Source organism: Streptomyces sp. UG1, assembly GCF_049974585.1.
Lineage (GTDB): Bacteria > Actinomycetota > Actinomycetes > Streptomycetales > Streptomycetaceae > Streptomyces.
Window position 1 is genome coordinate 1 of sequence record NZ_JBNGGG010000058.1, and the last position, 53,129, is coordinate 53,129.

Sequence of the window (53,129 nt, forward strand, 5' to 3'; positions counted from 1 at the left end):
TCCGCTACGAAGCGACCGTGCTGGTCGCAGCCATCAACGAGTGGCTGTGACCAGCACTTTCACAACAGGCCCTAGGGCCTGTTCTGAGTTCCTCCTTCTGCGCCCCGACGCCCGGCACTCACTCTCTGCGCACGCAGAGAGTGAGTGGCGCGAAGGGCCGCGGATACCTGAAGACGCAGGTTCTCCACGCGCCCGGTCACCGTGCCGAGTGGCGGCGGCCGGCTGGAGTGTTGTTCATCGCTGCTCGCACAGTACGAGATCTCACCCGTAGCCCGAAGGGATCAGCGCAGTACGAACCCGGGCGTCATGTCGTCGTCGGGATCGACCACGAACACATGCTCGCCCGTGGCGTAGGCGGTCCCGGTCACCATCGGTGTGACCGCGTCCCGGCCGTGCTCGGCGCCGCGGTCGACGATGCGGCCGATGAACGTGGAACCCACGATGGAGTGGTGCACCAGGTGCCGGTCCTCGGTGAGACGGCCGGTCGCGGCCAGCGTGGCGATACGCGCGCAGGTCCCGGAACCGCAGGGGGAGCGGTCGACCTGTCCGTCGGCGAAGACGGTGACATTGCGCTGGACCGGGTTGCCGGCGTCGTCGTCGCCCAGGTCCTCGAAGAAGATCACGCCGTAGACGCCGTTCAGTAGTGAGTCGGCCGGGTGCTCGGCGTAACTGGTGCCGTCGAGCTCGTTCTTCATCTCCCGGCTCAGCTCGATCAGCCTCGGCAGGTCCCGGGCGGTGACGGTGAGTCCGAGGTCGGCGGCGTCGACGTGGGCGTAGAGCGCGCCGCCGAAGCTGATGGCCGTATTGATCGTCCCCGCGGATGTCTCGACCTTCACCAGGTCGTGCAACTGGAAACTGGGGACGTTGACGAAGTCCACCGGTCCCACCTTGCCGTCCGGGCCGGTCGCGACGCACGCGGTGACGCGGCCGGAGGGCACGTCGATGACGACCTCGGTGACCCCGCCCTCGGCTACCGGCACGCGGCCCGTCCTGATCGCCCAGGCACCGAGGGCGATCGTGCCGTGCCCGCAAGCGGTGGAGAACCCGTCCTTGTGCCAGAACAGCACCCCGAAGTGCGCGCCCTCGTCGTCGGGTTCGGTGATGAAACCGCCGTACATGTCGGCGTGGCCGCGCGGCTCGGAGCACAGCAGCGCCCGCAGTCCGTCGACCTCGGGGTCGCGCATGGCCTCGACCCGCTTCGCGGCGACCGTTCGTGCGCGCAGGGGCGGCACGTCGGTCACGATGCGGAAGGGTTCGCCTCCCGTGTGGTAGTCGACCGTGCGGACCGTGAAGCGCTGCTCCATGGCTGCCCACCCCTCTAGGCGGCGTTCCGTTCCGGAAAACTGCCGCGTCGGCATTGCCGACCCCCAGTGCCAGTGCAATGGTACATAGCACTGATCGAGCTGTCGGCGGTCGAAAGGGGTCAGACGCCCTCCCCTCCTGCCCGCCAAGGGGCGAAGAGCGCAACAGGGACGGAATCTCATGACGACCATCAGCCTCAGCGGGCACGAGGTCCGTGCGGCCGTGTCGATGCGCGAGGCGATCGACGCCGTGCGCCGCGGCTTCGTCGGCCTCGCGAACGGCGAGTTCGAAATGCCGACGCGCACCGCGCTGCGGGACGGTCGGTTCCTTGTGATGTCGGTCCACCACCGGGCGACCGAGTCGGCGATGATCAAGACCCTGAGCGTCAACTTCGAGCGCGTGCCCGCCATCACCGGCACCGTCGTCTGGAGCACCCTGGACCGGCTCGACCACCTGATCGCGGACGCCGGCGCCGTCACGACCCTGCGCACCGGCGCGGCGGTCGGCGTCGCCACCGACCTTCTCGCCGCCCCCGACGCCGACCGGCTCACTCTGATCGGTGCCGGTGGCCAGGCCGCCGACCAGGTGCGCGCCGTCCACACCGTGCGCCCGCTGCGCCACCTGACCATCGTCAACACCGACACGGGACGGGCCCACGCCCTCGCGGACACCCTGCGAGCCGAGCTCGACGGCACCGAGATCCACACCGCCACCGACCCGGCCTCGGCCGTCGCCGACGCTCACATCGTGTGCTGCGCCACGCCGGCGACCAGCCCGCTCTTCCCCGAGTCCGCCCTTCCGGCGCAGGTGCACGTCAACGCCATCGGCGCCTTCCGCCCCACCATGCGGGAACTGCCGGACGAGCTGCTGGCCACCAGCAGCGTGATCGTCGACGAACTCGCCGCCGTTCTCGAAGAGTCCGGCGAGATCATCCACGCTCTCCGAGCCGGCGCCATCACTCAGAACGACCTCACCGAACTGGGCACCGCCCTGACCGCCGACCCGCCGGCCGAGCGAGGCAAGCGCACGGTGTTCAAGACCGTCGGCGTCGCCGTGCAGGACTGGGCCCTCGCCCGCCTCCTGGCCGACAAGTTCCTCGGCTGAACTCCGGCTGAACTCCGCCCGGTTCAAGCGCCGTTGCCCGGACGGTCCGCGGTCCCCCTCGCCCACATGTCTGCGCCTGGACCGGCATGTGGTCACTCCGCCGCCCCTCGCTCGATACCTCGGCCGGCGTCCACGGCGTCTACGGCGTCTACGGCGTCTACGGCGTGGGCGGCGTGCCGGCGCCGGCCGCCAGGGCCCGCAGGAGCGGCTTGGTCAGGATGGTCATCTCGGTCGGGGTGCGCGGGCATCCGCGCCGCAGCCAGCCGGTGGCCACGCCGATGAGTGCGTCGGCGACGAACGCGGCGGGCACGTCGTGCGGGAGGCCGGAGGGGTCCGTGGCATCCGGCGGCGAGGCGCCGTCCGTGGCGGGGAGCCGGCCGGAGGAGTGGGCGGCCGCCGTGGTGCGCAGCCGTACGTGCTTGATGAGGCGGGCGCCTCCCGTGGGCCCCAGCAGGCTGCGGTAAAGGCCGGCGTGCTCGGCGAAGTGTACGAAGAAGGCCGTCAGCGCCGGGTCCGGGGCCTCCGGCGAATCGAACGGGTTCGCGTGGGCGGGGTCGAGGGCGAGGACGGCTCCGATCAGGTCGTGGATCATCGAGATGCAGGCGGCGGCCTCGGCCAACTCGTGCACGTCCTGGTGATGGGCGTAGAACGTCGAGCGGTTCACCTCGGGCCCGCTCGACGACGTCGGCGACGCCGATCTGCGACAGGTCCCGCTCCTCGACGAGATCGATCAGGGCGCGCTGCACCCTCTCCTGCGCCACATGAACAACAGGTGTTGGCTTCTCGTCGACCGTTGGAAAACCGACATCTGTGGGTCGCCACCGGTGCCGGCCGGGGCATCGGTCTCGCCACCGTCCGGACTCTGGTCGGCGAGGGCGTCCGCGTCGTGGGTGCCCCCCCGCACCATCACGCCCGAGCTGAAGGAGACCGGCTCACATGTGGTGGCGGGCGATCTGAGCACCGCGGAAGGAGTCTTTGCCCTCATCGACGGCGCTCTGGCCGAACTGGGCGGCATCGACCTGCTGGTGAACAACGTGGGAGGCGGGGACGGGGCGACGGTCGGCTTCCTCGATGTCGATGACGCCGAGTGGGCCGGCGCGTTCGTCCCCCGGCCTGGTCCGCACCTCCGTCCACCAGGACCCGGGCGGCCAGGTCGCCCGGTGGGCCGCCGCCTCCGGCATGAGCCTGGAGGAGTTCACCCAGCAGATGGTGAAGAGCCGGAACGTCTCGACCGGCCGCATGGCCGAGCCCGAGGAAGTGGCGGCCCTGATCGCCTTCCTCCTGTCCGACGTGGCCGGAAACATCACCGGCGTCAACTACGTCACGACGGCGGCACGATCAAGACGGCCTGAACCGGACGCCGGCGCCAACGGTTCGCACGCCGAGTGGTGCGACGAACCCGGACTACTCGGCCCCGGGCTCGAAGTCCTCGACGAAGTAGCTGTCGTGCCGGATCCGAAACTGCTTGAGTTCCTCGCCACCGCGCTGTGCCATCTCCGAGACCCGCTCGAAGTATTCCTCGCGTGGGGCGCCGGGGGAGAAGAGCATGAGCATGGACATGGGCTCGTCGGTCACGTTCTTGAAGGCGTGCAGGCCGCCGACCGGTACGTACAGGAAGTCGCCCTCGCGGCCCGTGACCCACTTCTCGCCGTTGTAGAGCTCCAGTTCGCCGGACAGGATGTAGAAGGACTCCGACATCGCCCTGTGGAAGTGGGTCTTGGCGCCGGCGGACCGTGCACCCAACTCCACCTTGTACAGGCCGAATTCACCGCCGGTGGACTCGTTGGTGGCGAGGTAGTGGGTGGAGGCCCCGGGTGAGGCGATGTCCGGCGGGGTGCCGGCCGGGCGGAAGGACGCGTTCACTTCGCCCTTGTCGCCGTGGTAGCGGGGCTCCGGGTACTCGAGGTGATCCGGGTACGACATGATGCGCTCCTCTTGGTAGGTCTCCACCAGCATGGTGGTTTCCTCCGCCGGGAGGCGGCATCGGGCTTGCGGATGATCTTGGCTTGGACCGGGCTGAGGGCCAGGGGCCTAGGACCCTGAACCCTCGTCTCGGGCCTGGGCCGGCGGCGCCTAAGCGATGCTCGCCTCGCCCGCGTCAGGCCGTATGCGCGAGTGATTCGTCTGTCCTGTGCTCTGCTGCACCTTCGGGCTTCCACCGCATGGATTCGTCAGACCCTTCAGGTTGCGACGACAAGGGACGTCCGCCCAGCGGATGCCCTTCTCGCTCCGGATGCGGGCGCGTTCCTTGCGTTCGGTGGCCAGGACGTCGCGGTGGCGGGCATTGGCGTTGCGCCAGCGCAGGTAGGCATGCAGGGCCCGTGTCTGGACGCTGTGGTTGGGGAGGTGGGAGTTGGCGATGGTGAACTGTCGCAGCGGTCCGAAGGACCACCTCCTCGATCTGGTCCAGCTTCGCCTCGCGGCCGGGGGCCGGGGATTCCTTCCACGTCTTGGTGCGCTGGAAGGCCACGCCGCGGCGGGCGAGCAGGCCGCGTAACGCCCCGCGGCCCATGGGGTAGACGACCAGGCAGGCCAGGCCGATCTAGTCGAACGGTGGATCACATCCCGGACGGTCTCCTCATCGGCCTGCACCAGATGGGCGATCACCGGAACGCGATTCCCGCCGGCCGAGCCCAGCAGCATCATCGCGCGCCGGCAGCGCACCGAACTGGTGCCGCCCCGGCGCACGATCTGCTCCAGCGTCTGCCCCTCCTGGTCGGTCAACCCGCGCACACGGACAGGCTCAGCCACCACACTCCCAGCGGTCGGATCGGACGTCTCCGGACATCCAACCGCTGGAACTGCCGACCCGGCGAACCTTCCCGGTCAGAGCACCAGCTGGCTAAAGGCAAAGGCAAAGGCAAAAGGCAAAAGGCGAGGAGCACTCTCTCTCCTCGCCACTCTCAACGTATAGCGCGGCGGGGGGCTTGCCGCAAGGCCCGGGTCACGGCGCAGAATCGTCGGCCGAGGTCACAACCTGCGGAAATGGGGGAAGCGCCAGTGAACGCGCAGTATGTGTTGGATCTTCAAGAGGTGGACGAGACGCAGGTCGCGGTCGTCGGCGGCAAAGGCGCGCACCTGGGCGTGCTGTCGCGGATCGAAGGCATCGGCGTCCCGGGCGGCTTCTGCGTGACGACGGACGCCTTCCGCCGGATCATGGCGGACGTGCCGTCGATGGGCGATCGGCTCGATCAGCTCTCGCGCACGAACCCGGACGACCGGGAGACGATCCGCACGCTCAGCGCGCAGATGCGCCGGATGATCGAAGAAACCGCCATCCCGGGCGATCTCGCGGCGGCGATCACCCGCGCCCTCGCCCGACTCGGCGACCAGGCCGCCTACGCCGTCCGGTCCAGCGCGACGGCGGAGGACCTGCCGACGGCCTCCTTCGCCGGTCAGCAGGACACGTATCTGAACGTCGTGGGGGCGACGGCGATCCTCCGGCACATCAGCCGGTGCTGGGCCTCGCTGTTCACCGAGCGGGCCGTGACCTACCGTCGGCGCAACGGCATCGACCACCGTACGGTCCACATGGCGGTGGTCGTGCAGCAGATGGTCTTCCCGCACGCGGCCGGCATCCTGTTCACGGCCGACCCCGTCACGGGCAACCGCAAGGTCGCCACCGTGGACGCCGGCTTCGGCCTCGGCGAGGCCCTGGTCTGCGGCCTGGTGAACCCGGACGTCTTCAAGGTGCGGGACGGAGAAGTCGTCGCCAGGACGATCGCCGCCAAACAGCGTGCCGTTCACGCCCTGCCGACCGGCGGGACGCGGGAAGCGGCGATCGACTCGCGGCGACAGAAGCAGCCGACGCTGACGGATGCGCAGGTCGTGCGGCTCGTGGAGCTCGGGCGGCGGATCGAGGCGCACTTCGGCCGCCCGCAGGACATCGAATGGTGCCTGGTCGACGACGACTTCCGGATCGTTCAGAGCCGGCCGATCACGACGCTGTTCCCCACCCCCGAGACCGGCGACCAGGTGAATGACCAGGGGAATCACGTCTACGTCTCCGTCGGCCATCAGCAGATGATGACCGACCCCATGAAGCCCCTGGGGCTGTCCATGTGGCAACTGACGGCCATGGTGCCGATGCACGAGGCCGGCGGGAGGCTGTTCGTCGACGTCACGCGGCGCCTGGCCTCGCCCGCGAGCCGCGCCGTCCTCCTGGACCTGATGGAGAAGGGCGATCCACTGGTCAGGGACGCGCTGGAGACCGTCCTCGACCACGACGGTTTCGTCCCGTCGCTCCCGGACCCGAGTCCCGGCGGGCCTCCGGCCGGCGGCGCGCCCGCCCCGATCGAGACCGATCCGGCCATCGTCACCGAGCTGATCGAGCGCAGCCAGGAGTCCATCGCCGCTCTGGAGCGCGACATCCGGACGAAGACCGGACCGGCGCTGTTCGACTTCCTGCTGGAGGCCATCGAGGAGCACAAGCGAGTCCTCAGTGACCCGCTGAGCTTCCAGGCGATCATGGCGGGGATGGAGGCCACCTGGTGGCTCAACGACAAGCTCCAGGAGTGGCTCGGCGAGAGGAACGCGGCTGACACGCTCACGCTGTCCGCCCCCGACAACGTCACCTCCCAGATGGGACTGGCGCTGCTCGACGTCGCGGATGTGATCCGCCGGCGGCCGGAGGTGGTGGCGTTCCTCCAGGGTGTCGAGGACGAGGACTTCCTGGACGAGCTGCCCAAGCTCCTGGGCGGAACCGAAGCGCGCGACGCCATCGAGGCCTACCTCGACCGGTACGGCATGCGCTGCGTCGGCGAGATCGACATCACGAGGCCGCGTTGGCGCGAGCGCCCCACCACGCTCGTGCCCGTGATCCTCGACAACGTCAGGATCTTCGAGCAGGGCGCCGCGCAACGGCGCTTCGAGGAGGGCCGGCAGAAGGCGCTGAAGAAGGAACGGGACGTGCTGGCACGCCTGCGGGCCCTGCCGGACGGGGACCGGAAGGCCGACGAGACCAAGCGGATGATCGACCGGGTCCGGACCTTCATCGGCTACCGGGAGTACCCGAAGTACGGCATCATCAGCCGCTACTTCGTCTACAAGCGGGCCCTGTTGGCGGAGGCCGAGCGCCTGGTGCAGGCCGGCGTGATTCCTGAGCGGGAGGACGTCTTCTACCTCACGTTCCAGGAACTCCACGACGTCGTGCGCTCGAACCGTTCGAACCAGGTGCTCGACCAGCTCATCCAGCAGCGCAAGGACGCCTTCCGGTCGTACCACGCGCTCACCCCGCCCCGGGTCCTCACCTCGGACGGCGAGGCCCTCACCGGGGCGTACCGGCGCGATGACGTGCCGGACGGCGCCCTGATCGGCGTACCGGTCTCCGCCGGAACCGTCGAGGGAAGGGCCCGCGTCATCCTCGACATGGCCAAGGCCGATCTCCAGGCGGGCGACATCCTGGTCACCGCCCACACGGACCCGAGCTGGTCGCCCCTGTTCGTCGGAATCGCGGGCCTGGTCACGGAGGTGGGCGGCTTGATGACCCATGGCGCGGTCATCGCCCGGGAGTACGGCCTGCCGGCCGTCGTGGGCGTGGAGCGGGCCACCCGGCTGATCCGGGACGGGCAGCAGATCCGCGTACACGGAACCGACGGCTACGTCGAGATCCTGTCCTGAGCGGCCATCGCGCCCGACGCCTGCGGCCACACCCGCCCGCGGATCGGCTGGGAGTCGTACTGCCGGGCCGTCCCCGACACCTGAGATCCTGCGGCCCACAGACACGTCGGGCTCCCTGACGTGGCAGTCGCCCTTCACTCCTCCCGTCATGCCGCACGGCAGTGACGGGGGATCAGTGAACCGGACGGTGCTCGGTCATCCAGCGCGCCGCGAGCAGGCCGGAGGCGGCCGTGAGGACGGCGGCCGCGATGACGGTGGCGTTCAGGCCGAGGGCGTCGGCCAGGACGCCGGCCACCAGCGCGCCGACGGCGTAGCCGATGTCGCGCCAGAAGCGGTAGGTGCCGAGGGCGCCCGCGCGCCACGCGGGGTGGGCGTGGTCGGAGACGGAGGCGATCAGGGCCGGGTAGACCATGGCGGTGCCGATGCCGAGGAACACCGCGGAGACGACGCCGGCGAGCAGGGGCCGGCCGATGAGGGCGAGGGCCAGGACGAAGCCGACGGCCTGTATGAGCATGCCGTGGACGATCAGGGGTTTGCGGCCGATGCGGTCGGCGAGGTGGCCGGTGGGGATCTGGCCGATGCCCCACAGGATCGGGTAGAGCCCCTTGATCAGGCCGACCGCCGCGAGCCCGAGGCCGTGGTCGGTGAAGAGCAGCGGGAAGACGCCCCAGGTCAGGCCGTCGTTGAGGTTGTTGACCAGGCCGGCCTGGCTGGCGCCGCGCAGGGAGCGGTGCCGCCAGGAGGTGCGGGCGAACGTGGCCTTCAGGCCGGTGTCCTCGTCGCTGGGCAGGGGCTTGGTGTGCCGGGCGAGTTCGAGGGCGACGTGGGCCGCGGTGTCGCGGACGACGAGGGACAGGGCCAGTCCGGCGGCGACGAAGACGACGCCGATGAGTTCGGGGACCGGGCGCAGGCCGTAGCTGGTGGCTAGGTAGCCGGTGAGCAGGGCGGTGACACCGACGGCGGTGTATCCGGCGGCCTCGTTCAGGCCGGTGGCCAGTCCCCGGCGGGCCGGGCCGACGAGGTCGATCTTCATGTTGACGGTCATCGACCAGGTCAGGCCCTGGTTGAGACCGAGCAGCACGTTCGCGGCGACGATCCAGCCCCAGGAGGGAGCCCAGGCGAGGACGAAGGGCACCGGGATGCCGAGCAGCCAGCCCGCCAGCAGAAGCTGTTTGCGGCGGAAGCGGGCGGTCAGCGCCCCGGCGGCGAGGTTGGTCATCGCCTTGGTCACGCCGAAGGCGATGATGAAGGAGAACACGGCGAGGTCGCTGGTCAGGCCGAACGTCTCGGCACCGATGAGCGGGACCGTCGTACGCTCCAGACCGACCAGGCCGCCGACGCAGACGTTCACGATGACGAGCAGCGTGAACTGCAGCCGGTTCTCGCGCAGGCCAAGGCGGACCGGCCGCCCGGACGCGTCGGCGGAGTCGGTGCTCGTGGGCGTGGAGTTCACGAGCCGGTGTCCTCCGACCCCTGGGCGAGCCGCCGCCCGTGGGCGGCCGCGTAGTCGGCCGGTCCGCCCTTCAGGACCGCGATGTCGGTCTTCCCCGCGCGCTCCAGCAGGCTGGCGGCCGTCATGGCGCGCTCACCGTGACCGCAGGCCACGACCGGCCTCGCGGGGGCGTCGGCGGCGTGCGCGGCGAGGCCGCCGAGCTCGATGTGCACGGCTCCGGGGACGTGTCCTGCGGCGAACTCCGCTTCCTGCCGTACGTCGATGTATGGGCGACTCCCGGTGCGGTCAGGGGTGACGAACTCGGTGGCGGTCTCCCCGTTGCCGGCGGCCAGCCAGGCGGGCATGCCGCCGGAGAGGCGTCCGGCGAGGCGCTCGTAGCCGATCTTGTACGCCTGCCAGACGATCTCGCTCGGGTCCTGGTCGTCGTTGGTGACGAAGGCGAGGGGCACGGTGTCGGGCAGCAGCCAGCCCAGCCAGGTGGCGAACTGCTCGCGCAGCGGGACGGAGAGGGAGCCGGGGATGTGTCCGGCCGCGTAGTCGGCCGCCGGGCGCGCGTCGACCACGTGGCCGCCGTCGGCGAGCAGGGACTTGACCTGCCCGGCGTCGAGGGCGGGCAGCGGCGGGGCGGAGGTGAGGACGGCGGGGCCGCGCCGGTTGGCCTCGGCGAGCCGGTCGAAGTAGTCCGGGTAGCTGCCCAGGCCGGCGAGGAGTCGGTGTACGAAGGTGTCCTCGTCCGGGGCGGCCAGCAGCGGGTTGGTCTGCTTCTGCGAGCCGATGGTGGAGGTTCGTTCGCTGCCGGGTGGTGCCGAGCAGTAGGAGCCGGCGCCGTGGGTGGGCCATACGGCGGTGTGGTCCGGCAGCGTGGCCAGGCGCCGCAGCGAGCGGTACTGGGCGCGGGCCAGCTCATCGGTGCGGTCGGCGCCGAGGAGGTCGGTGCGGGCGGCGGAGTTCACGATCATCGAGCCGCCGGTGAACGCCCCGAGTTCGCGGTCGCCGTCCAGCAGGAGGAGGGACAGGTGCTCGTCCGTGTGGCCGGGTGTCGCCAGGGCGCGCACAGTCAGGCCACCGAGGTCCGTCTCGTCGCCGTCGGCCAGCGGCGTGTGGGGGAAGGTTCGGTTCCCTGCGGCGGAGGCCAGCACGCGGGCGCCCTCGTCGTGGGCGAGCTGGAGAGCGCCGGAGAGGAAGTCGGCATGCAGATGTGTGTCCGCCGCGTACGCCACGGTCAGGCCGCGCCGCTCGGCGGCTTCCCGCAGAGTGCGCAGGTCACGGCTCGCGTCCACGGCCAGAGCACGGCCGTCGCCGAGATCGACGAGGTAGGCGCTGTTGCCCAGCCCTTCGTCCAGCAGCTCAATCAGGTGCTTGTCGGCGAAGCCCATCGGATCCTCCCGGGATCGGATACGAGCGGGCATGTGGTCATGGCCCTCGACATCACTTACACTATTCCATGGATTTATGGAGGATGTCATGGCGGGGAACACCAAGGCCGGCACGAAGGCGGAGCTGTACGACGCGTTCGCGGCCAGCGGCAAGGCGCTGGCCAGCGGAAAGCGCCTGGAACTGCTCGACCTGCTCGCTCAGGGCGAGCGCACGGTCGACGCGCTGGCCAAGGCGGCGGGGCTGAACCTGACGACGGCCTCGGCGCATCTGCAGACCCTCAAGCAGGCCGGGTTCGTCGCCACCCGCCGAGAGGGCGTACGCATCCACTACCGGCTGGCCGGCGACGACGTGGCCCAGCTGTTCGCGCTGCTGCGCAAGGTCGCCGAGCAGCACCAGGTCGCCGTCCCCGCGGCCCGGGACGCCTACCTCGGCGAGGGCGGCGCGGCGGAGGTGACCCGCGAGGAACTGCGATCCCGCGTGGCGGCGGGGGACGTGGTGGTGCTGGACGTACGGCCGGTCGAGGAGTACCTGGCCGGACACATTCCCGGCGCACTCTCCATCCCGGTCGACGAACTGGCCGAGCGGATCAGCGAGTTGCCCGAGGAGATGGAGATCGTCGTGTACTGCCGAGGCGAATACTGCGTGCTCGCCTACGACGCCGTACGGCTGCTGACAGGCCGCGGACGCCGGGCCATCCGCCTGGACGACGGCATGCTCGAGTGGCGCCTGGCCGACCTGCCCGTCGACGCCGGAGACCTGGCATGACCGGCCGCCTTCCGCCCGTCCATCCGGGGCTCGCCGACGGGCCGGTCTACCTGGACTACAACGCCACCACGCCCGTCGATCCCCGGGTGGCCGAGGCGATGCTGCCGCACCTGACGGAGTTCTTCGGCAACCCCTCCAGCAGCCATCCCTACAGCGCCGTACCTCGGCAGGCCCTGACCAGGGCGCGGGCACAGGTCGCCGACCTGATCGGCGCCCGCGCCGACGAGGTCGTGTTCACCGCGTCCGGCTCCGAGGCCGACCTCCTCGCCGTACGCGGCGCCGTCCTTGCCTCCGGGCGCCCGCGCCCCCACATGATCACCCAGGTGACCGAGCACCCTGCGGTACTGGAGACCTGCCATGCCCTGGAGCGCCTGCACGGCGTGCGCGTGACCCTGCTGCCGGTCGACGGGGACGGGCTGGTCGACCCCGCGCGGCTGGCCGCCGCGCTCACCGAGGACACGGTGCTGGTGTCGGTGATGGCCGCCAACAACGAGACCGGCGCGCTCCAGCCGGTCGCCGAACTCGCCGCCCTCGCCCACGAGCACGGTGTGCTGTTCCACTGCGACGCCGCCCAGGCCGTGGGGAAGATCCCCCTCGACGTCCGGTCCCTGGGCGTGGACCTGCTCACCGTGGTGGGACACAAGATGTACGCCCCCAAGGGCGCCGCCGCGCTGTATGTGCGTGAGGGCGTGCGACTGGAACCGGTCGTCCACGGAGGCGGCCAGGAGCACGGCCTGCGGGCCGGTACGGAGAACGTCGCTCTCGCCGTCGCCCTCGGCACCGCCGCACAGCTCGCCGCCGACGAACTCGCCGACGGCGCTGCAGCCCGCATCGCGGGCCTGCGTGACGCACTCCATCAGCGGCTGGCGACGGCGCTGCCGGACCGCGTCCACCTCAACGGCCCCGAGAAGGAGCGGCTGCCGAACACGCTGAACGTCAGCATCGACGCTGTCCTCGGCCATGAACTCCTCGCCGCCGTCCCCGAGATCGCGGCCTCGACCGGGTCGGCCTGCCACAGCGGCACCCACACCCCCTCCCCGGTCCTGACCGCGATGGGTCTCGATCCGGCCCGCGCGCTCGGGGCGCTGCGCCTGTCACTGGGCCGCTGGACGACGGCGGCCGACATCGAGACGGCGGCAACCGCACTCACCAGGGTGATCGCCGCGCACTGACCCCTCAGCCCACGCGGATCACTGTGTACGTCTCTCCGTCCCTGGGCGGACGCGTCCAGGAACGGGTGGTGAACGTGTGCAGGCGCCCGTTCACGATGGCGTGCCGCGGCAGGGACGCGCCGAACTCCCCGGTCACCGCTTCCAGCAGCGGCCGTTCCGCCTCCTCGGCGCCGCTCTCCAGGTCACCGAAGAACCGGCTCGGGTCCAGCGCCTGCGGTATCTCGCCGTGCTGCCGGAGCTCTCCGTCCGAGTAGGTGAACGCGTACTGCTCGACACCGTCTCGCGCCACCGAGAGGTGGAAGTACGGCTCCCCGTGCCATGTCCTCAGGCCGCTCCACACCACCACCGCGCGGGTGCCCGCGCTGGCGTCCTCGGCAGGGGAGACGAAGCGCCTCGGGTCGAAGTGGGTGGGTTCGCCGTCGAAGGCGAAGCTCCAGTCGGTGCCGGCCCGGCCGACCGCCATGAGAGCCCTGTCGTCGTAGGACGAGAACTCCGTCCGGTTGTCCAGTGATCTGCTGCGTGCCTCCCACAAGGTCATGGGTTCGTTCAGCACAGTGCCGGCCCCGTCCCCGTCCGCGAGACGTCCGGGCAGTTCCGTCGGCTCCACCCCTTCCACCAGGACGAACCGGTAGGACGTGCGGTTGTTGCCCGGGTCCGGCTCCGCGAGCCACGCCAGGTCGCCCGGGTCCAGCCCGGCCTCAGGACCCGTTGCCTCACCCGTCTGACCGCCCCTTGGCGTGGACAGCAGCTCGCGGCCCCGCTCCGGGGTCAGCAGCCACCCGAGCACGGGATCGGCCAGCCACCCCAGCGGCGCCAGGTGGTCCGGTCCCAGCGGCTCCCACAGAGGCAGAGCGTGTATCAGCGTCCGCCACGCGCCGTCGGTGTCTCCCCACCGCGCCAACTCCCGCGCCCGCTCCACCGCCTCCCCGAACTCCCCGGCCGCCGTGTACCGGTACTGGCCGCTTCTGACCTGATCCAGCGTCGCGTAGGCCAGTGCCACCAAATCGTCGTCGCCGCCCCGCAGATGGAACCGCAGCGAGGAGTCGCCCCGGTACGAGTGCGCCGCGTGCTCGGCGACCAGCGGCGGCAGCAGATCGGGTGCGTACCGGGGGTCGGTCACCAGCCCGTCGAAGTCCACCATGGAGGTCTGTCCGAGCAGTCGGCGTATCTGGTCGCCCAGCCCGGCGGCCCGCGGTCTGCCGTACTCCTTGGCCTCGTCCAGCGCCTTCACGGCCCGCTCCCAGCCGCCGCGCAGCACCTCCAGCCGGGCCTGTTCCATCGACGCGTCCAGCTTCCGCGTCGTGTCGTTGACGAACACCGGATCCCCGCCGCCCGTGCGTGCCCGCAGACCGTGGAACTCCCGGTGCATGTCCCGCATGAACTCGAGGAAGTTCGCGTGCCGCTCGGGTGGCGCGGCCCGCCAGCTCGCCCACGTGTACACGGCCCACTCACCGTCCGCGTCCACGTCCTCGGGATCCAGCAGGACGCGGGTGGCGTCGGAGTCGACGTCGAGCTGCAGCCCGCGCCGCCAGAGGTCCGCCTCCCGCCGCTCCTCGGGCCCGGAATCCTCGTCCAGGTACTCCTCGAACAGGTCCGCGAGTCCCGACTCGTTGTCGTGCCAGTGCGCGGCCTCGGTCCCCGCCAGCAGCCACACGAACCCGCCCGCGTGCCGCCACCCGTCACTGACCTTGAGGAACTCCCGGTACGACGGGGGCATCCGCCGGCCGAGGCGCTCCTCCATGGCTGCGATCCGCTCCTCGGCCGCGGGCGGGAACCCGAGCCACCGCGCCTGCCGGGCGCTCTCGTCGTCCTCGCCCCCAACCTCGTCGTCCGGCAGGGAATCCGCCCACTCCCCGCTCCATGTGAGCAGGAAGGACCGCCAGTCGAATGCCGTGGTATCCGTCATACGCCCGATGCTGCCACCCGCCACTGACAACGCGGCGGCCGTGCACACCGGTCACCTGGGCTTGAGCGTCACCAGGTGCTCCCCGTCCGCCGTGCGCACCTCATAGCGGACGATCTCGTCCATATGCATCGCCGACGCGCCCGTCATGGTGTTCTCGCGGGCGTCGTGGTGGGCGGCGGACCAACTGGTCACCGTCTCCTCCGAGCCGTCCCGGCCGACGGCGACCAGATGACAGGGGCGCGGACCGGCGCCGTCCTTCACCTTCAGCTCCACCTGGCTGCCGTACGCCTCGTTCTCGGTCGTGACCTGCGCCCACACCCCGGACCGCTCGTCGGTCGCCTCGACGACCTGTGCGCCTCTGTCGTCGCCGCTCGCCATGATCGCGACGCCGGGACCGGCGAGGGCGATCACCACCGAGGCGGCCACGGCGTACAGCGTGCGCCGGCGCCGGGCGCGGCGGCGCACCGCCACCGCTTCGAGCAGCCGGTTCAGCATCTGCGGACCCGGCTTGGCCATGGGGTGCACGAATCGGGGTGTGGACCGCCGGTACAGCATCAACTGGCGGGTGATGGGCCCGAACTCGGTCACGTGTGCGGCGCAGCGCGCGCACTCCATGAGGTGGTCCTCGAAGCGGAACGCCTCCGCCTCGTTCAGCACGCCGAGCGCGTACGCGGCGACGTCGCGATGCCTCTCCAGGGACCTCATGCCGAATCCTCGTGCCGTTGGGTGCGGGGTGGGTTACTCCTTGCACCCACTGGTACGCACCAGACAGTCGAATCACTCAAGCCACGTACCGAATCGCAACCCAAGGATTCGGAGCGGTCGGCGCCGAGGATTGGTCCGAGGAGAAAAGAACTTAAAAAAGGTGGATGGCGAGGTGCCCGAGCGGCAGTCCGAGCTGCCACGCCGGGGTCCACACCTTGGGGCCCTCGTCCTCACCGACCGGTACGCCGCCGCCCGGCACCGCGTTCAGATCGGGCGCGAGCAGTTCGGTCTCCTGCAGCCAGCGCCAGGCCGCCTCGGCCAGCTCCAGGTCGGGCGCGGGCCCGCCGGAGTCGGCCGCCTCGGCCGCGCGGCCCGCCATGCGCTCGCGCACCCAGTCCTGCCACGGCTGGTCGTAGGCCGTCAGCGACAGCCAGGTCTCCAACTGGGTGACCACCCGGATGCCGGAGAGCTCGCCGTCGGTGTCGGACAGGAAGATGGTCAGCGCCAGGGCGTCGCGCCCGGCGCGGAACTCGAAGGACGTCGGCGGCATGAGATCGCCGGTCCGCAGCAGCTCGTCGGCGATGTACTCGGCGTACAACCACGCCATGGGGACGGTCAGTTCACCGCCGCCGGTGCCGTCCGTGCTCTCCTGACCTCTGTGCAGCATCCCTTCCTGCCTTCCTCCGGTGAGTGCGTCGCCCCGCCCCGGGGCCGTGGGCCCTTGCCCAATCCGGAACACGGATGAGGACAGCCGATTACTCAACCGGGGTGTTCAGCAAGGCGCTTTACGGAGGTTTGACTCGCCCTTCGGTTTCACCGCAGGTCGGCCGCGTATCCGGGAAGCACCCGGCGCAGGGCGCGCAGCGCATAGTACGCGCGGGACTTCACCGTACCGGGCGGAATCCCAAGGGTTTCCGCGGCCTCCGCCACACTCGCCCCTTGGAAGTACACGAGCACCAGGACTTCACGGTGCTCCGGAGTGAGTGTCTTCACAGCCTCGCGGACATCGAGCATCTCGGCGGCCCGCTCGGCGTGGTCGGAGATCACCCGCGCGTTCTCCAGAATCGCGTCCCCGACCTCCGCCGGCCGCGCCTGCCGGGCCCGCCGCGCGTCGATCGCGAGCCGCCGCCCGACCGTCAGCAGCCATGGCCGTACGGAGTCGAAGTCGTCGGCACGCAGGGCCTCGGGGTGCTGCCAGGCGCGCACCAGCGTCTCCTGCACGAGGTCCTCGGCGCGCTGCCGGTCGCCGTCGCAGAGCCGGAGCAGCAGCGCGAACAGGGGCCGGCCGTGCTCGCGCTGCAGTGCGGCGAGCTCGTGCTCGGCGGTCGTGGTCCCGTTGGTGAGGGTGGTTCCGGCCGTCATGGCCGTATGGCACCGCAGGCGGCTGCTGTGGGACAGAGCACAAACACGGATCTGCGGCGGACGGTCGATCGCGTCGACGAACGGTTCGATGAACGGTCCCTTCCGCAAGCCGGGGCGCGCCGGACGGGCTAATCGAAGCGGCCGGATTGTTTGCGGGCGTGCACTATTTCGTACCTATTTTGGTGCGTATATACGACCACAAGGGGTGAGCTGATGATCGCACGCAGTCGGCTTGTGGCCATCGCTGCCACGGCTGTCCTCGCCGCAGGAGCCGCCTGCCAGGCCCACAACCGCGAGGCCTCGGGACGCCCGGCCCCCTCCGGATCCCGGAGCTTCACCCTCGTCGCCTCCGGTGACGTCCTCCCGCACACCTCGGTCATCGATCGCGCGCGCTTCGACGCGGGCGGCAAGGGGTACGACTTCCGACCGATGTTCGCCGGTGTCAAACCCGTGGTCTCGCGCGCCGATCTGGCGCTGTGCCATATGGAGACCATCTACGGCGAGAACGGCGACTACAGCGGCTACCCCCTGTTCAAGTCACCGCCCGAGGTGGCCCGGGGCCTGGCCGCCACCGGCTACGACGGCTGCTCCACCGCCTCCAACCACAGCCTCGACGACAGCGCCGCCGGCATCCTGCGCACGCTGAACGCCCTCGATCAGGCGAAGGTGCGGCACGCGGGGACGGCGCGCACCGCGAGGGAGGCGCGCAGTGTGACGGTGCTGCGCGCGGGTGCGGCCAAGGTCGCGCATCTGGCGTACACCTACGGCGTCAACGACTTCCCGCTCCCGCCCGGCCAGCCCTGGGCGGTCAACCTGATCGACCGGGAGAAGATCGTCGCCGACGCCCGCGCCGCCTGGAAGGCCGGCGCCGACGTCGTCGTCGTGTCACTGCACTGGGGCACCGAATGGCAGGACGCGCCCGACGACGACCAGGTGAACCTGGCCCGTGAACTCACCTCCGCCCGCTCGGGCGACCGCCCCGACATCGACCTGATCCTGGGCACCCACGCCCATGTCCCGCAGGCCTACGAGAAGGTCAACGGCACCTGGGTGGTCTACGGAATGGGCGACCAGGTCGCCGGCGCGATGTACAACCACCAGGGCGTCCAGGACCCGCGCGGCAACCAGTCCACCCTGGCCCGCTTCACTTTCGACCCGCCGGCCGAGGCCGGGGAGCGCTGGGAGGTGTCGAAGGCCGAGTTCGTCCCGCAGTTGTTCGACATCGACGCCGGCCGGGTGCTCAACCTCAACCGGGCCATCGCCAAGGGTGCCGAACTGCGCGGGGTGCGGGACCGGATCCGGGAGGTCGTGCTGAGCCGGGGGGCCGGGGACGACGGGCTGGAGATGGGGGAGTAGGCCGGTCCGCGTTCTGGGGGGCCGTCAGTCCATGTCCACGTGGTCGAAGGTTTTCAGCATCTGCTTCAGCACCCGCACGCACGCCCGTAGCTCGTCCTCGGTGAGATCGCCGCCGACCTGCCGGTTCAGGGCGTGCTCGCGGGCGAGGATCGCGGTGATGACGGCCCGGCCGTCATCCGTGATCCGGATCAGCGAGGAGCGCTGGTGCGACGGATTGGGCGTGGCCTCGACCCAGCCCCTGGCCGCCGCGTCGTTGACCATGCGCTGCACGAACTGCCGGGTCAGCGTCATGACCCGGCCCATCTGGGGCACCGTCATGGGCCCGTATCTGTGCAGCAGGACCAGGACGGAGCGCACGCCGACGGACACCCCCTCGACCTCCTCGCCCTGCTCGAGCTTGCGCAGGCCGCGCCGGTACAGCGCGCCGATCAGAGCGAACACCTCGCTGATCCGGTCGCCGAGATCGTCGGGGGAGAGGGGCTTGGCGGAGTCGTTCACCCGACCATCATGACACCTCGGTTGCCAAATCGCCGAGAAGATGACACCTTGGTTGTCATGACGGCAGCAACGAAAGCTTCGGATCTGCGCATGTTCGCCTCCGCCGACGGCGACCTCGCCTACCGCGACGCCGGGGCCGGGGACCTCGTGGTCCTGATACACCCCGGATACGTCGACCACCGCTTCTTCGACGACCAGATACCGGCCCTCGTCTGCGCCGGTCACCGCGTCATCGCGGCCGACGTGCGCGGCTTCGGCTTCTCCGCCAACGCGAGCAAGCCGTTCCGCTGGGCCGACGACCTCGGAGACCTGCTGCGCCATCTCGATGCCGGGCCCGCGGTCCTGGTCGGTGCCTGCATGGGCGCGGCGGTCGTCACCGACACCGCCCTGGAGTACCCCCAGCTGGTGCGCGCGGTGGTCGTCAGCGGCGGCGGGACCAGCGCGTTCGAGTACACCGACCCGTGGACGAAAGAGCGGGCCGCCGAGTCGGCGCGCATGCTGGGCGCGGGCGATGTCGCCGCCTGGGTCGAGGCCTTCGCCAAGAACGTGGTCGGTCCGCACCGCACCCTGGATGAGGTGGACCCCGACGCCGTGCGCAGGATGCGGGAGATGGCGGCACACACCATCGCCAAGCACACCCTCGGCGAGAAGGACTGGCGTGTGCCCCTCGCCGATCCCTGGAGCCGGGTTCCTCAGATCGACGTGCCCGTGCTCGCCATCCATGGCGCGCTCGACGCGGACGACGGCATCGAGATGGCCGAGCGGCTGGTCCGCGGCGTGCGCGACGGCCGCTCGGTGACCATCGAGGGCACCGGGCACTTCCCGAGCCTGGAGCAGCCCGAGACCTTCAACCGGATCCTGCTCGACTTCCTGCGAACCCTGTGACGCCCCGTCGCCTCAGCGTGCGACCACGTAACTCAGGTCCTGCACGCTGAGCGACGCCGGCCTCAGACGCAGCCACACCGTGCCGCGCTCCGCCGGATCGTCGTACAGATAGTGCACGAACCGCGGATCCCAGCGGCCCTCGTCCGCCCCCAGATAGCGCGACAGCTTGCGCCGGCCGCGAGGGACGTCGAACGGCACGAGTTCGGCATCGCCCCGCGCGATCACCTGGCGCACCAGGCCCGTCGCCGGATCGCACTCGTCGACCACGAGGGCCACGGCCGGGTCCTCCCGCACCCGGCGCACCAGCCGCGCCCACGGCCCGGTCAGAATCCAGAAGGCACCGTCCTCCCAGAGGAACCAGACCGGGCGCACCGTCGGCCCGTTGGTGGCGATGCGCGCGGTCAGCGGCCGGCGGAGGAAGGCATCGACGTCGAAGTCGGTCACCGCAGCATCCTCGGGCAGCCCGCTCGCCCGGCACATCAGGCCAGAACTCGTCCCTTCGCCCTAGGCCATGCGGCGGACTACGGCACCACCGTCACCGGCCACCGGCCCGCCTTCACCAGCCGAATCGCGACCGACCCCACGATCCGGTGCCCCGCCTGCTCCGACGCGCCCACCACCACGGCGTCGGCCTTCAGATCGTCCGCCGCCTTCACCAGCCCGCCGAAAGGGTCCCCCTGGAACGTGTGGAACTCCCAGCGGACGTCGAATATCCCCTTCAACCGCTCGGTCGCGTCCCGGATCTGGGCGATCAGATCCTCGGCGATCTCGTTGGTCGTCTCCGCGACCGGCGCCCCGAGCGCCGTGCCCGCCGCCATCACCGGCTGCACCTACACCACGGCGAGCAGAGCGTTCTGCCGCCGGGCCAGACCACCGGCGTACGCCGCCGCGCGCAGTGAGGAGTCGGAGCCGTCCACGCCGACCACGATGACCTTGGGCCCGTCCGTGCCCCGCTCGAACCGGTGCGAGTGCTGTTCCGTCACGGCAGGAGGCTATCGGAGGTCCCAGGTCCGCCCGCAGGGCGGGACGCCCGACGGGCGAGGAGGCCTGCGGCTTCCTGCAGTCGGAACATGAGTGCCACCGTGGAGGCCGTACGGGGCAAGGACGCCACGGGCCCCATACGGCCGCCCGGCCATGGCCTGACCAGCAGGGTGCCGGAAGGCTTCGCGACCTTCCTCGGCGCCCTCGGACTGCTCTGCGTCCTGCTGGCCCTCATCCCGCCGCTGCGCACCGGCCTGCGCCCGGTCGTGCGCGCCCTCGACGAGATCATCGTCCCCGTCAGCGCCAACCTGGCCTACGCCGTCTTCCTCTTCCTGCTCGCCGCCGCCACGGCCGCCCGCAAGAAGATCGCCTGGTGGCTGGTCGTCGTCCACCTCGGCCTGCTGATCCTCACCGACGTCCTCGGCACGGCCCTCGGCAACCACTCGGACTCCGTCCCCTCCCTCGTCGTGTGCGGCCTCGCCCTGGCCCTGCTCATCGCCGCCCGCGAGGAGTTCTACGCCGCCTCCCGCCACGGAGCCGTACGAAGAGCCCTCGGCGTCCTCGTCGTCGGCCTCGCCGTGGGGATCCTCGTCGGCTGGGGGCTCGTCGAGCTGTTCCCCGGCACGCTGCCGCAGAGCCGGCGACTGGCGTGGGCCGCCGACCGGGTCTGCGGCGGCCTCGTCTCCGGCGTCACCTACGACGGACGGCCACCGCGCCCCCTGCACTTCCTGCTCGGCCTGTTCGGCGCGCTCGCCCTCCTCAACGCCACCGCCACGCTGCTGCGCTCGCAGCGCATGGAGGCCGCCCTGCACGACGACGAGGAGGCCCGCATCCGGGCGCTGTTGAAGGCCTACGGCGACCAGGACTCCCTCGGCCACTTCGCCACCCGGCGCGACAAGGCCGTCGTCTTCTCACCCAGCGGCAAGGCCGCCGTCACCTACCGCGTCGAGGCCGGCGTCTGCCTCGCCGCCGGGGACCCCGTCGGCGACCGGGAGGCCTGGCCGCACGCCATCGCCGCCTGGCTGGACCTGGCCCGCCGCTACGCCTGGGTGCCCGCGGCGATGGGCGCCTCCGAGGACGGGGCCACCGACTACGCCCGCCGCGGACTCGGCGCCCTCCAACTCGGGGACGAGGCGATCCTGCGCGTACCGGACTTCGACCTCGACGGCCGCGACATGCGCGTCACCCGGCAGGCCGTCCACCGCGTCCGCCGCACCGGTGCGCACTGCCGTATCCGCCGCCACTCCACCCTCACCGAGGCGGAGATGGAGGAGGTCATCGGCAAGGCCGACGCCTGGCGCGACACCGCGACCGAACCGTGGCTTCTCCATAGCCCTGGACCGCCTCGGCGACCCGGCCGACGGCGACTGCCTCCTCGTGGAGGCCCTCGGCGGGGACGGCCAACTGCTCGCCGTGCTGTCCTTCGTGCCCTGGGGCCGGGAGGGCATCTCCCTGGACCTGATGCGCCGTGACCGGGGCGCCCCCAACGGCGTCATGGAGTTCATGGTCGCCGAACTGTGCGCCGCGGCACCGAAGCTGGGCGTCCGCCGGATCTCCCTGAACTTCGCCGTCTTCCGCTCGGTGTTCGAAGAGGGCGCCCGCATCGGCGCCGGACCCGTACTGCGGCTGTGGCGGCGACTGCTGCTGTTCTTCTCCAAGTGGTGGCAGCTGGAGGCCCTCTACCGCTCCAACGCCAAGTACAACCCGCAGTGGTTCCCCCGCTTCCTCTGCTACGGCGAGGCCGCCTCCCTCGCCCGCATCGGCCTCGCTTCCGGCATCGCCGAGGGATTCGTCTCCGTACCGTCCCTGCACAAGCTCCGCAGAAAGGGGCACCCGCGAGCCGGGCCCCGCCCCGCGACCACCGAAGGACCGCCCTCGCCTGCGGCGCTCGGCCTCGACGGAGGGGACGAGGCCGGGGCGGCCGGGCCGGATGCGGGCCTGCCCGAGCAGGTCCGCATCCGGCACCACACCCTGGACCGGCTGCGCGCCGACGGCGTCGACCCCTACCCGGTGGCCGTCCCGCCCCGCACCCACGCCCTCGCCGACGTCCCCGCGGGCGAGCAGGTCACCGTCGCCGGCCGGGTCATGCTGGTGCGCGACTTCGGAGGCCTCGTCTTCGTCATGCTGCGCGACTGGTCCGGCGACCACCAACTCGCCCTCACCCGCAAGGACACCGGCGCCGCCCTCGACCGCTTCACCGCCGACACCGACATCGGTGACCTCATCAGCGCCACCGGCCTGGCCGGCACCAGCGACAAGGGCGAGCCGACCGTCTTCGTCACCTCCTGGCAGCTCATCGGCAAGTGCCTGCGCCCGCTGCCCGACAAAGGCCGGGGCCTCGCCGACCCCGAGGCCAAGGTCCGCCTGCGCTACCTCGACCTGGTCTCCAGCCCCACCGCGCGCGACATGGTCCGCGCCCGCTCCACTGCCGTGCAGGCGGTGCGCCAGGGCCTGCTGGAACGCGGCTTCCTCGAGGTCGAGACGCCGGTGCTGCAACAGATCCACGGCGGCGCCGACGCCCGCCCCTTCACCACCCACATCAACGCCTACGACCTCGACCTCCATCTGCGCATCGCCCCCGAGCTGTACCTCAAGCGGCTGTGCGTCGGCGGCGTGGAGAAGGTCTTCGAGATGGGCCGCGCCTTTCGCAACGAAGGCGTCGACCACAAGCACAACCCCGAGTTCACGATCCTGGAGGCCTACCAGGCGTACGCCGACTACGACGTGATGCTCGACCTCGTGCGCGAGCTGATCCAGGGCGCCGCGACCGCTGCCTTCGGCTCGCCGGTCGCCCGCAAGGACGGCGCGGAGTACGACATCTCCGGGCAGTGGCCGGTCAAGACGGTGTACGGCGCGATCTCCGAGGCGCTGGGGGACGAGATCGGCCCCGACACCGAACTCCTCCGCCTGCACCGGCACTGCGACCGCGCGGGCGTGCCGTACACCGCCGACGACGGTCACGGCGACGTCGTGCTGGAGATGTACGAGCGCCTGGTCGAGGAGAAGACCCACCTCCCCACCTCCTACAAGGACTTCCCCACCGACGTCTCCCCGCTCACCCGCCGGCACCGAGTGGACCCCCGCCTCGCCGAGCGCTGGGACCTCGTCGCCTTCGGCACCGAACTCGGCACCGCCTACTCCGAACTCACCGACCCCGTCGAGCAGCGCCGCCGCCTCACGGCCCAGTCCCTGCTCGCCGCCGGCGGAGACCCCGAGGCCATGGAACTCGACGAGGACTTCCTGGACGCCCTGGAATACGCCATGCCCCCCACCGGCGGCCTCGGCCTCGGCATCGACCGCCTGATCATGTTCCTCACCGGCCTGACCATCCGCGAGACATTGCCGTTCCCGCTGGTGCGCCGGCGCTGAGCGACGCGCCCGGTCTCTGCCGTTGCTCGGTGGCGCGCCGCTGGTGAGAGATGCGGCCGGTCTCTGCCGTCCCCTCCCGGTGCGCCGCCGCTCAGCGACGCGGTCGGCCCTGCCGTTCCCCCGGAGTGCCTCCACTGGGCGATCCGGCCGGTCTCGGGCGTGGGCCGACCGGGTGTTTTCGTGCCGCCGTTTCGGTGTCGTGCTGGTGCGTCGGTCTGGGATCGGGCGACTGATGAGTCATGACGAAGGATCAGTTGCCCCGGGGTCTGCTCAGTCGGCGCCGCGCGCTGCTCGCCGGTGCCGCGGCGCTCGGAGCCGCCGGGAGCGCCGGGTTGTTCACGACGTTCGCGGGGGACGAGCCGGTCAGGCGGGCCACCCCCGCTCCGATCGCCGGCGGTCCGCAGGCGCGCCCCGGGCGCAAGCCCTCCGCCTACCGCCTCCAGCCCCTGATGGGATACGGCCCGCCCAAGGCGGCGCCCCGCCGGACCCTCGTACGGCGTGCGCCCCTGCTGCGGGTGCCCGGACGCGGCCGCACGATGGTGCTGACCTTCGACGACGGGCCCGACGCCCGCTACACCCCGTACATCCTGGACACCCTGCGCGAGTACGACGTACGCGCGATGTTCTTCGTGTGCGGTGAGATGGTCGCCGGCAACAAGGACCTCCTGGCCAGGATGGCCGACGAGGGCCATGTCGTCGGCAACCACACCTGGTCCCACCCGCTCCTCACCCGACTCGGCCGCGGCAGGATCCGCAGGGAGATGGAGCGCACCTGCGACATCATCGAGGAGTCGTACGGCGAGCGCCCCTCCTGGTTCCGCGCCCCCTACGGCGCCTGGAACCGCGCCGCCTTCCAAATCGGCGCCGAACTCGGCATGGAACCGCTCGCCTGGACCGTCGACACCCTCGACTGGACCAGCCCCGGCACCCGGACCATCGTCGAGCGGGTGCGGCACGGCGCCGCCCCCGGCGTCGTGGTGCTCTCGCACGACGCCGGGGGCGACCGTTCCCAGAGCGTCCGAGCACTGCGCACCTATCTGCCGCGGCTCCTCGACGCCGGGTATCACCTCACCGTTCCCGAACGGCATTACGCCTGACGGCTTTCGCCGCCCGATCGTGGAAACCTCAGCGGACCTCGACCAGGCTGGCGAAAGCGACGACGTTCCCGTCATAACCGGTCTGCTTGGAGAAACCGCCACCACAGGTGATGACCCGCAATTCGGCGTTTCCCTTGGAGGCGTAGACGCGGTCGCCGGGGAAGTTGTTCTTCTGGAACACCTCGATGCCGTACACCTCGAAAACGGCCGTCTTTCCGTCCTGGCGGGCGATCTCGACGCGATTGCCCTTCGCCAGGGAGCCGAGCCCGTAGAAAACGGCGGGTCCCTGAAGGTTGTCGACATGACCGACGACCACCGCGGTGCCCTTCTCGCCGGGCGAGACGGAACCGGTGAACCACCCCGCCAGATTGGGGTCCTCCGGCGGCGGCGCGCCGACCCAGCCATCCTCGTCCAGGCCCACCGGGATCATCGGCGCATCGACCTGGATCCCGGGGATCCTGACCCGGTCCGGCAGCGAGAACGGCAACGGCCGCGCGGCCCGGGCGAGAACGGAGCTGGGAAGCTGCCGGTCCGCCGCGGCCGCCGAGGCGGGCTGCGGCGGACCCTCGTCGAACTCCCCGGAGCCATTGCGAATGAGCGCGAGACCGGTCAGCAGGACAAGCGCTATCACACCCCAGGGGGCGCGCTTCCGCCGCCGCTCCTCCTCTTCGGGCAGCTCGAAACCGGACATTCGACTTCCCCTCTCGACGCGGCCGTCGCCACGTCATTCGCGCATACGAAAACGCTAAGTCCCGCACACGAAACCGGCGACGGGGCAGAGACGAACGGGTGGCCCGAAATCCTGCGGTGCGCCATCCGAGTTGCCGCCGACCGGAAAATTCTGACGGTGCGTGACCTGCGGCAATTCCGATTGCTGGGCGGTCCTCGGCGTGTCCTCTCACCAATACGGACCATCGCCGAAATGCGGCCTCGGGCAGGGCAACTGAGGGTCTTTCTTGGAGGCGCTTTCTCGCCGATCGATACCGGGGACGGTACCCGGGGCGTCTTCCGCGGAGGATCACATGCGAACCACTCGAACCCTGGCGGCCGCCGCCACCGCGGTAGCCGCCCTCGGCCTGGCCACCCCCGCGGCCACGGCACGCGACGGCATGCCCGTCGGCCCGAGCAACATCGTCGCCCTGCCCAGCGTCATCGCCCGCGGCGGGCAACTGACCATCACCGTCGACGGCTGCCCCCGCGGCGGCACCGCGACCTCGGACGCGTTCCGGCCCACGACCCTGACCCCGTCCCACGGCAGCACCGCCAAGGGCACGGCGACGATCGACCGGCACGCGAGGCCGGGCGCGCACAGCATCACGGTCCACTGCCATGGCTCCAGCAGGCCCCTGACGCACCCCAACGCCTTCACCGTCATCGGCGGTGTCCGCGGCGGCCTCGGCGGCAGCACCTCCACGGGCGCGACCCCGACCGACATGGCCATCGGCGGCGGGCTGATCGCCGTGGCCGTCATCGGCGGCGGCGTGTTCTGGATGCGGCGGCGCGCGGAGAAGCGGATCTGATCCGCCGCCGATGCCGGACAGGAAGACAGTCCACACGTCCTCAGGCCTTCGCCCCGGATCCCTGGTGGGGATCCGGGGCGAAGGCCTGAGGACAAGGTGTGCCGGTGACGGCGTCAGGCGCCGTCCTCGTCGGCGTCGGTGCGGCACCGGGAGAGGCTGTACGTCGTGCCGAGTACGGCCGTGATGAGCGCGGCGCCCAGGCCGATCTCCTTCGTGTCCATTCCGGCGCGGCCGCCCCCCGCACCCGCCTGCACCCCATGCTGCGGGGGGTGGGACCGCTCCGGTCGGCCCCCGGCGATGGTGAGGTCGACGCTCTGCCAGAAGGTGCCGCAGTAGAACGACACCTCGTACACGGCACCGGGCTTGGCGTCCCGGTCGACCGTGGCCTTGGCCGTCGTCCGCCCCTGGGGAATGGTGACCGTGTCGAAGATCCCCGACGTGACGGTCACGCTCTGCTCGCAGCCTGTCGCCAGCAGCAGGACCTGACCGCCGGGGGCGACGGTGGCGGGCAGCACGGTGGCCCGGAAGCCGGAGTCGTCGCCGTGCGCCTGGGCGGTGGGGGCGGCCACGGCGAGAGCGCCGGCGCCCAGCAGTGCGGCAGAAACGACGCGTATCGCGCGCATGGTGTCCCTCCGGTCCCCGAGGAGCAGTAGCGGACTTCTTCCGCTTGCGGCAGGAATGCACCTCGATGAGCGAAACGCTAGGAAGGTGCGCACACTTGCGCGATCGGTGTCGTACGAATGGGGCAGGCGGGTGGGCCGGTCAGGGGACGGCGTCGACCGCCGCCCCCCGGTGAGGGCCTGTCAGTCCCCGAGGTGCGGGAAGAGAGCGCGGAACGGCTCCGTCGCCGCCGTCACGTCGCGGCCGTAGGGATCGTCGAAGTCCCAGATGAGAAAGAGCAGGAAGGCGATCAGCGCCGAGAACAGCCCGGCGAGGATCAGTTCACGGGCCGTGCGCCGGATCTGCAGGGCGAACACCATCCCGATGGTGACGACACCTCCGGCCAGCAGCCCGAACCACACCACGCCCGGCATGGTGTCCCCGGTCGAGTTCGCGCGGGCGTTGCGCGCCTGGTCGGCCGCGGTCACCTGGTCGAGGAGCGGCTGGTAGGCCTGCGCCTGGAAGTCGGTCTCCGGCTCGTAGTCGGTGACGTCCTCGCGTACCCGCTGAAGCAGTTCGGCGCCGCGCTCGGTGACCGCGTCGTGCTCGGACATGTGCTGCCACTCCTTGGTGACGACGTGTCCGACATAGGCGTTGACATCGTCCCGAATGCGGTCGCGGACATCGGCCGGATAGACCCGGACCCGCTCCGAGACCTCGTGCAGCGCCACGGCCTCCGCCTGGACATGGTCCTGGGCGGCGCTGCGCGCCTCCCACACCCCGGCGATGGCCAGACCCAGCACGATGGCGTAGACCACGCCGATCCACATCGTCATGTACTCGATGACGTCCGGTGTCTCGGAGGGGTCGTCGTCCTGGGGTGCGGTGCGGTGTCGAACGAGGGTGATGACGACCACCACGGCGCAGGCGGCCAGCATCGCGAGGGTGAGAACAAGCCATTCCGGCAAGAGGGGCCTCCAGAATCAGCGCGGACGGAGCGCGGCGACGGCGGCGATGGCGGGCGCCGCGATGAGCAGGACGAAGGTCAGGGGCGACGGGGCGCCGTGCGCCGCGCGCCGGTGCGATGTGGCGCGGTAGGGCGGGTAGCGCACGGGGGAGGCGGACGGACTCGGGGTGGGTTCGGCCGACGGCTTCGGCGCGGGCTTCGGGGTGGGGGTGGGCGTAGGGGCGGGTGCCGGGGGCGGGGTCGGCCGCGGCCGGGGTGGTGCGGGCCGGGGTGCCGGTTTCGCCGGGGGCGGTGGTGGCGGGGGAGGCGGTGGCTCGGGTTTCGGGGTGTGCGTGGTCTTCGGCGGCGGTGACGTGGGAGTGGGGTCCGGTGCGGGCGTCGGCGTGGGGGTCGGTGTCGGCGTCGGCGACGGGCACTGGGGCGGCGTCGGCCAGGTGTCCCCGACGATCGCGACCGACGCCGCGCCGTCCGGTCCGGTGTCGGCGTACGCGCAGACCGTCGCCCCGGCCGCTCCGGCCGGCGCGGACACCAGCAGCCAGGTCAGCGCCGCCATCGTCAACGCCCTTGCGGCCAAGGCGGATTGGGTCGGTTTGAGTCCATGCACGACGAAGATCTTGAGGCCACTTCCCGCCCGTACACGCCCGAGGGCCAAGGGAATGCCCCGAACGGGCGACGGATGGCGCTCGAAAGGTTTGATCAGGAGGCGTGGGCGTGACCGCCGGGGCGCACGCATGTGCGACGGGCGCGGCTTCCCGAAAGAAATTTGTGCGGCGGTTGAACACGACGGTGGCTCTCGTGCGTACCCCTGGTCGTGCGGCGGCGCAGCAGGGCGCTGCAACACCCTTGTGATGATCGGGGAGTTGACGATGAAGACCTCGTGGCGGAGCGCCTCGCTCGTGGTGAGCGCCGTGGCCGTGGCGGCGCTGACAACGGCATGCGGCTCGGAAACCGCCCCGCCGGCGAGCAGCCAGAACGTGGGTGCCACCGCCGCGACCGGTGGCTACGGAGACAGCGCCGGCCTCGGGTCCGGATACGACGCGGGCGCGGCGGGCCAGGAGAGCGGCGCCTCGCCGTCCGGCGGTGCCGGTGCCGGCGCGAGCGCCGGTGAACTGGCCGTGGCCACCAATGAGGAACTCGGCGAGCTGCTGACCGACAGCGCCGGTATGACGCTCTACCGCTTCGACAAGGACACCGCCGACCCGCCGAAGTCGAACTGCGACGGCGACTGCGCGAGCAAGTGGCCGCCGGTTCCCGCGGACGACGCCACGGCCGGCAAGGACGTCGACAGTTCGGTGCTCGGCTCGGTCACCCGCTCCGACGGCACCAAGCAGCTCACGATCGACGGCTGGCCCGCCTACCGCTATGCGAAGGACACCAAGGCCGGTGACGTCAACGGCCAGGAGGTGGGCGGCACCTGGTACGCGCTCGCCCCCGACGGCAAGAAGGCGAAGGGCGGTTCCGGTGGCGGCGGTGGTGCCGAGGCCGAGGCCGCTGATCTGCCCGGCCTGTCCACGCGCAAGGACCCCAAGCTGGGCGAGATCGTCATCGACAAGAACGGCCACACGGTCTACCGCTTCATGAAGGACACCCAGTGGCCGATGTCGACCAAGTGCACCGGCGAGTGCCTCGACAAGTGGCCCGTCGTCGCCCCGGTCGACGCCAAGGACACCGAGGGCATCGACCTGCAGGGCTCCACCCCCAACCGGGGCTACGTCGTCTTCGACCGCCCCGACGGCATCAAGCAGCAGTCCATCGACTGCGTCCCCATCTACACCTTCGCCGGCGACAAGAAGCCCGGCGACACCAACGGTCAGGGCGTCGGCGGCACCTGGTTCGCCGTCCGTCCCGACGGCAAGCCGGTCGGCGCGTCGGAGAAGTAGAGATCACACCTCCCCAGGGTTGATCGCCTCACCCAGCCGAGCAGCACCACGGAAGGGAGGGATGACGACAGCGAGAGTGCCGGACGAACGGCCGGCGCGCCGACTCACCGGCCCGCCCCCTGAGGCTCCACGCGCAGGGGGCGGGCCGGTTTGCCTGCATTTACCGGCACGTGCCACTGGCAGTGACCGGGAACGGATGGTCAATTTCCGTTTCCGCTCGCTCCTTTGGCGGGCGATCAGTAGCCTCTGCTCGAACACCGGATCGCCTACGCCTTGGAGAGATAGATGGAGCGTCCCGCCTGGGCCCCACGGAGCATCGACATCTCGGTGCCCAGCGTCTCGCGGATCTACGACTACTACCTGGGCGGTTCGCACAATTTCGAGGTGGACCGGGAAGCGGCCCGCAAGGCCATGGACTTCATGCCGGGACTCCCCAAGATCATGCAGGCCAACCGGGCGTTCATGCGCCGCGCGGTGCGCTTCGCGGCCGACGAGGGCATCACCCAGTTCCTGGACATCGGCTCCGGCATCCCCACGTTCGGCAACGTCCACGAGGTGGCCCAGGCCGCCAGCCCCGGCGCGCGCGTGGTGTACGTCGACCACGACCCGGTCGCCGTCGCGCACAGCCAGGCCGTGCTGGCCGGCAACGACGACGCGGACATCGTCGCCGCGGACCTGCGCAAGCCCCAGGAGATCCTGGCCAGTTCCGAAGTCGGGCGCCTCATCGACCTGAACCGGCCAGTCGCCCTGCTTCTCGTTGCCATACTGCACTTCGTGGAGGACGAGGACGACCCGTACGAGGCGGTGGCCGAGCTGCGCGACGCGCTCGCGCCCGGCAGCCTGCTGGTGCTCACCCATGCCTCGTACGAGGGAATCCCGCTGTCCGAGGAGCGGGCCAAGGGCACGGTCGACGTATACAAGGACATTCGCAACCCGCTGATCATGCGCTCGCGCGACGACATCGCGCGGTTCTTCGAGGGGTACGACATGGTGGAACCCGGACTGGTGCCGATGCCGCACTGGCGGCCCGACACCGCACCGGAGGACGAGGATCCGTGGGCCTTCTCCGGTTTCGCCGGCGTGGGGCGTACCGCGTGAGGGCGGGGCCGGACGGGCCGGAGGACAGACTGCGCCGGTTCGCGACGATCTGGAGCCGGGCGGTCTTCCCGGTGACCTCGACGTCGTCGACCCGGCCGGAGTTCGAGGAGCAACTGCTGCCGCTGGCCCGGCGGTTGAGCGAAGCGCTCAAGGCCAGGACCTTCGACGCGAACGAGGGCAGGGCGGTCGGCGCCGCGCTGGTCGCCGCGCACTGCACCGACCCCGAGGCGCTCAGCCGCTCGCTGGACTGCGTCGACGCCTACCTCGTGCTCTACTGCGGCGACGGCGGCGACCAGGAGGACCTGCGGGCACGCTCGTCGCGGCTCCAGCACGCCATGGCCGCCGGGTTCGCCCAGGCGCTGCGCGAGCGGACGCTGGCCGAGCAGGAGGCGATCTCCGCGGCCGCCCTCAAGGCGCAGGGCGTGGTCGCCCAGGCGCTGCACGCCACCGAGGCCCGCTTCCGCGCGGTGTTCGAAGGCGCGGCCATAGGAATCGGCATCGCCGACCTCGAGGGCAACATACTGCAGGTCAACGGCGCCCTGCTGCGCATGTTCGGCATCTCCGAACAGGCCCTGCGCAGCCGCAACGTCATGGAGTGGACGCACCCCGAGGACGCGCCGCAGACCTGGAAGCTCTACGACGAACTCGTCCGCGGCGAGCGCGAGCACTACCACGTCGAAAAGGCCTTCTACCGGCCCGACGGAACGGTCCTGTGGACCAACCTCACGGTCTCCCTGCTGCGCGACCCCGACGGCAACCCGCAGTACCAACTGGCCCTGATGGAGGACACCACCGAACGGCGCCTGCTCAACCTCCGGCTGCGCTACGAGGCCACGCACGACGCGCTCACGGGGCTGCCCAACCGCACGTTCTTCTTCGAGCGCCTGGAGAAGGCACTGGGTGCCGGCGAAGGCCAGCGGTTCGGCCTGTGCTACCTCGACCTGGACGGTTTCAAGACCGTCAACGACAGCCTCGGCCACGCCGCCGGCGACCGGCTGCTCGTCGAGGTCGCCGACCGCCTGCAGTCCTGCGCCACCGCGCCCGGCGAGATGGTGGCGCGGCTCGGCGGCGACGAGTTCGTGGCGCTGACCACCGGCCCCGACACCGAGCGCGAGGTCGACGAGCTCGCCGCCCGCATCATGAACGTGCTCATCGCCCCGATCAGCGTCGACGGCCGTGAGCTGACCGTGCGCGGCAGCATCGGCATCGTCGAGGGCCCGGCCGGGGAGCGCAGCCCGGCGGAGGTGCTGCGCAGCGCCGACATCACGATGTACCGGGCCAAGTCGGCGGGCGGCAACCGCTTCGAGCTGGCCGACCCGGAGGCCGACGCCCGCGCCATCACCCGGCACGGCCTGACCACGGCGCTGCCGACGGCCCTGGACCGGGGCGAGTTCTTCATCGAGTACCAGCCGCTGGTCCACCTCGGCGACGGCAGTGTGCGCGGCGCGGAGGCCCTGGTGCGCTGGCTGCATCCGCAGCACGGCGTCCTCGGCCCGGACCGGTTCATCCCGCTCGCCGAGCACACGGGGCTCATCGTCCCGCTCGGTCGCTGGGTCCTGGAGCAGTCGGTGCGGCAGGCCCGCGAATGGCGAGAACGGCACGACGACGCGGGCCCCTTCCGCATCAACGTCAACCTCTCGCCCTGCCAGCTCACCCACCCCGGGCTCGTCCAGGACACCGTCGACATCCTGGAGCGCACCGGCATGGCACCCGACGCGCTGTGCCTTGAGGTCACCGAGTCCGCCCTCATCGGCGCCGACGACGACCTGCTCAAGCCCCTGCGCCGGCTGGCCGAGATGGGCGTCGACATCGCCCTGGACGACTTCGGCACCGGCTACTCCAACCTCGCCAACCTGCGCCGGCTGCCGGTGAGCATCCTCAAGCTGGACCGCTCCTTCACCCAGAGCATGCAGCAGTTCCCGGCCGACCCCGTCGACCTCAAGATCGTCGAGGGCATCGTCTCCCTGGCCCACAGCCTGAACCTGGCGGTCACCGTGGAGGGCGTGGAGACCGGCGCCCAGGCCGAGCAACTGCGGATACTCGGCTGCGACACGGCCCAGGGCTGGTACTACGCCCGCCCGGGCCCACCGGAACGACTGCACGAACTGGCACTGGTGGACGCGACGGGCTGAGGCCTGAGGCCTGAGGCCGGGGGCCTGAGGCCGTACAGAAGGGGGCGGGCAGCCCTGGCCCCCGTCCCCGGACGGAGCCAGGGCGGGCGCACTGCCGTAGGCCTGGGCGCGTCCGGCCCGGGAGGGGGCGAAGCCCGCGATGCCCCGCGCCGACTTGCGCCCCCGTCCTGCGCGCCGGACGGGCACATCCCGAGCGAGGGCCGCAGCGCAAAGGCGGGAACGGCCCGGCGCTTGCGGACCACGGCCCGGGGATGCGGCCTCTCTCAGCGAATCCGAGGACGAGCCCAGCCCGTGCCGACGACGCCGACCACCGAAGCGCGCGGGGCCGCGCGGGCACACCCTCGGAAAGGACACACCCCGCTGGACCGCCATACCGGACCTGCGCACCGAATGGCCGCGCCTGCGACTGCCGTGCTGGGCCTGCGCGCCGAATGGCCGCGCCTGCGACTGCCGTGCTGGGCCTGCGCGCCGAATGGCCGCGCCTGCGACTGCCGCGCTGGACCCGCGCGCCGAACCGCCGCGCCCGCGTCCGCCGAGCCGACGTCGGCCGCGCTGGACCCGCCTGCCGGAGCGCCGTGTCCGCGACTGCCATGCCGGACCCGCCGCCGAACTGCCGCGCCCGCTTACACCATGCTGGACCCGCGCCGGAGCGCTGCGCTCGCGACTGCCGCGCTGGACCCGCCCGCCGGAGCGCCGTGTCCGCGACTGCCAAGCCGGACCCGCCGCCGAACTGCCGCGCCCGCTTACACCACGCTGGACCCGCGCCGGAGCGCTGCGCCCGCGTCCGCCGCGCCGACCCGCGCGCCGAACCGCCGCGCCCGCAACCGCCGTGCCGGACCCGCCCGCCGAACCCGCGCGCCCCCGACCTCCGCGCCCGGTCCATACGGCCCGTTCCGGCGCCCACGGTCGTCGGCGACCCCGTTGTTCGCACCTGGCCGACGGGACGCCCGAGCCGTCCGGTCCGGCCCGCTCGTATAGCCTGACTTCCGCCGACGGTGGCACAGCGTGCCCGAGTCGGTCAGCGGAAAGGCGGGACCGCCATGGCCGACGGGCCGATCGATCTGGATCTGCGCAAGCTGCGCTACTTCGTGGCCGTGGCCGAGCGGCGGCACTTCGGACGGGCCGCGCTCGCCCTGCACGTCACCCAGCCGGCGCTGTCCCGGCAGGTGCGTCAGCTCGAGCACGACCTGCGGGTGGAGCTGTTCACCCGCAGCACGCGCGACGTCGCGCTCACCCCGGCCGGAGAGCAGTTCCTGCGGGACGCCAAGGCGCTGCTCGCCGCCTCGGAGGCCGCCCAGGAGCGGGCCCGCCGGATCAGCGCCGGCGACAACGCGCTGGTCGTCGGGTTCATGCTCGGCACGGACGTCAGCCTCGCCCTGAACGCGTTCTCCGGCCAGCATCCCCACGTGTCCATCGAACTGGTCCGGATGCGCTGGTGGAGCCAGGCACGGGTGCTGCTGGAGGGCGCCGTGGACGTCGGGTTCGTACGGCCGCCCGTCGAGGCCGACGGCGTGGAACTGCTGCCCCTGTACCCCGAGCACCTCAGCGCCGTACTCCCCGTCGAGCACCCGCATGCGCACGACGCCAAGGTCGCCCTCGCCGCCCTGGCCGAGGACCCCGTCCTGGAGTACGCCGACGCCGCCGAGGCCTGGTCGGCCGTCTGGAACGCCGACCCGCGCCCCGACGGCACCCGGCCCGCCCACGGCCCCGCCTTCCACGACATGGAGGAACTCCTCGGCTATGTCCGCGGCGGACGCGGCATCGCGTTCGTGCCGCACTCCGTCGCCGCCGCGTTCCCCCGGTCCGACATCGCGTACGTCCCGGTCGCCGACGTACCGCCCGGGCAGGTGGCCCTGGCCTGGAACGGCGCGCGCCCCTCGCCGCTCGTCGCGAGCTTCGTCGAGGCGGTGCGTGCGGCCGTGCGGGTGAGCGGGACGGCGTAGATCTGCGCCATGCCGACTCGGCATCAATGGCGCGGGAAGAGGCATTGGACGGGAACACATAGGGCCCCAAGACTCGAAGGCACCAGATTCCTCCTGGATCACCTTCCCGAACCCCTGGAGCCCGCGATGCGTGCTGCCGTCGCCACCGGAGCCAACAGCCCACTGATCCTCGACACCCTCGACGTCCCCCGGCCCGCCGCCGGCGAGGTCCTGGTCAAGGTCCACGCCTGCGGTGTCTGCTTCTCCGACCTGAACCTGCTGCGCGGGCACTACCCCTTCGCCCGGTTCCCCGTGATTCCCGGCCACGAGATCACCGGAGTCGTCACCGCCGTGGGCGAGGGCGTGACCTTCCCGGAGGTCGGCACGGTCGTGGGCGCCCAGTTCCTGTACGACTCCTGCGGGCACTGCGACTACTGCGTGCGCGGCGAGCAGATCCTGTGCCCGCGCAAGCGCGTCACCGGCGTCGTGACCGACGGCGGCTACGCCGAGTACGTCCTGCTCAAGGCCGACTTCGTCACCCCGCTGCCGGACGGCCTCGACCCCGTGGCCGCGGCCCCGCTGATGTGCGCCGGGCTGACCGCCTTCAACGGCCTGCGCCAGGGCGGCGTGCAGGCCGGCTCCCGTGTCGCCGTCGTCGGCCTCGGCGGAGTCGGCGCCCTCGCCGTGCGCTACGCCGTCGCCATGGGCGCCCGCGTCGCCGTGGTGGGCCGCTCCCGGCGCGGCGAGGACCAGGCCAAGGCGCTGGGCGCCGAACTGTTCGTCGCCACCGACGAGTCCGATCCGGCCGACGCGCTCAAGGCCTGGGACGGCGGCGCGGACCTGGTCCTCAACGCCGCTCCGTCCACCACCGCGGCCGCCGCCACCCTGGGCGGCATCGCCCCCGACGGCACCCTCCTGCTCCTCGGCTACGGCTCCGAGCCGCTCACGCTGCCCACCCAGCCCATGATCCTCAACCGTCTGCACGTGGCCGCGTCGCCCTCCGGCTCCCCGCACGACCTGCGCGACACCCTCGCCTTCTCCACGGCCCACGGCATCCTCCCCGAGGTCACCCCGATCACCCTGGACCAGGCACCGTCCGTCCTCGACGCGATGGCCGACGGCACCGCCCGCGGCCGCAGCGTGATCACCTTCGCCTGACCGGCCGACCCGCCCTCCACCCTTTCGCAAGCCCAGCAAGGAGATCGCCATGCCCCACGTCGTCCTCGTCACGGGTGCCTCCAGCGGCTTCGGTGCCCTGACCGCCCGCGCCCTCGCCGACGCCGGCCACACCGTCCACGCCGGCATACGGCAGACCACCGGCCGCAACGCCCCGGCGGTCGCCGACGCCCGGTCCTACGCCGACGAGCACGGCGTCGACCTGCGCACCGTCGAACTCGACGTCTCCAGCCAGGAGTCCGTGGACGCCGCGGTCGCCGAGGTGGGGCGGATCGACGTCGTCGTGCACAACGCCGGGCACATGGTGCTGGGCCCGACGGAGGCGTTCACACCGGAGCAGGTCGCCGAGATCTACGACACCAACGTGCTCTCGACGCAGCGCGTCAACCGGGCCGTCCTGCCGGCGATGCGGGCCCGGCGCGACGGCCTGCTGCTGTGGGTGGGCTCCTCCAGCACCTACGGCGGCACCCCGCCCTACCTCGGCCCGTACTTCGGCGCCAAGGCCGCGATGGACCACCTGGCCAAGAGCTACGCGGTCGAACTGAGCCGCTTCGGCATCGATACGGCCATCGTGGTCCCCGGCTCCTTCACCTCGGGCACCAACCACTTCGCCCACGCGATGCACCCGCAGGACACGGCCACCGCGGAGGCGTACGACACCTTCTACGCCGGCCTGATGGACGACGTCGGCAAGGCCCTGGCCGCGCTGGCACCGGCCGACGCCGACGTCCGGGACGTCGCCGACGCCATCGTCCGCATCGTCGACACGCCCAAGGGTGAGCGTCCCTTCCGCACCACCATCGACCCGGCCGACGACGGCTCGGAGCGGGTCAGCGACGTAGCCGATTCCATCCGCGCCGAGTTCTACCGGCGCATCGGCATGACGGACCTCCTGACGCCCCGCACCTGACGCTCACCGCTCCAGCAGCATCCGCTGCAACTCCCGCGCGGCCCGCGGCGGCGCCACATCGCTGCGGTGGGCCAGCGCGATCGTCCGGTGCAGCCCGGGCCGCGCCAGCGGGGTCACCCGCAGCCCCCGGCCCGACCGCGCCGCCACCATGCGCGGTACGACGGCGACCCCCAGCCCGGCCCGCACGAACCCCAGCACCGCGTCCATCTCCCCGCCCTCCACCGCGAAGTCCGGCTCGAAGCCCTCGGCGCGGCACGCGGCGACCGTCAGTTCCCGCAGGTCGTAGCCGTGCCGGAACATCACCAGGCGCTCGCCCTCCAGGTCGGCGACGCGCACGGTGCGCCGCCCGCCACCGGGCCGGTCGGCCTCGGGGGAGGAGACCACCACCAGGTCCTCGCGCAGCAGCTCCACCGTGGTCAGCGCCGGGGAGGGCGTCGGCAGCGGCAGCACGACCAGCGCCAGATCCAGGGCGCCGCGCGCGAGCTGCCGTACGAGATCGTGCGAGCCGCCCTCCTCGATCAGGAGCCGGATGCCGGGATAGCGGTCGTGGAAGGCGCGCAGTACGTCCGGCAGCAGACCCGTGCACAGGCTCGGGGTCGCGCCGAGGCGGACCCGGCCCCGGTGCAACTGCACCAGCTCCTGCACCTCGAGCCGTGCCGTGTCCGCGTCGGCCAGGATGCGCCGGGCCAGCGGCAGCAGGGCCTCTCCGGCGTCCGTCAGCGTGATGTTGCCGCGGGCCCGCAGGAACAGGTCCGCTCCCAACTCCCGCTCCAGCGCCTTGATCTGCTGCGACAGCGAGGGCTGCGCGACATGCACCAGGTCGGCGGCCCGGGTGAAGTGCCGGGTCTCGGCGACCGCCACGAAGTACTGGAGCTGCTGGAACTGCACCCGGCCATCATAGGCGCTCCATAGGGCTTGCCTATCGAAACGAGCTGGACCATGTCTTGGACCGATGGGGTCGTTCGGCCCTAGCGTCCTGGTCATGGCTCTGGCAACGCGGACGGACCGACGGCCGTCCATGGCGCGCACGGTGTGGGACTCCACCGTCGGCAAGAAGACCGTGATGGCGGTCAGCGGACTGATCATGCTGGCGTACCTGGTCGCCCACATGATCGGCAACCTGAAGATCTACTTCGGCGCGGGCGAGTTCAACGCCTACGGCCACTGGCTGCGCACGGTCGGCGAGCCGTTCATGCACTACGAGTGGACGCTCTGGCTGATCCGCGTCGTACTGGTCGTCGCCGTCGTCGCCCACGCGGTCTCGGCGTACCAGCTCAGCCGCCGCGACATCAAGGCACGCCCCAGCAAGTACGTGCACAGCAAGCCCCGGGCGAGCTACGCCACGCGCACCATGCGCTGGGGCGGCATCATCCTCGGCCTGTTCATCGTCTGGCACGTCCTGGACCTGACGACCGGCACCGTGCACTCCGGCGGCTTCCAGGAGGGCCACCCGTACCAGAACGTCGTGGACACCTTCTCCACCTGGTACGGCAACGTCATCTACATCGTCGCGATGCTCGCCCTCGGCCTGCACATCCGGCACGGCTTCTGGAGCGCCGCCCAGACCCTCGGCGCCGGCAGCCGCACCCGCGACCGCGCCCTGAAGACCGTCGCCAATGTCCTCGCGCTGCTGCTCACGGCCGGGTTCATCGCCGTGCCCGTGGGCGTCATGACCGGAGTGGTGAGCTGACCATGACTGCTGAATACGCCGACTACGCGACCGGCGAACCGGTCGTCGACACCAAGGCCCCCTCCGGCCCCGTCAACGAGCGCTGGGACAAGCGCCGCTTCGAGGCCAAACTCGTCAACCCCGCCAACCGGCGCAAGCACACGGTGATCGTGGTCGGGACGGGCCTGGCCGGCGGCTCCGCCGGGGCCACCCTCGCCGAACAGGGCTACCACGTCGTCCAGTTCTGCTACCAGGACTCCCCGCGCCGCGCCCACTCCATCGCCGCACAGGGCGGCATCAACGCGGCGAAGAACTACCGCAACGACGGCGACTCCATCCACCGCCTCTTCTACGACACCGTCAAGGGCGGCGACTTCCGGGCGCGGGAGTCCAACGTCCACCGGCTCGCGCAGATCTCCGTCGAGATCATCGACCAGTGCGTGGCGCAGGGCGTGCCGTTCGCGCGTGAGTACGGCGGTCTGCTGGACACCCGGTCCTTCGGCGGCGTCCAGGTGTCGCGGACCTTCTACGCCCGTGGCCAGACGGGCCAGCAGCTGCTGCTCGGCGCGTACCAGGCGCTGAGCAGGCAGATCGCCGCGGGCAACGTCGAGATGCACCCGCGCACCGAGATGCTCGACCTGATCGTCGTCGACGGACGGGCGCGCGGCATCGTGGCCCGGGACCTCATCACCGGCAAGATCGACACGTACTTCGCGGACGCCGTCGTACTCGCCAGCGGCGGCTACGGCAATGTCTTCTACCTGTCGACGAACGCCATGAACTCCAACGCCACCGCGATCTGGCGGGCCCACCGGCGCGGCGCCTACTTCGCCAACCCCTGCTTCACGCAGATCCACCCCACCTGCATCCCGCGCACCGGCGACCACCAGTCCAAGCTGACGCTGATGAGTGAGTCGCTGCGCAACGACGGCCGGATCTGGGTGCCGAAGGCCAAGGGCGACGACCGGCCGCCGAACAAGATCCCCGAGGACGAGCGCGACTACTACCTGGAGCGCATCTACCCGTCCTTCGGCAACCTCGTGCCCCGCGACATCGCCTCCCGCGCCGCGAAGAACGTCTGCGACGAGGGCAGGGGAGTGGGCCCCGGCGGACAGGGCGTGTACCTGGACTTCGCGGACGCCATCGAGCGGATGGGCCGGGGGGCCGTCGAGGCCAAGTACGGCAACCTCTTCGACATGTACCAGCGGATCACCGACGAGGATCCGTACGAGGTGCCGATGCGGATCTACCCGGCCGTGCACTACACGATGGGCGGGCTGTGGGTCGACTACGACCTCCAGACCACCGTCCCCGGCCTGTTCGCGATCGGCGAGGCCAACTTCTCCGACCACGGCGCCAACCGGCTGGGCGCGAGCGCCCTGATGCAGGGCCTGGCCGACGGCTACTTCGTCCTCCCGGCGACCATCAACGACTACCTCGCCCGCAACCCGCACCACGAGACCGTCACCGACGAACACCCCGTCGTGCAGGAGGTGCTGGCCGAGACCCAGGACCGGATCAACCTGCTGCTGGCCGTGGACGGCGACCGTACGCCGGACTCCTTCCACCGTGAACTCGGCGAGCTGATGTGGGAATTCTGCGGGATGGCCCGCACGGACTCCGGGCTGCGCAAGGCGCTGGAGCGGATCCCGCAGATCCGCGAGGAGTTCTGGCGGCGGATCAAGGTCCCGGGCACCGGCGAGGAGTTCAACCAGTCCCTGGAGAAGGCCAACCGCATCGTCGACTACCTGGAGCTTGCGCAGTTGATGTGCCTCGACGCACTGCACCGCTCCGAGTCCTGCGGCGGCCACTTCCGCGAGGAGTCGCAGACGCCGGACGGCGAGGCGGCCCGCAAGGACGACGAGTTCGCCTATGCGGCGGCCTGGGAGTTCACCGACACGGGCGCCGCTCCCGTGCTGCACAAGGAAGACCTGGTCTTCGAGTACGTCCACCCCACCCAGCGGAGCTACGCATGAAGCTCACCCTGCGCGTCTGGCGGCAGAAGAACGCCGGCACCGAAGGCGCCATGTCCACGTACGAGGTGGACGGGATCTCCTCCGACATGTCCTTCCTGGAGATGCTCGACACCCTCAACGAGGAGCTCATCCTCAAGGGCGAGGACCCGGTCGCCTTCGACCACGACTGCCGTGAGGGCATCTGCGGCGCGTGCTCGCTCGTGATCAACGGCGATGCGCACGGGCCCGAGCGGACGACGACCTGTCAGCTGCACATGCGGTCGTTCAAGGACGGCGACACGATCGACATCGAGCCGTGGCGGGCGTCGGCGTTCCCGGTGATCAAGGACCTGGTCGTGGACCGGTCCGCGTTCGACCGGATCATCCAGGCCGGCGGCTACATCACGGCGCCGACCGGTGCGGCTCCCGAGGCACACGCCACGCCGGTGCCGAAGCCCGACGCCGACTCCGCCTTCGAGCACGCGGAGTGCATCGGATGCGGCGCGTGCGTCGCGGCCTGTCCGAACGGGGCGGCGATGCTGTTCACGTCCGCCAAGGTCAACCACCTGAACGTGCTGCCGCAGGGCGCCCCCGAGCGCGAGACCCGGGTCCTGGACATGGTGGCGCAGATGGACGAGGAGGGCTTCGGCGGCTGCACCCTCACCGGCGAGTGCGCCACGGCCTGCCCGAAGGGCATCCCGCTGATGTCCATCACGAGCATGAACAAGGAGTGGCTGCGGGCCACGCGGAAGGTGAAGCGGTAACACGAGCCGCACTGCAGACGTTCGCCGAAAGGTGCGGACGGGCGGGGCCGGGAGTGGTGCTCCCCGGCCCCGTCTCGCATTGCGGCGCCCGCCGAGCGAACCGTTCAACCTCCGCACATCCACTCTCCTGGCACAGGTCACGCGTACGCCAACCGGCATCGGAAGAACAGGGGCGGCACCTTGCACCGCTCGCAACCGCCCTTTCGCTGCCGTCCCCGGCCCGTGACCAGGAGTGAGCCATGACCGGCGTACTGACCGTCGACCGTCCCCCGCAGCCCACGGCCCCCACCCGCTACACCGTGGGCCTCGCCCGCACCGAGGAGGACGTGCGCGCGGCCCAGCGGCTGCGGCACGACGTCTTCGCGGGCGAGATGGGGGCCCTGCTGTCCACCTCGCAGCCGGGCCTCGACGTCGACGCCTTCGACGCGTACTGCGACCACCTGCTCGTCCGCGAGGAGGTGTCCGGGCAGGTCGTCGGCACCTACCGGCTGCTGCCCCCGGAGCGCGCCGCGGTCGCGGGCCGACTCTACTCGGAGGGCGAGTTCGACCTCACCCGCATCGACTCCCTGCGCCCCAACCTGGTCGAGGTCGGCCGCTCCTGCGTCCACCCCGACCACCGCGACGGCGCCGTCATCAGCCTCATCTGGGCCGGCATCGCCCGCTACATGGTCGACCACGGCCACGAGTGGCTGGCCGGCTGCTGCTCCGTCCCGCTGGCCGACGGCGGCACTCTCGCCGCCGCGACCTGGGACCGTGTGCAGGCCAAGCACCTCGCCCCGGAGGAGTACCGGGTACGGCCGCTGCGGCCCTGGCAGCCGACCGCCCCCGTCCCCGCCACGCGCATCGAACTGCCCGCCCTGTTGCGCGGCTACCTCCGCCTCGGCGCCTTCGTCTGCGGCGAGCCCGCGCACGACCCGGAGTTCGGCGTCGCCGACCTGTACGTGCTGCTGTCGATGCGCCGGGTCAACCCGCGCTATCTGCGGCACTTCCTCTCCCTCGTCCCGGCGTGACGGACATGGCTGCCACGGGTGTCTCCGCGGTGATCACGGGCAGTACGGGCCACGCGCCCGACAAGGGAACCCTCTGGCGGCCCAGCGCCCCCTGCTCCCCGCGGACCTGCGTCGCCGCGACGGGACCGGCCAGGGCCGTCCCCCTGGCCGCCCTGCGGATCGCGGCGGTCCTGTTCCTGCTCGTTCTCGGGTTCGTGGTCAGCCCGCTCGGTTCCCGGATCCCCGCCGGACTCGTCCGGCGCTGGTGCCGCTGGATCGTCCGGGCCGCGGGGGTGCGGATACGGGTGGACGGGGGCGCGGCGCCGGACGGCGGGCTGCTGCTCGTCGCCAACCACGTCTCCTGGCTGGACATCCCGCTGCTCGCCGCCGTGCGCCCGGCCCGGATGCTCGCCAAGTCCGAGATCCGTCACTGGCCGGTCGCCGGCTGGCTGACGGCCCGCAGCGGCGCCCTGTTCATCGACCGGGACCGGATCCGCGCCCTGCCCGAGACGGTGGCCCGGATCGCCGGGGCGCTGCGGGCGGGCGACGCGGTCACCGTCTTCCCCGAGGGCAGCACCTGGTGCGGCCGTGCCCAGGGCCGCTTCCGCCGTGCCGCTTTCCAGGCCGCCCTCGACGCGGGCATTGCGGTGCAGCCGGTGCGGCTGCGTTACCGGAGCACGGCGGCCGCCTTCGTCGGCGACGACCCGCTGCTGGCGTCGGTGTGGCGGGTGGCCAGGGCACGCGAACTCGTCGCCGAGGTCGACGTGTTGGCGCCGATCGCGCCGGACAGCCGGGCAGACCGCCGTTCTCTGACCCGGGCCGCCGAGATGTCGGTGCTGCTCGGGGTGCAGGAGGCCCGGGTTCCCGGTCCGCCGCGCGTCGTGCCGCTCCCGGCGCCCGCCCCCGGCCGCGCGGAGCCTGCCGAGCCCCTTACGGCATGACCCGGGCGAGATAGCGCGCCGTCGCGCTGTCCTGCGCGCGTGCCACCCGAGCGGGCGGACCCGCCGCCACGATGCGTCCGCCCGCGTCACCGCCGCCCGGCCCCAGGTCGATCACCCAGTCCGCGCCCGCGACCACGGACATGTCGTGCTCGACCACCACCACGGTGTGCCCCGCGTCCACGAGCCCGTGCAACTGGCGCATCAGCACCTCGACATCGGCCGGGTGGAGCCCGGTGGTCGGCTCGTCCAGCAGGTAGAGCGTGTGGCCGCGACGGCCGCGCTGCAACTCGCTCGCCAGCTTGATGCGCTGCGCCTCACCGCCGGACAGCTCGGTGGCGGGCTGCCCGAGCCGCAGATAGCCGAGGCCCACGTCCAGCAGGGTGCGCAGGCTGCGGGCCACGGCCGGGGTGTCCGCGAAGAACTCCGCCGCCGCCTCGACCGTGAGGTCCAGCACCTGCGCGATGTTCCGCTCCCGGTACGCCACTTGGAGCGTCTCGGGGTTGTAGCGGGCCCCGCCGCAGTCCGGGCACGGCGCGTACGTGCTCGGCAGGAACAGCAGCTCGACGCTGACGAACCCCTCGCCCTGGCAGGTCTCGCAGCGCCCGCCCGCGACATTGAAGGAGAACCGTCCGACGCCGTACCCGCGCGCCCGCGCCTCGTCGGTGGCCGCGAACACCTTGCGCACCACGTCGAAGAGGCCGGTGTAGGTGGCGAGGTTGGAGCGCGGGGTGCGCCCGATCGGCTTCTGGTCGACCGAGACCAGCCGCCCCACGCCCGCCATCTCCTCGGTGATCTCGCCGATCAGCGTGGACTTGCCCGACCCCGAGACCCCGGTGACGGCGGTGAACACGCCGAGCGGGAACTCGGCGGTCACCCCGCGCAGGTTGTGCCGGGTGACCGGGCCGACCTTCAACTGGTCGCGCGGGGTGCGCACTTGGCGTACGGCGGCGGGCGAGTCGTCGAACAGGAAGCGCGCGGTGGCCGACTCGGCGACCGTCGCCAGCTCCGCCACCGGCCCGCTGTGCAGCACCCGCCCGCCGTGCTCACCGGCCCGCGGCCCCACGTCGACCAGCCAGTCGGCGCCGCTCACGACGTCGAGGTGGTGCTCGACCACGAACACCGTGTTCCCGGCCGCCTTCAGCCGCTCCAGCACGCCCAGCAGGGCCTCGGTGTCCGCCGGGTGCAGCCCCGCGGACGGCTCGTCGAGGACGTACACGACACCGAACAGCCCGGACCGCAACTGGGTCGCGAGGCGCAGGCGCTGGAGTTCGCCCGCCGAGAGGGTGGGGGTGGCGCGGTCGAGGGCGAGGTAGCCGAGGCCGAGCTCGACGACGGGCGCGATCCGGGAGCCGAGGTCCTCGGTGAGCACACGGGCCGTCTCCGACGACGCCTCGCCCTTCAGCAGATCCGCCAGCTCCGTCAGCGGCAGCGCCGCCAGCTCGGCGATGGTCCGGCCCGCGAAGGTCACCGCCAGCGCCTCGGGCCGCAGCCTGCTGCCACCGCACCCCGGGCAGGGCGCGGCGGCGAGGAACCGCTCCGCCCTGGCCCGCAGGGTCGGGCTCTTGGAGTCGGAGAACGTCTTCATGACGTACCGCCGGGCGCTCATGTACGTGCCCTGGTACGGCCGTTGGATGCGGTGGGCCTCGCGCACCGAGTGGACGGTGACGACCGGCTGCTCGTCGGTGAACAGGATCCACTCCCGCTCCTTTGCGGGCAGCTCGCGCCAGGGCCGGTCGACGTCGTACCCGAGCGCGTCCAGGATGTCCCGCAGGTTCTTGCCCTGCCAGGCGCCCGGCCACGCGGCGATCGCCCCCTCCCGGATCGACAGCGCCGGGTCGGGGACCAGCAACTCCTCGGTCGTACGGTGCACCCGGCCGAGCCCATGGCACTGAGGGCACGCCCCGGCCACCGTGTTCGGCGAGAACGCGTCCGAGTCCAGCCGCTCGGCGCCCGGCGGGTAGTCGCCGGCGCGGGAGAACAGCATCCGCAGCGAGTTGGACAGGTTGGTGACCGTGCCCACGGACGAGCGGGACGTCGGCGCCGAGCGGCGCTGCTGGAGGGAGACCGCGGGCGGGAGTCCGCTGATCTCGCCGACCTTCGGCGCGCCGACCTGATGGATCAGCCGGCGAGCGTACGGCGCGACCGACTCGAAGTAGCGGCGCTGGGCCTCGGCGTAGATCGTGCCGAAGGCGAGCGATGACTTCCCCGACCCCGACACGCCCGTGAACACGGTCAGCACATCCCGCGGAATGTCGACGTCCACCCCCTGGAGGTTGTGCTCACGGGCACCGCGGACGCGGACGTAGGGGTCGTGCGGGGAGTACATAAGGCCCAGAGTCTATGCGAGCCGGCCGTACGCCTGTACGAGCCACGGGCCACCTGATGTTCATGAACCCGTCGGCTCACCCACACCGGCCGACCGTACGGTCACGCCAGTCTCTCTTCCTACCGAGGAGCATCGTGAGCGCTTCAGCTCTGAGCACTCTCACCGCCGCGCTGCTGATGGTCACGGGTGCCGCCGCCCCGCAGCCGGTCTCCGTCTTCGCCCGCGTCGAGACGCCCGCCGTGTACGACGACGAGGCGGGCGGCAACGCCGACGCCGACGACCCGGCCGTCTGGGTCGACCCCCGCCACCCGGGCCGCAGCCTCGTGATCGCCACCCTCAAGGAGGCCGGCCTCGACGTCCACGGCCTCGACGGCAGGCGTCTGCAGCGCATAGCCGCGCCCGCGGCGCCCGGCGAGGACGCCGCGCCGGGCCGCTTCAACAACGTCGACGTCGTGTACGGCTTCGAGCTGGACGGCGAGAAGACCGACCTGGCGCTGGTCAGCGACCGCGGCAGGGACCGGGTGCGGGCCTACGCCATCGACCCGGCCGCCGTGGCGGCGGGCAGGCCCCCGCTGAAGGACGTGACGGCCGCGAACGCCGCGCCGGTGTTCTCGGCGAGCGAGACCGAGGTCGACGACCAGCGCACCGCCTACGGCCTGGCCGCCTTCAGCGACGACGACAACGCGTACGTGGTGGTGTCGCGGCGCGAGGAAACCCGTGTACGCCTGCTCCAGTTGGAGGACCAGAACGGTCGCGTCGGCTACAAGACCGAGGACACCCTCGATCTCCCCGCCTCCTTCACGCTGCCGAACGGCACCGAGTGGACGCCGTGCGCCGACCCCGGGGAGCGTCCGCAGGTCGAGGGCATGGTCGTCGACCAGGAGGAGCACGTGCTGTACGCGGCCCAGGAGGACGTCGGGCTGTGGCGGGTCGACCTCGACGACGAGGAGTTCGAGCGGCCCGAGCTGATCGACCGGGTGCGGGAGTACGGCACACCGTGGGGGTATGACGCCGAGGAAGAGGAGTGCGTCCTCGACACCGCGAACGACCCCGGCTACGGCGGTGAGCACCTGAGTGCCGACGCCGAGGGCACCGCGATCTACCACGCCGCCGACGGCAAGGGCTACCTGCTCGCCTCCAGCCAGGGCGACGACACCTTCGCCGTGTACGAGCGCCAGGGCCGCAATGCCTACCTCGGCTCCTTCGCCGTCACCGACGGCGCCGCCACCGACGGCGTGCAGCACTCCGACGGCAGCGCCGTGGTCAACGTCCCGCTCGGCCGGTCCTTCCCCAAGGGCCTGCTGGTCACCCACGACGGCGAGGCCACGCCCGCGGACGGGGACCGGGAGGGCACGAACTTCAAGTTCACCGGCTGGGAGTCGGTGGCCACCGCGTTCCCGAAGCCGCTGACGATCGACACCGAGTCGTTCGACCCGCGCGACCCGGACTGAGCCATCGCCGGCCGCTCGCCCGGATCACCCGTTGGCGATCCGGGCGAGCCTGCGGTACGAGTCCACCAGCGCCGCACGGTCGAACGTACTGGTCGTGACCAGCACCTCCTGCGCCCCCGTCTCCTTCAGCACCGACTCCAGCTCGTGCGCGACCTGCTCCTCGGTGCCCGCGATGTGCCCGGTGAGGCCGCCCTCGTAGAAGCCGCGCTCCTTCGCGGTCATCGCGAGCGCCTCGACACGCTCGGCGGGCGGCAGCGCGGGGAACGTGCCGTGCGTGCGCGAGTACGCCATCGACCAGGCCTCCGGCACGAGCAGCCGCCGGGCCTCCTCGGGCGTGGCGGCCACCGCGACGGAGCCGGAGATCACGACGTACGGCTCGGCGGCCCAGGGGGAGGGCCGGAAGTGCTCGCGGTAGTGATCGATCCCGCGCAGCATCTTCTCCCTGGTCCTGAGGTCACCGATGACCATCGGCAGGCCCGCGCGGGCCGCGATGTCCGCGCCCTCGCCCATGGCCAGCACGAACGGCGGCACGGTCAGGCCCTCGGCCGGCCGCGCGTGCACCCCGGTCGGCGAGCTGCTGCGGAACCAGCCGAGCAGCTCCTGGATTTGCCCCGCGAAGTCCTCCGCGTCCCCCTTGTCCCGGCCCAGCGCCTTGCGCACTCCGTCGGTGAATCCGACGGACCGGCCCAGCCCCATGTCGACCCGCCCCGGGAACAGCGACTCCAGCACCCCGAACTGCTCGGCCACGACCAGCGGCCGGTGGTTGGGCAGCATCACTCCGCCGGTGCCGACCCGGATGGTGCGGGTCGCGGCGGCGACGGCGGCGGCCAGCACCGTGGGCGCGGAACCCGCGACGCCGGGCACGCCGTGGTGTTCCGACACCCAGAACCGGTGATAGCCGAGCGCCTCGACCTCCTGCGCCAGTCGAACGGTGTCGCGCAGCGCCTCCGCGGCCGGGTGGCCCTCGCGGGTGCGGGAACGGTCGAGGACGGAGAAGCGGGTCGCGGCGATCACGGAGCTCATGCAGGGTTCAACACCTGGGAGCCCGCAGGATTCCGCAGGGCTCCCCAAGACGCCTCACGGCGCGATGTTGTGGTTCAGGCGGAACAGGTTGCCCGGGTCGTAGCGCCGCTTGAGGTCCCTGAGCCGGTCGTGGTTCGTGCGGTAGTTGGCCCGTACGCGGTCCTGGTCGTCGCCGTCCATGAAGTTCACGTAGCCGCCTCCCATGGAGTGCGCTTCCAGCGCCCCGTGGAAGGCGCGCACCCAGCCTTTCTGGGCCTCGCAGTCCTCCCGGGTGGTCAGCGTCGGGCTGAGCGCGATCGCGTAGTCGGCGTCCCGGTAGGAGAAGGCGGTGTCCTCCGGGCCGACGCGGTGGCAGGCGCCGTCGATGGGGAAGACGACGGTCACGCTCTGGATCGAGGGAGTGGCGGCGCCGTACTCGACGAGGGCGTCGACGGCTCCGTCCGGCAGCCCCTGGGTGAAGGAGCCCTTCCAGTAGTGGTAGAGCCCGGCGGGCACCAGGTCGTCGAAGAGCGTGTTGATCACCGGGTAGGGCATGCGCTCCAGATGCCGGCCCACCACCGGCCCGAGTGCGGCGATCCGGTCCCGGATGCCGTCGTCCTCGTCCGCCGGCCCGCTCCAGCAGGCGATCAGGCCGCACAGCGGCCGCCCGTGCCAGCGCTCCGGCAGGAACGGCACCGGTGGTCCGAGCCCTACGACGAACACGGCGCCGAGCCGTTCGTCCGCCTCGGCGACCAGCTCCCGGTAGCGGCGGATCACATCGGCGTCGAGCGGGAAGAAGGTCGGCCCGCCGAGGATGTCGGCGACGGGATGCAGCCGGTAGGCGAACGACGTCACGACCCCGAAGTTGCCGCCACCCCCGCGCACCGCCCACATCAGGTCGCCGTGCTGGTCGTCCGTGCAGGTCATGAAGGATCCGTCGGCCGTCACGAGGTCGACCGAGAGCAGGTTGTCGCAGGCCAGGCCGCAGCGCCGGGCCAGATGGCCCATGCCGCCGCCGGTCGTCAGGCCGCCCACGCCGGTGGTCGAGACCATGCCGCCGGTCGTGGCCAGCCCGAACGCGTGCGTGGCGTGGTTGACGTCCGCCCAGGTGCAGCCGCCCTCCACCCGGGCGATGCGGGCCTCGGGGTCGACGCGGATCCCGCGCATCCGGCCGAGGTCGAGGACGACCCCGCCGTCGCAGGTCCCGTAGCCGGGGACGCTGTGGCTGCCGCCGCGCACGGCGAGCGGCAGCCCCTGGTCGCGGGCGAAGTCCACCGTGGCGATCACGTCGCCGGCGTCGACGGCCCGCACGATGATCGCCGGTCGCCGGTCGTGCATGGCGTTGTAGACCTTGCGGGCCTCGTCGTAGGCCGGGTCGCCGGGCTGGACGACCTCGCCGCGCACGGCTCCGCGCAGCCGTTCCAGCAGCTTTTCGTCGAGGGTGGGTGTGTAGGTGGCCATGACTCCACCTGCTTTCCGCTCCGGGCTCGGGAAGGGGTACCTCTCCGGTCTACGCCGGGACACCTGCGCGTTCATCGCCGGAATCGCCCATCACCGGTTGGTCCGGCATGGGCAGAACGGCCCATGGGCGCGCCCGCCTTCAGGTGAGGCCGTGCTCGTACGCGTACGCCGTCGCCGCCGCCCGCGAGGACACGTCGAGCTTGGCGAAGATGTTGTTCAGGTGCCGGGCGACGGTGTGCTCGCTGATCACCAGCTCGGCGGCGACGGCCCGGTTCGTGCGGCCCGCCGCGACCAGCCGCAGCACCTGGATCTCCCGCTCGGTGAGCCTACCCGGCCGCGGCCGGTGCACATCGGCCAGCAGGGCCGCGGCCCGGCGGGTGTCGGGTACGGCGCCGAGCTGCCGGAAGGTCTGCTCGGCGGACCGCAGCTCCATCCGGGCACCCTCGTCGTCCCCGGCGGCCCGGTCGGCGGCGGCCAGGGTCATCCGCACCTGGGCCGCCTCGTACGGCACCCGCAGCTCCAGCCACAGCGTCAGCGCCCGGCGCAGGTGGGGCAGCGCGCGGTCGAGGTCACGGGCCGCGAGGGCCAGGGCGCCGGAGGCCGCCGCGGCGCTCGCGTGCAGCAGCGTCGTCGACGAGCCGCACCGCCGCTGCCACTCCCGGGCCAGGGTTCGCAGCTCCTCGGCGGCCGCGCGGGCCTCGGCCGTCCGGCCCAGCGCGAGGCAGACCTCCACCCGGGCCGCGAGCAGTCCGCACCGTTCGAGACCGCCGGCCCCCGCCGGGTCGGCGAGCGCGAGCCGCAGCGCCGTGGCCGAGGCGTCGGCCTTCCCCTGGGCCAGCCGCAGCAGGGCGAGGCCGGGCTGCGGGTCGCGGCCGAGTTCGTGGGTGCGGTCGTACGACTGCTCGGCCGCCGCGAGCTCGCCGCGCCGCCGCTGGATCTGGCCGACCACATAGACCGCTTCGGCGGCCATCCGACGCTCGTACGGCAGCAGTTCCGCGCAGGTCCGCTCGGCCTCGCTCAGCGCCTCGGGCCAGCGGCCGCGCAACTCCAGCACCTGGACCCGGTGCACCCGGCACAGCCCGCGGAAGTTGTTCTCGTCCGGCATCGCCGCGCACCACCGCATGGCCGCCTCGGTCCATTCGGCGGCGCGTTCCAGATCGGCGCAGGCCATGGACTGCTGGAGGCCCAGGCAGTAGATCCACCCGGTGAAGAAGGAGCTGAGCTCACCCGCCATGGCCGAGCACATCACCTCGTCCAGGAGCGCGAGCCCTTCACCGACACGCCCCTGCGCCACCAGCACGCCCGCCTGCGCCTGGACGCTCATGGCGAGCAGGTCCGGGCTGCCGCGGCGCCGGGCGATCCCGGCCATACGGCGGGCCGTCGCCATCGCCTCGTCGAACGCGCCGCGCCGCTGGGCGTCCTCGGTGTCCACCCAGGCGAGATAGCACTGCTCGACACACTCCGGCTCACCGCGCAGATGCCGCCGGGCCCGGCGCAGCCAGCCGGCGGCCACGGCCGCGCGCCCCGCGAGCTGGTGCTCGTAGAACAGCAGCCAGGCCATGTGCCCCGCCCGCCGGTCCGCGCCCGCCGCGACATACCCGGAGTAGGCCCGCGTCCGGTGCGCGATCGACTCCTCGACGCGGCTCGTCCACCAGGCGGCGTCGGCGAACGCGGCGCAGTCGTCGGGGGTGAGGCAGGCCGGGTCCAGGCCGCCGAGCAGCTGGTACGCCGCCGCCCACGCCTCACGCGCGACGGCGTCCCTGGCCTGCCGCAGGCTGTCCGCGGCCGCCCTGTCGATCGTCCGCTCGGCCATCCGCGGCTCCCTTCTCGCACGCTGCGAGCAGGACCGGCCCCTCACCAGAATAGGCGGGCCGAGCGGCGGGGGAGTCAGTGAACGGACGCCTGGAGCGGTGCCGCGTGCTCGTGCTCGCAGGTGTCGTCGATGCCGTACGTGTCCCAGGCCGGGAACGGGTCTTCGGCCGGGATCCCCTCGCCGTCGGCCATCAGACAGTCGGCCAGCGCCGCGCGGAGCGCCGCCGCGTCCAGGTGCGTGCCGATGAGGACCAGCTCCTGTGCGTAGGGCGCGTCGGTGTCGTGCGCCGCGCTGGGCTCGAAGCGGGCGACGGAGCCCGCCTGCGACCACAGCCCGGTCACCCGCGGTCGGCTGGCGAGGGTGAAGAACCCCTTGGAGCGCAGCACCTTGCCGTATACGCCGCTGTCGAGGCGCTCGGTGACGAAGGTCCACAAGCGGCCCGGGTGGAAGGGGAGTTCGGAGCGGAACACCGTGGAGGAGATGCCGTACTCCTCGGTCTCCGGCACATGGTCGCCGTTGAGTTCGCGCACCCAGCCCGGTGCCTGCTGGGCGCGTTCCAGGTCGAACAGCCGGGTGCCGAGCACCTCCCGGAGCGCCACGCGCCCCTGGACGGCGTCGACGAGCCGCGCGGCCGGGTTGAGCCGGTGCAGCGCCGCCCGCAGTCGGTCCGCCGTCGCGCCGTCCACCAGGTCCAGCTTGTTGAGCACGATGACGTCCGCGAACTCGACCTGGTCGACCAGGAGGTCGCTGACGGTGCGCTCGTCGTCCTCGTACTGGTCGAGGCCGCGCTCGGCGAGTTCGTCACCGCTGTCCAGCTCGGAGAGGAAGTTGGCCGCGTCCACGACCGTGACCATGGTGTCCAGGAGGGCGAGGTCGCCGAGGGTGGCTCCGTCGTCGCGGGCGAAGGCGAAGGTGGCCGCCACCGGCATGGGTTCGGAGATGCCGGACGACTCGATGAGGAGGTGGTCGAAGCGGCCCTCGCGGGCGAGCCGGTCGACCTCATCCAAGAGGTCGTCGCGCAGGGTGCAGCAGATGCAGCCGTTGGTCATCTCGACCAGGCGCTCCTCGGTCCGCGACAGCGCGGCCTCGCCGCCCCGCACCAGCGCGGCGTCGATGTTGACCTCGCTCATGTCGTTGACGATGACCGCGACGCGCAGTCCCTCGCGGTTCGCCAGGACATGGTTGAGCAGGGTCGTCTTGCCCGCCCCGAGGAAGCCGGACAGGACGGTGACGGGCAGACGGCGGTCGTACGGCATGTCCGGTCAGCCTTCGGGGCGCAGCAGCCCGCGCTCGTACGCCTTCACCAGGTGCTGCGGCACCAGGTGACGCACGCCGTCGACCGTCACGGGCACGAGCTGCGGCGTCGTGGCCTTCCACTGGGCGCGGCGGTGGCGGGTGTTGCTGCGGGACATCTTCCGCTTGGGGACAGCCATGTCGGACCTCCTCGGTGGGTGAACACCGAGGAGGCTATATGAAAACGGATCCCATTAACAATTGACGGTCGCCTCCGGGCCGATCCTTCGCCCCGCTAGGGCCTGTTGCGAAAGTGGATCTTGTTCGTTGATGATCACGTCCCGTGGGACGTGGGGATCTGACGAACGG

Annotated in this window: 42 protein-coding genes and 4 pseudogenes; 22 read left to right on the forward strand and 24 right to left on the reverse strand. The window is 71.6% G+C overall.

The genetic code is table 11. The features are described 5' to 3' along the window. Nucleotides 1–281 precede the first annotated feature (281 nt). Nucleotides 282–1,304 (reverse strand): proline racemase family protein, encoded by a 1,023-nt coding sequence (locus ACP4J3_RS44720; RefSeq protein ID WP_426542942.1) that lies wholly within the window; start codon nucleotides 1,302–1,304, stop codon nucleotides 282–284. 178 nt (nucleotides 1,305–1,482) lie between these two features. On the opposite strand from ACP4J3_RS44720, the gene ACP4J3_RS44725 reads away from it, so the two are divergent. After that, entirely contained in the window at nucleotides 1,483–2,406 is a 924-nt protein-coding gene (locus ACP4J3_RS44725) for an ornithine cyclodeaminase family protein (protein ID WP_426542944.1), read from the forward strand. Between the two features lie 157 nt (nucleotides 2,407–2,563). Here the strand turns inward: ACP4J3_RS44725 and ACP4J3_RS44730 are convergent, their stop codons facing one another. Then, complete coding sequence (locus ACP4J3_RS44730; RefSeq protein ID WP_426542946.1) at nucleotides 2,564–3,070, reverse strand: TetR-like C-terminal domain-containing protein; 507 nt, start codon at nucleotides 3,068–3,070, stop codon at nucleotides 2,564–2,566. A 129-nt stretch (nucleotides 3,071–3,199) separates the two neighbouring features. Here ACP4J3_RS44730 and ACP4J3_RS44735 point away from each other — a divergent pair. Then, nucleotides 3,200–3,758, forward strand: a pseudogene (locus ACP4J3_RS44735) (SDR family oxidoreductase). Nucleotides 3,759–3,810: 52 nt separating this feature from the next. Here ACP4J3_RS44735 and ACP4J3_RS44740 read toward each other — a convergent pair. Both ACP4J3_RS44740 and ACP4J3_RS44745 read right to left on the reverse strand, forming a co-directional pair. Next, nucleotides 3,811–4,329 carry a cupin domain-containing protein gene (locus ACP4J3_RS44740; protein ID WP_426543016.1) on the reverse strand — a complete coding sequence of 173 codons (519 nt, stop codon included), beginning with the start codon at nucleotides 4,327–4,329 and terminating at the stop codon, nucleotides 3,811–3,813. A 259-nt stretch (nucleotides 4,330–4,588) separates the two neighbouring features. Further along, nucleotides 4,589–5,157, reverse strand: a pseudogene (locus tag ACP4J3_RS44745) (IS630 family transposase); the annotation flags it as partial. Between the two features lie 234 nt (nucleotides 5,158–5,391). On the opposite strand from ACP4J3_RS44745, the gene rph reads away from it, so the two are divergent. After that, entirely contained in the window at nucleotides 5,392–8,025 is a 2,634-nt protein-coding gene (gene rph, locus ACP4J3_RS44750; protein ID WP_426542948.1) for a rifamycin-inactivating phosphotransferase, read from the forward strand. Nucleotides 8,026–8,197: 172 nt separating this feature from the next. Here rph and ACP4J3_RS44755 read toward each other — a convergent pair whose 3' ends face one another. Continuing rightward, nucleotides 8,198–9,478: an MFS transporter gene (locus ACP4J3_RS44755; RefSeq protein WP_426542950.1), complete on the reverse strand. Its 1,281-nt coding sequence runs from the start codon at nucleotides 9,476–9,478 to the stop codon at nucleotides 8,198–8,200. After that, nucleotides 9,475–10,887 (reverse strand): rhodanese-like domain-containing protein, encoded by a 1,413-nt coding sequence (locus ACP4J3_RS44760; protein WP_426542952.1) that lies wholly within the window; start codon nucleotides 10,885–10,887, stop codon nucleotides 9,475–9,477. Before ACP4J3_RS44760 ends, ACP4J3_RS44755 begins: the two co-directional genes overlap by 4 nt. A 55-nt stretch (nucleotides 10,888–10,942) precedes the next feature. Here ACP4J3_RS44760 and ACP4J3_RS44765 point away from each other — a divergent pair, with 55 nt between their 5' ends. Next, entirely contained in the window at nucleotides 10,943–11,620 is a 678-nt protein-coding gene (locus tag ACP4J3_RS44765; protein ID WP_426542954.1) for an ArsR/SmtB family transcription factor, read from the forward strand. Then, complete coding sequence (locus ACP4J3_RS44770) at nucleotides 11,617–12,792, forward strand: cysteine desulfurase family protein (RefSeq protein WP_426542956.1); 1,176 nt, start codon at nucleotides 11,617–11,619, stop codon at nucleotides 12,790–12,792. Before ACP4J3_RS44765 ends, ACP4J3_RS44770 begins: the two co-directional genes overlap by 4 nt. Nucleotides 12,793–12,796: 4 nt before the next feature. Here ACP4J3_RS44770 and ACP4J3_RS44775 read toward each other — a convergent pair whose 3' ends face one another. From ACP4J3_RS44775 to ACP4J3_RS44790, 4 genes are all read right to left on the reverse strand, one after another. Continuing rightward, the gene (locus ACP4J3_RS44775) at nucleotides 12,797–14,698 is read right to left on the reverse strand and encodes an SMI1/KNR4 family protein (RefSeq protein ID WP_426542958.1); all 1,902 of its coding nucleotides are present in this window, start codon (nucleotides 14,696–14,698) and stop codon (nucleotides 12,797–12,799) included. A gap of 51 nt (nucleotides 14,699–14,749) precedes the next feature. Next, nucleotides 14,750–15,403, reverse strand: a complete 654-nt coding sequence (locus ACP4J3_RS44780) for a zf-HC2 domain-containing protein (RefSeq protein WP_426542960.1) — start codon at nucleotides 15,401–15,403, stop codon at nucleotides 14,750–14,752. 151 nt (nucleotides 15,404–15,554) lie between these two features. Further along, nucleotides 15,555–16,070 (reverse strand): hypothetical protein, encoded by a 516-nt coding sequence (locus tag ACP4J3_RS44785; RefSeq protein WP_426542962.1) that lies wholly within the window; start codon nucleotides 16,068–16,070, stop codon nucleotides 15,555–15,557. Nucleotides 16,071–16,216: 146 nt separating this feature from the next. Beyond that, the gene (locus ACP4J3_RS44790; protein WP_426542964.1) at nucleotides 16,217–16,765 is read right to left on the reverse strand and encodes a sigma-70 family RNA polymerase sigma factor; all 549 of its coding nucleotides are present in this window, start codon (nucleotides 16,763–16,765) and stop codon (nucleotides 16,217–16,219) included. A 213-nt stretch (nucleotides 16,766–16,978) separates the two neighbouring features. Between ACP4J3_RS44790 and ACP4J3_RS44795 the strand changes: the two genes are divergently transcribed. Then, complete coding sequence (locus tag ACP4J3_RS44795) at nucleotides 16,979–18,121, forward strand: CapA family protein (protein WP_426542966.1); 1,143 nt, start codon at nucleotides 16,979–16,981, stop codon at nucleotides 18,119–18,121. Between the two features lie 24 nt (nucleotides 18,122–18,145). Here ACP4J3_RS44795 and ACP4J3_RS44800 read toward each other — a convergent pair whose 3' ends face one another. Beyond that, complete coding sequence (locus ACP4J3_RS44800; protein ID WP_426542968.1) at nucleotides 18,146–18,619, reverse strand: MarR family winged helix-turn-helix transcriptional regulator; 474 nt, start codon at nucleotides 18,617–18,619, stop codon at nucleotides 18,146–18,148. Between the two features lie 57 nt (nucleotides 18,620–18,676). On the opposite strand from ACP4J3_RS44800, the gene ACP4J3_RS44805 reads away from it, so the two are divergent. Beyond that, entirely contained in the window at nucleotides 18,677–19,504 is an 828-nt protein-coding gene (locus ACP4J3_RS44805) for an alpha/beta fold hydrolase (RefSeq protein ID WP_426542970.1), read from the forward strand. A 12-nt stretch (nucleotides 19,505–19,516) separates the two neighbouring features. On the opposite strand, the gene ACP4J3_RS44810 is transcribed toward ACP4J3_RS44805, so the two are convergent. Together ACP4J3_RS44810 and ACP4J3_RS44815 are read right to left on the reverse strand one after the other, a co-directional pair. Further along, complete coding sequence (locus tag ACP4J3_RS44810; RefSeq protein WP_426542971.1) at nucleotides 19,517–19,984, reverse strand: pyridoxamine 5'-phosphate oxidase family protein; 468 nt, start codon at nucleotides 19,982–19,984, stop codon at nucleotides 19,517–19,519. 41 nt (nucleotides 19,985–20,025) lie between these two features. Next, nucleotides 20,026–20,487 (reverse strand): annotated as a pseudogene (locus ACP4J3_RS44815) (universal stress protein). Nucleotides 20,488–20,574: 87 nt separating this feature from the next. On the opposite strand from ACP4J3_RS44815, the pseudogene lysX reads away from it, so the two are divergent. Both lysX and ACP4J3_RS44825 read left to right on the forward strand, forming a co-directional pair. Continuing rightward, nucleotides 20,575–23,854: pseudogene (lysX, locus tag ACP4J3_RS44820) on the forward strand (bifunctional lysylphosphatidylglycerol synthetase/lysine--tRNA ligase LysX). A 239-nt stretch (nucleotides 23,855–24,093) separates the two neighbouring features. Continuing rightward, entirely contained in the window at nucleotides 24,094–24,951 is an 858-nt protein-coding gene (locus tag ACP4J3_RS44825) for a polysaccharide deacetylase family protein (protein ID WP_426542973.1), read from the forward strand. A gap of 28 nt (nucleotides 24,952–24,979) precedes the next feature. On the opposite strand, the gene ACP4J3_RS44830 is transcribed toward ACP4J3_RS44825, so the two are convergent. Further along, nucleotides 24,980–25,642, reverse strand: coding sequence for a class F sortase (locus ACP4J3_RS44830; RefSeq protein ID WP_426542975.1), 663 nt, complete (start codon nucleotides 25,640–25,642; stop codon nucleotides 24,980–24,982). 331 nt (nucleotides 25,643–25,973) lie between these two features. On the opposite strand from ACP4J3_RS44830, the gene ACP4J3_RS44835 reads away from it, so the two are divergent. Then, on the forward strand, nucleotides 25,974–26,471 hold the full coding sequence (locus tag ACP4J3_RS44835; RefSeq protein ID WP_426542977.1) for a hypothetical protein: 498 nt from the start codon (nucleotides 25,974–25,976) through the stop codon (nucleotides 26,469–26,471). Between the two features lie 113 nt (nucleotides 26,472–26,584). Here the strand turns inward: ACP4J3_RS44835 and ACP4J3_RS44840 are convergent, their stop codons facing one another. The 3 genes from ACP4J3_RS44840 to ACP4J3_RS44850 all read right to left on the reverse strand — a co-directional run bounded on the left by ACP4J3_RS44840 (nucleotide 26,585) and on the right by ACP4J3_RS44850 (nucleotide 28,591). Then, a complete protein-coding gene (locus ACP4J3_RS44840; RefSeq protein WP_426542979.1) occupies nucleotides 26,585–27,094 on the reverse strand; it encodes a hypothetical protein in 510 nt (169 codons plus the stop codon). 180 nt (nucleotides 27,095–27,274) lie between these two features. Continuing rightward, nucleotides 27,275–28,039, reverse strand: coding sequence for a DUF4239 domain-containing protein (locus ACP4J3_RS44845; protein ID WP_426542981.1), 765 nt, complete (start codon nucleotides 28,037–28,039; stop codon nucleotides 27,275–27,277). A gap of 15 nt (nucleotides 28,040–28,054) precedes the next feature. Next, on the reverse strand, nucleotides 28,055–28,591 hold the full coding sequence (locus tag ACP4J3_RS44850; RefSeq protein ID WP_426542983.1) for a hypothetical protein: 537 nt from the start codon (nucleotides 28,589–28,591) through the stop codon (nucleotides 28,055–28,057). Nucleotides 28,592–28,904: 313 nt separating this feature from the next. Here ACP4J3_RS44850 and ACP4J3_RS44855 point away from each other — a divergent pair, with 313 nt between their 5' ends. The 6 genes from ACP4J3_RS44855 (at nucleotide 28,905) to ACP4J3_RS44880 (ending at nucleotide 37,156) form a co-directional block, all read left to right on the forward strand. Further along, nucleotides 28,905–29,918, forward strand: a complete 1,014-nt coding sequence (locus ACP4J3_RS44855; RefSeq protein WP_426542985.1) for an SCO0930 family lipoprotein — start codon at nucleotides 28,905–28,907, stop codon at nucleotides 29,916–29,918. Between the two features lie 285 nt (nucleotides 29,919–30,203). Next, on the forward strand, nucleotides 30,204–31,016 hold the full coding sequence (locus ACP4J3_RS44860) for an SAM-dependent methyltransferase (protein WP_426542987.1): 813 nt from the start codon (nucleotides 30,204–30,206) through the stop codon (nucleotides 31,014–31,016). Further along, nucleotides 31,013–33,148, forward strand: a complete 2,136-nt coding sequence (locus ACP4J3_RS44865) for a putative bifunctional diguanylate cyclase/phosphodiesterase (RefSeq protein WP_426542989.1) — start codon at nucleotides 31,013–31,015, stop codon at nucleotides 33,146–33,148. The genes ACP4J3_RS44860 and ACP4J3_RS44865 overlap by 4 nt, the downstream gene beginning before the upstream one ends. Nucleotides 33,149–34,188: 1,040 nt before the next feature. Next, on the forward strand, nucleotides 34,189–35,091 hold the full coding sequence (locus ACP4J3_RS44870; RefSeq protein WP_426542991.1) for a LysR family transcriptional regulator: 903 nt from the start codon (nucleotides 34,189–34,191) through the stop codon (nucleotides 35,089–35,091). A gap of 126 nt (nucleotides 35,092–35,217) precedes the next feature. Then, nucleotides 35,218–36,228 (forward strand): alcohol dehydrogenase catalytic domain-containing protein, encoded by a 1,011-nt coding sequence (locus tag ACP4J3_RS44875; RefSeq protein WP_426542992.1) that lies wholly within the window; start codon nucleotides 35,218–35,220, stop codon nucleotides 36,226–36,228. 49 nt (nucleotides 36,229–36,277) lie between these two features. Further along, nucleotides 36,278–37,156, forward strand: coding sequence for an SDR family oxidoreductase (locus ACP4J3_RS44880; protein ID WP_426542994.1), 879 nt, complete (start codon nucleotides 36,278–36,280; stop codon nucleotides 37,154–37,156). 3 nt (nucleotides 37,157–37,159) lie between these two features. Here the strand turns inward: ACP4J3_RS44880 and ACP4J3_RS44885 are convergent, their stop codons facing one another. After that, nucleotides 37,160–38,044 (reverse strand): LysR family transcriptional regulator, encoded by an 885-nt coding sequence (locus ACP4J3_RS44885; protein WP_426542996.1) that lies wholly within the window; start codon nucleotides 38,042–38,044, stop codon nucleotides 37,160–37,162. A 130-nt stretch (nucleotides 38,045–38,174) separates the two neighbouring features. On the opposite strand from ACP4J3_RS44885, the gene ACP4J3_RS44890 reads away from it, so the two are divergent. The 5 genes from ACP4J3_RS44890 (at nucleotide 38,175) to ACP4J3_RS44910 (ending at nucleotide 43,474) form a co-directional block, all read left to right on the forward strand. Continuing rightward, a complete protein-coding gene (locus ACP4J3_RS44890) occupies nucleotides 38,175–38,846 on the forward strand; it encodes a succinate dehydrogenase (protein WP_426543018.1) in 672 nt (223 codons plus the stop codon). 2 nt (nucleotides 38,847–38,848) lie between these two features. Then, nucleotides 38,849–40,801, forward strand: coding sequence for a fumarate reductase/succinate dehydrogenase flavoprotein subunit (locus tag ACP4J3_RS44895; RefSeq protein ID WP_426542998.1), 1,953 nt, complete (start codon nucleotides 38,849–38,851; stop codon nucleotides 40,799–40,801). Then, nucleotides 40,798–41,544: a succinate dehydrogenase/fumarate reductase iron-sulfur subunit gene (locus tag ACP4J3_RS44900; protein WP_426543000.1), complete on the forward strand. Its 747-nt coding sequence runs from the start codon at nucleotides 40,798–40,800 to the stop codon at nucleotides 41,542–41,544. The genes ACP4J3_RS44895 and ACP4J3_RS44900 overlap by 4 nt, the downstream gene beginning before the upstream one ends. Before the next feature lie 239 nt (nucleotides 41,545–41,783). Then, a complete protein-coding gene (locus ACP4J3_RS44905) occupies nucleotides 41,784–42,554 on the forward strand; it encodes a GNAT family N-acetyltransferase (RefSeq protein WP_426543002.1) in 771 nt (256 codons plus the stop codon). A 5-nt stretch (nucleotides 42,555–42,559) separates the two neighbouring features. Next, a complete protein-coding gene (locus tag ACP4J3_RS44910) occupies nucleotides 42,560–43,474 on the forward strand; it encodes a lysophospholipid acyltransferase family protein (protein WP_426543020.1) in 915 nt (304 codons plus the stop codon). Here ACP4J3_RS44910 and ACP4J3_RS44915 read toward each other — a convergent pair. Beyond that, on the reverse strand, nucleotides 43,464–45,800 hold the full coding sequence (locus ACP4J3_RS44915; protein ID WP_426543004.1) for an ATP-binding cassette domain-containing protein: 2,337 nt from the start codon (nucleotides 45,798–45,800) through the stop codon (nucleotides 43,464–43,466). The two genes, ACP4J3_RS44910 and ACP4J3_RS44915, sit on opposite strands and share 11 nt — an antisense overlap. Nucleotides 45,801–45,934: 134 nt before the next feature. On the opposite strand from ACP4J3_RS44915, the gene ACP4J3_RS44920 reads away from it, so the two are divergent. Beyond that, nucleotides 45,935–47,251 (forward strand): phytase, encoded by a 1,317-nt coding sequence (locus ACP4J3_RS44920; protein WP_426543006.1) that lies wholly within the window; start codon nucleotides 45,935–45,937, stop codon nucleotides 47,249–47,251. 24 nt (nucleotides 47,252–47,275) lie between these two features. Here ACP4J3_RS44920 and ACP4J3_RS44925 read toward each other — a convergent pair whose 3' ends face one another. The 5 genes from ACP4J3_RS44925 to rpmF form a co-directional block, all read right to left on the reverse strand. Then, the gene (locus tag ACP4J3_RS44925) at nucleotides 47,276–48,274 is read right to left on the reverse strand and encodes an LLM class flavin-dependent oxidoreductase (protein WP_426543008.1); all 999 of its coding nucleotides are present in this window, start codon (nucleotides 48,272–48,274) and stop codon (nucleotides 47,276–47,278) included. 54 nt (nucleotides 48,275–48,328) lie between these two features. Further along, nucleotides 48,329–49,714: an FAD-binding oxidoreductase gene (locus tag ACP4J3_RS44930; RefSeq protein ID WP_426543010.1), complete on the reverse strand. Its 1,386-nt coding sequence runs from the start codon at nucleotides 49,712–49,714 to the stop codon at nucleotides 48,329–48,331. A gap of 139 nt (nucleotides 49,715–49,853) precedes the next feature. Continuing rightward, entirely contained in the window at nucleotides 49,854–51,527 is a 1,674-nt protein-coding gene (locus ACP4J3_RS44935; RefSeq protein WP_426543012.1) for a LuxR C-terminal-related transcriptional regulator, read from the reverse strand. Between the two features lie 74 nt (nucleotides 51,528–51,601). Next, nucleotides 51,602–52,783 carry a GTP-binding protein gene (locus tag ACP4J3_RS44940; protein ID WP_426543014.1) on the reverse strand — a complete coding sequence of 394 codons (1,182 nt, stop codon included), beginning with the start codon at nucleotides 52,781–52,783 and terminating at the stop codon, nucleotides 51,602–51,604. A gap of 6 nt (nucleotides 52,784–52,789) precedes the next feature. After that, nucleotides 52,790–52,960 (reverse strand): 50S ribosomal protein L32, encoded by a 171-nt coding sequence (rpmF, locus tag ACP4J3_RS44945; protein WP_194048965.1) that lies wholly within the window; start codon nucleotides 52,958–52,960, stop codon nucleotides 52,790–52,792. Between the last annotated feature and the right edge of the window lie 169 nt (nucleotides 52,961–53,129).

Bases quoted from the DNA above. Each gene is read 5' to 3' on its own strand.
- ACP4J3_RS44720 (WP_426542942.1), bottom strand. From the start codon at position 1,304: ATGGAGCAGCGCTTCACGGTCCGCACGGTCGACTACCACACGGGAGGC.
- ACP4J3_RS44725 (WP_426542944.1), top strand. From the start codon at position 1,483: ATGACGACCATCAGCCTCAGCGGGCACGAGGTCCGTGCGGCCGTGTCG.
- ACP4J3_RS44740 (WP_426543016.1), bottom strand. From the start codon at position 4,329: ATGTCGTACCCGGATCACCTCGAGTACCCGGAGCCCCGCTACCACGGC.
- rph (WP_426542948.1), top strand. From the start codon at position 5,392: ATGGGGGAAGCGCCAGTGAACGCGCAGTATGTGTTGGATCTTCAAGAG.
- ACP4J3_RS44760 (WP_426542952.1), bottom strand. From the start codon at position 10,887: ATGCCCGCTCGTATCCGATCCCGGGAGGATCCGATGGGCTTCGCCGAC.
- ACP4J3_RS44765 (WP_426542954.1), top strand. From the start codon at position 10,943: ATGGCGGGGAACACCAAGGCCGGCACGAAGGCGGAGCTGTACGACGCG.
- ACP4J3_RS44770 (WP_426542956.1), top strand. From the start codon at position 11,617: ATGACCGGCCGCCTTCCGCCCGTCCATCCGGGGCTCGCCGACGGGCCG.
- ACP4J3_RS44775 (WP_426542958.1), bottom strand. From the start codon at position 14,698: ATGACGGATACCACGGCATTCGACTGGCGGTCCTTCCTGCTCACATGG.
- ACP4J3_RS44780 (WP_426542960.1), bottom strand. From the start codon at position 15,403: ATGAGGTCCCTGGAGAGGCATCGCGACGTCGCCGCGTACGCGCTCGGC.
- ACP4J3_RS44785 (WP_426542962.1), bottom strand. From the start codon at position 16,070: ATGCTGCACAGAGGTCAGGAGAGCACGGACGGCACCGGCGGCGGTGAA.
- ACP4J3_RS44790 (WP_426542964.1), bottom strand. From the start codon at position 16,765: ATGACGGCCGGAACCACCCTCACCAACGGGACCACGACCGCCGAGCAC.
- ACP4J3_RS44795 (WP_426542966.1), top strand. From the start codon at position 16,979: ATGATCGCACGCAGTCGGCTTGTGGCCATCGCTGCCACGGCTGTCCTC.
- ACP4J3_RS44805 (WP_426542970.1), top strand. From the start codon at position 18,677: ATGACGGCAGCAACGAAAGCTTCGGATCTGCGCATGTTCGCCTCCGCC.
- ACP4J3_RS44810 (WP_426542971.1), bottom strand. From the start codon at position 19,984: ATGTGCCGGGCGAGCGGGCTGCCCGAGGATGCTGCGGTGACCGACTTC.
- ACP4J3_RS44825 (WP_426542973.1), top strand. From the start codon at position 24,094: ATGACGAAGGATCAGTTGCCCCGGGGTCTGCTCAGTCGGCGCCGCGCG.
- ACP4J3_RS44830 (WP_426542975.1), bottom strand. From the start codon at position 25,642: ATGTCCGGTTTCGAGCTGCCCGAAGAGGAGGAGCGGCGGCGGAAGCGC.
- ACP4J3_RS44835 (WP_426542977.1), top strand. From the start codon at position 25,974: ATGCGAACCACTCGAACCCTGGCGGCCGCCGCCACCGCGGTAGCCGCC.
- ACP4J3_RS44840 (WP_426542979.1), bottom strand. From the start codon at position 27,094: ATGCGCGCGATACGCGTCGTTTCTGCCGCACTGCTGGGCGCCGGCGCT.
- ACP4J3_RS44850 (WP_426542983.1), bottom strand. From the start codon at position 28,591: ATGGCGGCGCTGACCTGGCTGCTGGTGTCCGCGCCGGCCGGAGCGGCC.
- ACP4J3_RS44855 (WP_426542985.1), top strand. From the start codon at position 28,905: ATGAAGACCTCGTGGCGGAGCGCCTCGCTCGTGGTGAGCGCCGTGGCC.
- ACP4J3_RS44860 (WP_426542987.1), top strand. From the start codon at position 30,204: ATGGAGCGTCCCGCCTGGGCCCCACGGAGCATCGACATCTCGGTGCCC.
- ACP4J3_RS44870 (WP_426542991.1), top strand. From the start codon at position 34,189: ATGGCCGACGGGCCGATCGATCTGGATCTGCGCAAGCTGCGCTACTTC.
- ACP4J3_RS44875 (WP_426542992.1), top strand. From the start codon at position 35,218: ATGCGTGCTGCCGTCGCCACCGGAGCCAACAGCCCACTGATCCTCGAC.
- ACP4J3_RS44880 (WP_426542994.1), top strand. From the start codon at position 36,278: ATGCCCCACGTCGTCCTCGTCACGGGTGCCTCCAGCGGCTTCGGTGCC.
- ACP4J3_RS44890 (WP_426543018.1), top strand. From the start codon at position 38,175: ATGGCGCGCACGGTGTGGGACTCCACCGTCGGCAAGAAGACCGTGATG.
- ACP4J3_RS44895 (WP_426542998.1), top strand. From the start codon at position 38,849: ATGACTGCTGAATACGCCGACTACGCGACCGGCGAACCGGTCGTCGAC.
- ACP4J3_RS44900 (WP_426543000.1), top strand. From the start codon at position 40,798: ATGAAGCTCACCCTGCGCGTCTGGCGGCAGAAGAACGCCGGCACCGAA.
- ACP4J3_RS44905 (WP_426543002.1), top strand. From the start codon at position 41,784: ATGACCGGCGTACTGACCGTCGACCGTCCCCCGCAGCCCACGGCCCCC.
- ACP4J3_RS44910 (WP_426543020.1), top strand. From the start codon at position 42,560: ATGGCTGCCACGGGTGTCTCCGCGGTGATCACGGGCAGTACGGGCCAC.
- ACP4J3_RS44915 (WP_426543004.1), bottom strand. From the start codon at position 45,800: ATGTACTCCCCGCACGACCCCTACGTCCGCGTCCGCGGTGCCCGTGAG.
- ACP4J3_RS44925 (WP_426543008.1), bottom strand. From the start codon at position 48,274: ATGAGCTCCGTGATCGCCGCGACCCGCTTCTCCGTCCTCGACCGTTCC.
- ACP4J3_RS44930 (WP_426543010.1), bottom strand. From the start codon at position 49,714: ATGGCCACCTACACACCCACCCTCGACGAAAAGCTGCTGGAACGGCTG.
- ACP4J3_RS44935 (WP_426543012.1), bottom strand. From the start codon at position 51,527: ATGGCCGAGCGGACGATCGACAGGGCGGCCGCGGACAGCCTGCGGCAG.
- ACP4J3_RS44940 (WP_426543014.1), bottom strand. From the start codon at position 52,783: ATGCCGTACGACCGCCGTCTGCCCGTCACCGTCCTGTCCGGCTTCCTC.
- rpmF (WP_194048965.1), bottom strand. From the start codon at position 52,960: ATGGCTGTCCCCAAGCGGAAGATGTCCCGCAGCAACACCCGCCACCGC.